Source organism: Otariodibacter oris, assembly GCF_009684715.1.
Classification (GTDB): domain Bacteria; phylum Pseudomonadota; class Gammaproteobacteria; order Enterobacterales; family Pasteurellaceae; genus Otariodibacter; species Otariodibacter oris.
In genome coordinates this window covers 1,499,457-1,557,127 of record NZ_CP016604.1, presented here as the reverse complement: position 1 = coordinate 1,557,127, position 57,671 = coordinate 1,499,457, and the positions used below count along the sequence as shown (strand labels likewise).

The window sequence follows — 57,671 nt, the reverse complement described above, 5'->3', positions numbered from 1 at the left end:
CTAACTTAACTGGGCTAACTGAAGGTGTACATGGTTTCCATATTCACCAAAATGCAAGTTGCGAACCAAAAGAACAAGATGGCAAAATGGTATTGGGTTTAGGTGCTGGTGGACATTGGGATCCAAATGGCACTAATAAACATGGTTTCCCATGGCAAGATGATTCACATCTAGGTGAATTGCCAGTGCTTATTGTCGATCATGATGGCAATGCAAATTATCCTGTATTAGCCCCACGTTTGAAAAAATTAGATGATATTAAAGGACATGCTTTGATGATTCATGCTGGTGGTGACAACCATTCAGATCATCCAGCTCCTTTGGGTGGTGGCGGACCAAGAATGGCTTGCGGTGTGATTAACTAAATCAAAATAGTTAAATTAAACTGAAACAAGCGGTCAGATTGTGGTAATCTTTTACGACTTTCTTACCGCTTGTTTGTTTTCAATATATTATGAGTTTAAATATTTCTTTATTTATTGCCTTTCGCTATTGGCGTTCAAAAAGTGGCGACCGATTTGGTCGTCTTGTGACTAATTTAGCGAGTTTAGGTATTGTACTCGGTGTGATGGCATTAATTATTGTGCTATCTGTAATGAATGGATTGGAAGGAACCCAAAAACGTAATCTTCTATCTACATTACCCCATGCCATTATTTCACCTTTAGAAAAAGAGGATGCTCAGCCAACAATTTTCCCTGACTTTGTAGAAAAAGCAGTTGCGATCAATCGAACTAATATGGTGATTCAAAGCCAACAAGGGATTAATGCAGGGGAATTGATTGGCGTTGAAAATTCACAAGATGATCCTCTGTTAGCAAGACTGAGCGATTTGAATGACGTGTTACCCGAAGGCGAGTTTAATGTGGTGGTGAGTAGCTTATTAGCCGAACAACTCAATTTAAAAATTGGCGATAAGATCCGTTTGATGATCACAGAAAATAGCCAATATACGCCTTTCGGTCGCGTACCTGTTCAACGTTTATTTACGATTTCTGATTTTTATTTTGGTAATAGTGATTCTAGTCACACTTTATTTGCTAATTTGCGAGATGTTGGGCGGTTATTGCGTCTTGATAGCGAGCATGTACAAGGGACTCGTGTATTTTTAACTGATCCATTTTTAGTGACTGAGCTTGTGAATTATTTCCCTGAGAATAAATGGAAAATCAGTGATTGGCGAGAGCAAAAAGGTGAATTTTTTCAAGCGGTAAAAATGGAAAAAAATATGATGGGATTATTAGTCAGCTTAATTATTATTGTAGCGATTTCTAATATTGTGACTTCTCTTAGTTTAATGGTGGTGGATAAACAAGGAGAAATTGCCATTTTGCAAACCCAAGGCTTAACCAAACGGCAAGTGACACAAATTTTTATTTCACAAGGGTTATTAGTGGGAATAATTGGTGCGATAGTCGGTGGGCTATTGGGCGTGTTGATCGCAAATAATTTGAGTGATGTACTACAAATGATGTTACCTGTAGGGGTAATGCTACCAACTGAGATTATTCCACAACAAGTTGCCATTATTATCTTAATTTCGATAGGGTTATCGTTAATTTGTACCCTTTATCCTGCTTATCGAGCAGCAAAAATTGAACCAGCGGAAGCATTACGTTATGAGTAGAAGATCACCCATTCCTACGATGCCATGGGCTGCCGATAATCAATGGCAACCCAAGTGGTCATCGTTATTTGTTATTTGTTTTAGTATGGCGTTAATGGGTATTGGCGAAGGATTACTGGTACTTGCTAATTTAGGCTCTAGCCCTTGGACTGTGTTTTCGCAAGGCATTGCATTACAAACGGGGCTTTCTATTGGTACAGTAATTGGGATTGTCAGTGTCATTGTTTTATTACTTTGGATTCCCCTAAAATTACGCCCTGGCGTTGGCACTATTCTGAATATTATTATTATTGCGATATTTGTGGATGTGGCAGTCGATAATATCCCTGTGCCTGATACATTAACCATGAGAATTATCTTTATGGTGATTGGGCTTATTGTCTTTGGGATCAGCACAACTTTTTACCTTTCATGCCAATTAGGTGCAGGACCAAGAGATGGATTAATGGTGGGATTGTGCTTTAAATATCATTGGAAAGTAGGAACAGTCAGAACGTCAATTGAAGTGATTGTTTGTGTTTTTGGTTTCTTACTTGGTGGAACTGTTGGTATTAGTACAATTATTTTTGCTTTAGGTGTCGGTTGGATTATTGAAGCTACAGTGATTTTATTTAGACGATATATAAAAGAAGATAAAACGATAGAAGTTTAAAGGGAGTTTGAATATGAGTAACATCAAAGAAATTTATTTAGCAGGCGGTTGTTTCTGGGGAACAGAAGCTTTTATGCAACGCATCAATGGTGTGCTGGATGCAGAATCAGGTTATGCTAATGGGAATAGCTTAAATCCAACTTATCAAGATGTATGCAACAATAGTGGTCATGCAGAAGTGGTTAAAGTGACTTATGATGAAGAGCAAATTGGCTTAGCTAAACTGCTTGATTTCTATTTTAAAGTGATTGATCCCATCAGTATTAATCAGCAAGGCAATGATAAAGGTGTGCAGTATCGCACTGGTATTTATTATGTTGATCCCCAAGATCAGCCTGTGATTAAACAAGCGTTAGATGAATTGCAAAAGAGCTATAATCAACCGATTGCGGTCGAAAATGAAATGCTTGAGCATTATTTCCCAGCGGAAGAATATCATCAGGATTATCTTGATAAAAACCCGAATGGGTATTGTCATATAGATATTCAGTTAATGAATGAGATTCTTAAAAATCAATAATGAAAAATGGCATGGGTAAAACCCACGCCATTTTTTTATAACTTGCCTAAGTTAGCTTTTTCTAACAGCGTTATTTAATCCATTTATCCTCATCTGTTTTACGTTCAAACTCCGCATCAAAAGTCGTTTCATTTTGTTGATAGTATCCTTGAGAGCTACGTCTTGCAAAATAACTAAATTTCAATTTATTAGATAAGAGTTTGAGGATAAATCCTTGAAATAAAACGCGTGTAAAAGGCAGTAGCAATAAAACAGCTAAAATATCACTTAAAAATCCGGGAATTAAAAGTAATACTCCAGCAATTGCAAAAAAGACGGATGAAATCACCGCTTGTGTTGGTATTTTGCCTTGAGAGATCTCTTTCCGAATATTTAAAATAGTCACAAGCCCACGCATTCTAATTAGCCATAATCCTGTTGCAGAAATAGCAATCATCAACAAAATGAGTGGTAACACACCAATTGATGAACCCACCGCAACAATTAACGAAATTTCAACATAAACGTATAAAAAAAGACCGAATAAAAAAATAAATAGTGGCATAATCTACAATTCTCCTCTGCTTGTACTATTAGATTGTAGCATTCGAATAAATTTCAACCTTTTGCAACAAATTTTTATCAAATAGTTTAAAAGTAGAGCAAACTATGCTATGAATAGTATCTTTACCAAATAATAATTAGAAAATTAAAAAATAAAGGACATAACATCAATGAATGGTTCATATCTATTAACTGAAAGTTTAAAAGCCCACGGTGTTACGACTGTGTTTGGCTATCCGGGTGGGGCAATCATGCCAGTGTATGATGCAATTTATGATTCAGGGTTGGATCATCTATTGTGTCGAAATGAGCAAGGGGCAGCGATTGCAGCGATTGGTTACGCTCGTTCAACGGGTAAAACAGGTGTTTGTATTGCGACATCAGGACCGGGTGCAACCAATTTAATTACAGGGTTGGCAGATGCCTTGTTAGATTCTATTCCTGTTGTGGCAATCACAGGACAAGTATCGAGTGATTTTATTGGTACAGATGCATTCCAAGAAGTTGATGTTTTAGGCTTATCATTAGGTTGTACAAAACACAGTTTTATTGTGCAAAATATTGATGAATTACCCGAAGTGTTAGCAAAAGCATTTCAAATTGCACAAAGTGGACGTCCTGGTCCGGTATTGATTGATCTTCCAAAAGATATTCAATTTGCACCAACCTCAGCATCTCCTATTGTTTATGAAAAAATTGCAAATCCTAAGCAAGATCCAACCGCTTTAGAGCAAGCAAAAGCACTATTAAAACAAGCTAAACGCCCAGTGCTTTATGTCGGTGGCGGTGTAGGTATGGCTAATGCTGTACAAGCGGCTAGATCCTTCTTAGAAATGACTAAAATGCCATCAGTTTCTACATTAAAAGGCTTAGGCACAATTTCACCAGAAGATCCACTTTATATGGGAATGCTTGGAATGCATGGTACCAAAGCGGCTAACTATGCGGTACAAGAATCTGATTTATTGATTGCTTTTGGGGCAAGATTTGATGATCGTGTAACAGGTAAATTAGATAGCTTTGCACCGAATGCAAAAGTAATCCATGCTGATATTGATATTGCAGAAATTAACAAATTACGCAAAGCCGATGTTGCCTTAAAAGGTGATTTAACCGAGGCATTTACTTATCTCAGTGAGCCACTTGATATTGATGCTTGGCGTAATGATATTAAAAAATTAAAAGCTGATTTTGATTTCCGCTATGTTGAAAATAGTGAAGATAAAGAAATCGATCCTTGGGCATTACTCAATACACTCTCCCAACGTAAACCACAAAATGCCGTAGTCACAACGGATGTGGGGCAGCATCAAATGTGGTCGGCTCAACATATGCAACATTACGCACCTGAAAATTATCTAACCTCGGCTGGATTAGGCACAATGGGCTTTGGTTTGCCCGCGGCTGTTGGGGTAGCAAAAGCTCGCCCACAAGATCCAGTCATTTTAATTACAGGTGATGGTTCTTTAATGATGAATATTCAAGAATTTGGCTCAATTAAACGAGGCAAATTACCGATTAAAATGGTGTTATTAGATAACCAACGCTTAGGCATGGTTCGTCAATGGCAAACCCTATTTTTTAAAGGTCGTCATAGTCAAACAATTCTTGATGATAACCCTGATTTTATTACACTCGCTTCAGCTTTTGGTATCAAAGGTGAACGCATTGAAAAAGCAAATGAAGTTTCCGATGCACTCGATCGATTATTAAATGCAGAAGGGGCTTATTTATTACATGTTTGTATTCCAGATGAAGAAAATGTGTGGCCACTTGTTCCACCAAATGCCTGTAATACAGATATGATCGATGAAGATATTGGAGTGTAATGATGAAAACTTATCAATTAGCTATTCAAGCAAATAAACGACCAGAAACCTTAGAAAGACTACTTCGTGTGATGCGTCATCGAGGTTTTGAAATCAGTGAATTACAAAGTAAAACAACAGAAAATGTCATTGCCCTTGATGTTAAGGTAAAAAGCCAAAGAGACATTGCTTTATTAACTCATCAATTGGTGAAATTACCCGATGTGATGGAAGTACGAGAGGAAACAAATGCGTAAAGGTTATTTAGTTGCTCAATTTGGAATATTATTTGCTTTACTTGGCTGTTCTGTGCAAGACAGCAATCAATCAAACAGTCAATCAAATGTAAAAGTAAATCAAGATGTCGCTGTGACTGATACGGTTGTTCGAGAATTTACTGCATTTGGTGGCGATGAAAATAATGCTTGGCGAGCGGTGATTCAGAATAATACGATGTCGTTAGAAATGAGTAAATATGGATATTACCCAAACATTGAGGTTACTCGTTCAGCGTATTCTAAAGGTGCAGAGTTTGTTGGATATATTGATTCCAAAGAAGTGATGGTTGATATTCGTGGGACTGAATGCAGAGATAGTAATAATAACCTAAATGAATTCTCTGCAACATTGTATTATCAAGGAAAAATAATAAAAGGATGTGCCGTGAGAGGTGCTTATCCTCATGCTGATACCTAACAGCATTTTAAATAATTTATAGAAGTTGGAGAAATTATGCCAAAACTACGTTCAGCGACCAGTACACAAGGTCGGAATATGGCAGGGGCGCGCGCTTTGTGGCGTGCGACAGGAATGAAAGAAAATGATTTTGGTAAACCTATTATTGCGGTGGTCAATTCATTTACCCAATTTGTACCGGGACATGTGCATTTAAAAGATATGGGGCAACTCGTTGCTGCTGAAATTGAAAAAGCAGGTGGAGTGGCGAAAGAGTTTAATACTATTGCAGTCGATGATGGGATTGCGATGGGGCATGGCGGAATGCTTTATTCATTGCCTTCTCGTGATCTGATTGCGGATTCTGTTGAATATATGGTGAATGCTCACTGTGCCGATGCGATGGTGTGTATTTCTAACTGTGACAAAATCACACCCGGAATGTTAATGGCGGCGTTGCGTCTTAATATCCCGACTATTTTTGTGTCTGGCGGACCAATGGAAGCAGGTAAAACCAAGCTATCCGATCAAATCATCAAATTAGATTTAGTTGATGCGATGATTCAAAGTGCGAATCCTGATGTATCCGATGAAGAAAGTGCGCAAATAGAACGTTCAGCTTGCCCAACTTGTGGATCTTGCTCAGGTATGTTTACCGCTAATTCAATGAACTGTTTAACCGAAGCACTTGGATTAAGTTTACCGGGCAATGGTTCTTGCTTAGCAACTCACGCAGATCGTAAACAATTATTCTTACAAGCAGGCAGACAGATCGTAGATATTTGTCGCCGCTACTATGAACAAGACGATGAATCAGTCTTGCCACGTTCAATTGCAACTAAAGAAGCCTTTGATAATGCAATGAGTTTAGATATTGCAATGGGTGGCTCAACCAATACGGTTTTACACTTATTGGCTGCAGCTCAAGAAGCTGAAGTCAATTTCACGATGGAAGATATTGATCGCCTTTCACGCAGAGTGCCTTGTTTGAGTAAAGTCGCGCCAAACACGCAAAAATATCATATGGAAGATGTCCATCGAGCAGGCGGAATTATGGCAATTTTGGGTGAGTTAGATCGAGCTAACTTATTAAACAACCAAACTCGTACAATTCTTGGCATGAGCCTTGCTGAACAAATTGCTAAATACGATATTACCCTCACTCAAGATGAAGAAATCCATAAATTCTTTAGAGCGGGGCCAGCGGGTATTCGCACTACTCAAGCTTTCTCACAAGATTGTCGTTGGGATTCTGTGGATGATGATCGTCAAAATGGCTGTATTCGTAGCAAAGAATTTGCTTATAGCCAAGATGGTGGTTTAGCAATGCTTTCAGGAAACCTTGCTCTTGATGGTTGTATCGTGAAAACTGCAGGCGTGGATGAAAGTATTCTTAAATTTACCGGTAATGCGATTGTATTTGAAAGCCAAGAAGAAGCGGTATCGGGTATCTTAGGGGGCAAAGTCAAAGCAGGGCATGTTGTAGTGATCCGCTATGAAGGACCTAAAGGCGGTCCGGGTATGCAGGAAATGTTATATCCAACCAGTTATTTAAAATCAATGGGCTTAGGCAAAGCTTGTGCATTACTCACTGATGGACGTTTTTCAGGTGGTACTTCAGGACTTTCAATCGGGCATTGCTCACCAGAAGCGGCAGCAGGCGGTTTAATTGGTTTGGTAAAAGATGGCGATACGATTGAAATTGATATCCCAAATCGTTCTATCCAACTTGTTGTTGATGAGCAAGAATTGGCAGAACGAAGAAAAATCCAAGATCAAAAAGGTTGGAAACCAGAAAATCGTCAGCGTGAAGTTTCTTTCGCATTAAAAGTCTATGGCTATTTTGCTACTTCCGCAGACAAAGGTGCAGTACGCGATAAAACTAAAATCTTGTAAAAATCGGCAAGCGGTTAGTTTTGCAAAAAACTTTACGCATCTCACCGCTTGCACCTAAACGCTTGGTTAAGTAGAATGCCAAGCGTTTTTTAAATTTATAATCAATGAGGTAAAACACATGTTTGGAAAGGGTGGCATCGGCGGTTTAATGAAACAAGCTCAGCAAATGCAAGAGCGTATGCAAAAAATGCAAGAAGAGATCGCACAGCTTGAAGTAACAGGCGAATCTGGAGCAGGCTTGGTTAAAATCACTATTAATGGTGCTCATAATTGCCGTCGTATTGAAATCGACCCATCTTTAATGGAAGACGACAAAGAAATGCTAGAAGATTTAATCGCTGCAGCATTTAACGATGCAGTTCGTCGTGCAGAAGAATTACAAAAAGAAAAAATGGCAACGGTAACCGCAGGCATGCAATTACCACCGGGAATGAAAATGCCGTTTTAATGCTTAAGATTAACGAAAGCCAAAGGATAAGTTCTTTGGCTTTTTTTGTATTTGAAATTGAGTAATAAGAATAAAAATAGGAGAAAATATGATTTATTGGTGGGCTAGTGCTGGCATTAAATATGCAGGATATATTGGAAAAACAGATAAATATGAGCGGATGATGTACTGGAATAATTCTGTTTCAGGATATCCATTACCCTCCCTTGATAAGTGGGAGACCCCAGTACTTACTCAATATTTAGGTGAAGAGGGGAAAGAGCGAAAACCGAGATCGCTAACTGATGTAGTTAGTGCATCATCTGTTCATTTAATTAATGAAAAGGCAAAAAACGTCCTTGCGGATATATGGGAAAAACACGCTACGTTATACCCTGTTACGTTAGATGATAGCAATGAACCTTATTATATGGTGGTAGTCCATACTGAGATTGATTGTATCGATCGGGAAAAGTCGGAAGGAAGAATACAAAAGTATGGTAAGAATAAAGGGAAAGGCTATTTCAGTGTGATAAATAACTGGGTATTTAGAGAAGAAGAAATTGGAGATAACTATTTATTTGTATTACCCGATGATGAAACGGTTATTTATGCGACAGAAGCTTTTAAACAGAGAGTAATTGAATCAGGTTTAACAGGTTTTGGACTTAGAAAAGAATTTTGGGACGAAGACCCGTTTATTAGTTAGTTGTTACTAAAAAATAGGAGAAAAAAATGATTTATTGGTGGACTAACCCTAGTATTAAATACGCAGGATATCTCGGAAAAACTGATAAGTATGAAAGAATGATGTGTTGGTATGATGCCATTATTGGAGATCCTTTACCCCCGCTTGATAAATGGGAAACACCAGTACTCACTCAATATTTAGGAGAAGAGTGGAAGAAGCGTAAACCTTGCAAAGTTACGGATGTTGTACGAAGTGGTTCTACGCATTTAATTAGTGAAAAAGCAAAAAATGCCCTTGCAGATATATGGGAAAAACACGCTACGTTATACCCTGTTACGTTAGATGATAGCAATGAACCTTATTATATGGTAGTGGTGCATACGGTAATTGATTGTATTGATCGAGAAAGAACAATAGGAGACATACAAAAATATGGTAAAAATAAAGGGAAAGGATATTTTAGTGCTTTAAAGAAATGGGTAATGAGAGAAGAAGAGGTAGGAGATAATTACTTATTTTTGACACCTGATATGGAAACAAGAATTTTTGCCACAGAAGCATTTAAACAACGAGTGATTGAGTCAGGTTTAACAGGTTTTGGGTTAGTAAAAGAAGCTTATGACGAAGACCCTTTTATTAGTTAGTTGTTATATCGTCTCATTTACAGTGTGTTTAGTTTTATGTAGAAAAGTAAGCGGTCATTTTCTTCCAACATTTTTACAAAAAATAAAAGGAAACTTACCGCTGATCCACTTTTTTCTTATCGATTTAACTTTGCTGTTGAGGTGCTAAATTAGCTCAAAAGTTTACTATACTGAAAAATACAACCCAATCACAAAAATCAACACAATCGCAAATTCGGATAAACCGACTTTTTTAATATTCCAATCTAATTGAGGTACGATAATCGCTCGAAGTAGTGCAAATACGTAGGTGATAGCAATGGGAATATAACCTAATAACAGATAACCGATACCGAATAGAATATGTGATCCAATACTCAATTTCAGATATAACGGATTTTTTCTTTCTCTTGCAATACTTTTTACATAGAACGTGCCAGCAATAAAAAATAATGTTGGATGAATCAATACCTCAACATTATATTGCCCAGTGGATAGATAGAAACTCGCCATTCCGACAATTCCAAAGGTTAATATGCCTGCAATATCATTGATTAAATTGCGTTCGTCTTTCTTTTTGGCATAGTAAATTTCGATCAATACAAGCGGTAAGATTGGGATGGCAAATTGCAAAATGGCAAAATTTGAATAAAGTAACGGAATGGCCAAGATCACACTAATAATGGCATAGATAATCGCCCATTTTTTATATTTTTGCGTGTTCTTACGATTAAATAACGCCATAAATGGATAAGAGAAAAAATAGATAAAGAGCCACGATAGTCCAAGCCAAAGGTGTGAAAGTGTAATATGACTTGCAAAAATTCCGTATAAGAATGGTACAAATGCCATTACTAAGGCACCATGCTGATTTGACATAACGGGTTTATCTTTAAGTATCTTAGACATCATACTTTACCATTTTGATTGTAAGGTTTTCTGATAGGGAAAATAATATACCATACAAAATAGCTTACTAGAAATAGCAAAAGCTTGGTGGTTTAGCTTTATGGTAGAGTAATGTTATCAGGATTTTTGCTACAAACATTAATGATAATATAGTGTTATTTTTTTCTATTTTATAGAAAAATAAGAAGTTCTTATAGTTTTGTATAAATAGATGGGATTTAATTCGTATTATTAGTACTAATAGTGTTAAATGATAGATCGATATCTTTCAAATTAATATTAATAGTTGCCTTGGGAAAAATTTCTTGTTTAAAACGTCAATAATGGTAAATTTACAACTATGTATTTTAAAATCTATCGAGTGCCTACCAGATGAATGAAGAAGAGATAAGAAAAAAAATAGAGCAGATATTGCAAAATGATCCAAAGAACTACAGTAAAATTTTAGAATTGTCAATGGATTTATCAAAATTTGATAGTAATAACGTACGCTTTAGTGTCGATGCGGGAGTTATTGATAGATTAGGAAGTGAACTAGTTGCTCGACAAGAAACAGCTGTTTCTGAATTGGTAAAAAATGCGTACGATGCTGATGCTACGAAAGTAAATATTAGGTTTGAAAATTCAGAAGATATCGGTGGAACTTTAGTGATTGAAGATAATGGCAGTGGAATGACTAGAGAGCAACTAATTAATGGCTTTATGAGAATATCTTCTACAGATAAGTTACATAACCCTACTTCTGATAAATTTAAAAGAACTCGTGCGGGACAAAAAGGAATTGGACGATTTTCTGTGCAAAGATTAGGAGAAAAATTAACTATTATAACTCAGACAGCTGAAAGTGAAGAATCCCTTATCATAGATATTAATTGGAATAAATATTCTAATGATACAGACCTATTATTTATAAATAATGAAATACATACGCAATTTCCTAAAAAACAAGCTCATGGTACCATTTTAAAAATTCAAGGTTTAAAAGATAAGTGGTCAGAAGCATCAATTAGAAGAATATATAAATATGTTAGTGATATATTGCAACCTTTTCCCTTATCAGAAGTAAAGGAACATGTGATTTATAAAAATATAGATCCAGGGTTTAAAGTCTATTTTTCAAAGATAGTTAATGGTAAACAAATTAATATAGCTGATGATAAAAGCATGGTTTATGATCATGCAACAGCAATTATTGAGGGTATTGTAGATAAGGATGGATATGGGATATATTCTGTGGAAAGTAAGAAATTAGATATTAATGAACTGGATAATATTAGTAGTGATCCAGATAATAATGATCTTCCTTTCTCAAAATTGAGAAATGTAAGATTTAGAGCATATTATTTTATATATAATTCTGGTCTTGTTCCTAAAATGCAGGAATCCAGTATTAGAAAATTAGCCAGAACCCAAGGAGGTATTCGTTTATATAGAAATGGATTTAGAGTGTTACCTTACGGTGAACCAAATAATGATTGGTTAGGCTTAGATAATTCAACAGTAAAAAGAACTATCTTGCCAGTACATGCAAATATTAATTTTTTTGGATTTGTGGAATTAACTGATAAAAATCATGAATTTAATGAAACATCTAGTAGAGAAGGGTTAGTAGAAAATGAAGCATTTATTCAATTACAAAATTTTGTATATAGAACAATTATGACCTCTGTTTTAAAAATAGCAGAAGAAAGAAATGTTAAAATAGTATCAGGACAAAAACAAGTGGATGGAATATATGAAGCTATTGAAGTCAGAATAAAAAATATTGCTTTTACAATAGAAGAATTAGATAGGGAACTGGAAAAGGATTCAGGAAGCTTAGAGGTTAAAAGAAAGAGAAAGAAAAAAATTCAGCAAGTAAGGCAGGAAATAGAAGAGTTAAAAAAGGTTAGTCAAGAAGAAAAAGAGAAAAATTTAAAAGAAAAAGCGATGCTTAGAGTGTTGGGTAGTGTTGGTTTAACAATAGCTCTATTTATACATGAGGTAAAAGACTATATATTATCTATGAATTCTGATCTTAAATTTTTATTGCAAAATTTAGAGTCAGATAGTGAGATATTTAACCGATTGAGCATATTACAAAAAAATGTTGCTACATTTCAAACTTATACTTCATATTTTGATACTGTAATTTCTCAAAATGTAAGTCGTAGTTTAAGACCTATTGAATTGCAAAACAAAATAGAGGAGTTTTGGGAAAATATTCAAAATGATACAAAAAAAAGTAATATTAAGTTTGAAAAGCCAATTAGAAGTGCTTATTATTTATTTACTACTCCTATGCATCCTTCTGAATGGTCTTCAATTTTATTTAATTTATATACTAATGCGAAAAAAGCAATTAGAAGATCTAAAAATGATGGAGTATTAGATATTCAGTGTGGAAAAACTGAAAATAAGATTTTTTTAAAGTTTTCAGATACAGGTGATGGAATTAGTGATGATATTAAAGATCATATCTTTGATGAGTTCTTTACAACATCTTCTCCAAATACCCTAGATAATTTAAATTCGAGCAATGAGGTAACCGGCACTGGTTTAGGCTTGAAAATAGTAAAAGATATTTTATCAAGTTATAGAGGAAAGATATATGTGGATAAACCTAAGGAAGGTTTTTCAACTACAATATATATAGAGATACCAAAAGCAACAGATAAGGAGTTGGATGAATATGGAGTATAGATTATATTATATAGAAGATAGTAGTTCAGAGAGTAGAAAAAAAGATTTAGAACAGATAGGATTCCATGTAGTACAATATGATCCTAATAGTGATATGAATAAGGTAATGCGTAATATAAATGAATATAGCCCAGATATTATTGTTATGGATTACAGGTTGACTGAAGGAAAGTATAGCGTGTGTTATGATGCGCCAACTATTGCTGCTACGATAAGGAATAAGCACTCCCAGCAGAAAATGGAAATTCCTATTATATTAATTTCAAATGAAAATAATATAGCTGATTTTTATAGAGATTTTCTTAACCAAGATCTTTTTGATTATGCGGTAAAAAAACAAATATTTGATAACGATAAAGAGAAATTTAAAGAAAAAATAATATCTTATATTAATTCTTATAATAAAATTAGAAGTGAAAATTTTAATATATTTAAAATTTTGGGACTAGAGAGAGAGGAGGATTATGCATTACTTAATTCATTGATCCCTAAAAAGCTAGAAATGAAAGGCCATCAGGTTTATGAATATAGTAGGTTTGTAGATGATAATCTTATTCATGCTATAGGTCCTTTAATTGGAGAGGACATATTATCTGCAAGATTAGGTGTAAATAAAAAAAAATCTAAAAAGGATTGGGAACAACTTTTAGAGCAATTTGAGAAATTTAAATATAAAGGTATTTTTAGTGATGCAAATGACCGTTGGTGGGCAGAAAAATTAGAAGAGTGGTGGAAGTCTAATTTTGAAATTAATCACTTAAGACGGTTAGGAGCAAAAGAAAGGGTCGATTTATTAAATAATAAATTTGATTTGAAGTTGATTTATGAAATTAAATCACCCTTTAATAAGAGTGACAAGTTTTGGACTATATGTAAAGGAAATAATACACCTTTAGATCCTTTTGATGGGATAAATATATTAAAAAAGGATTATAAAGTATGGCAAGAGCAGGAATATTATTCTGTACAATATGCTTTGGAAAAAATAGAGGAAATAAAAAATGATATTAATGAGTTGGATGTGAAATATTTAAGAGGTTTAGCTAATGAAGAATTGGGAAATTAGAAGTTTTCATAAAGATTTACAGACGTTTGCAGAACTACTTGAACAATATCACGTGCCATGTCAAATTGATCCAATATACACTATAATAGGGACGTTATCCAATCCTCATAGTCATAGTATTAAATATACATTAAATAATATTCCTTTTAAAATAAGTAAGAAAATTTCTGGAAGTCTCCCAGTAGATATGGAAGAATACCAGATATTTTTTGATAACTCTATCTCTATAGATAAATCTAATACTTTTAATGAAGATTGTATATCAGAATATCTATTTGAAATAAACATAACGGGATATACTTTTGAAAAAGAAGCACCCCTAAAAAGTTGCTGGCATTTAGATAGACATATTGAATCAGAAAGTGGTGGAGACGGAATTCCAAGATTTACTCACCCATCATATCATTTTCAATTTGGGGGGAGATTTATAGATAAGTGTGATACGGGAGATTTAGGTATTCTTTCAGCTCCAAGAATACCTCATCCCCCTATGGATATTTTTTTAGGAATTCACTTTATAATAAATAATTTTTATAGTAGAAAAGATTATAATTTTGTCAATGAGATTTTAGAAAATTATGATTATCAAGAAATTATAAAAAGGGCACAGGAACGCTTATGGGTTCCCTATTTTAAAGCTTTTTCTCTTGCAAATACTCACAATGATTTTACTATCAATAAGGTTTTCCCTTTATACATTAAGTGAACTATGAATACAAATATACTGAAATATCTTAAAGGCTATTCATATAATGAACAGGATGTAAATAGATTATTAGTTTCATCTTTTATTAAGTTGAATAATATTTTACACATAAAAAACAAATTTATTAGATCTTTTTTAATAAATGAAGAAAATAAATTAGAATATGAACATCTAAAATGTTTCACATCTTTGTTTAATTCAAATTTTGATATTGAATTATTGATTGAGCTTTTTGAATTTATTATTTCTCCTGAAGATAAAGAAATTAATGGTGCTGTTTTTACTCCTGAATATATTAGGAAATATATTGTAGAGCAGGTGCTAAATAGCTTTGAAATTAAGTATGAGAGAAAATATATTGACAGTCTAAAAATTGCAGATATAGCATGTGGTTGTGGTGGTTTTTTTAAAACTATAGCAGAGGAGTATAGAAAAAGAATTGGTAAAACCTTTTTTGATATATACAAAGAAAATATTTTTGGGATAGATATTAAAGAATATAGTATTACTAGAACAAAAATATTATTAATTTTATATGCCATTATAAATGGTGAGGATAGGGAGTATTTTGAATTTAATTTATTCGAAGGAAATACATTGGATTTTAATTGGAGTAAAATTCCATTTATTAGAGATTCTAGTTTTGATGCTATTGTTGGAAATCCACCATATGTTGGCTCATCAAATTTAGATGATTATACAAAAATGCTTATGAGGAATTGGTCAGTTTCTTCAACTGGAAAATTGGATCTATATATTCCATTTTTCCAGATAGGGCTAGATTTATTGAAAAATAACGGAATATTAGGTTATATTACTGTAAATAATTTTTATCGTAGTTTAAATGGACGAGCATTAAGAAAATTTTTCTCAGAAGGAAAATATAATTTTAGGCTTATTGATTTCGGTAGTGAACAAGTATTTAAATCAAGATTAACATATACGTGTATTTGTTTAATTGAAAGAAGGAATGGGGATCTAGCTTATACTAATACTAATCCTCATCAAATAAATAAATTAATGAATAATGATTTTATTATATTTGATTATAAAAATTTAAATGATATTGATGGTTGGCAATTAGAAAGTGCAAAGGTTAAGCTTAATTTACAGAAGTTAGAAACAGCAGGTAAAAAATTAGGAGAGTTATTTGATATTAAAAATGGATTTGCTACATTAAGAAATAATATATACATATTTTCTCCTATATCAGAGGATGATATTTTTTTCTATTTTAAAAAAGGTGATGTAATAGTTCAAATAGAGAAAGATATTTGTCGTGATGTTATAAAGCCAAATATACTGAAAACAGAGTTTGATTTAGATAATTTCATGGAAAAGATTATTTTTCCATATGAAATTATTCAAAATAATAAACTTGATTCATCAAAAAAAACATATACTAAATTAGTAAAAGTAATCGAAGAAGATATATTTAGACATAATTATCCTAAAGCATATGAATATTTGTGTTCACAAAAAGATGAATTAGCCAAAAGAGACAAAGGTCAAAGGAAATATGATACATGGTATGCATATGGAAGGAGTCAAGCTTTAACCATATCCGGATTAAAATTACTTTTTCCTTATATGTCAGATGCCCCTTATTTTGTATATACAGATGATAAAGAACTATTGTTTTATAATGGATACTCATTAATTTCAAACTCTGAATGTGATTTAAAGTTTGTTCAAAAAATTTTAAAAAATAAGGTTTTTTGGTATTATATTAAAAAAACAAGTAAGCCATATTCAAATAATTATTTTGCATTATCAAAAAGTTATATAAAAAATTTTAGCATACCTTATTTTTCAGAAAAAGAAAAATATAGATTTATGAGATTAAAAAAAGAATCTTATATTACTAGATTTTTAATTAAAAAATACAATATCACAGATATTGAGTTTTAAATGTTTTGGTTGTTTTTTATATAAATAGTTAATTATTATAATAACTTTTCTTAAAGTATAAATACTATCAAACTTATTATATTTAATGAAGGTAAAATAAATGAATCAATTAAAGAAATATCTTATGGTAGGAAGTACAGCAATAGTCATGAGTATAGCCAATGCTGATGAATTAGGTAAACCAGTATTATCGTGGACAAGCAGTGGATTTGCTCATCCCGAATCAGCTCGATTTGATGCAACACGAGAAAATGTTTATGTTACCAATAATGATGGTGGTCCAATGGCTCAAAAAGGCGAGGGCTATATTAGTCGTTTAGATAAAAATGGAAAGGTACTTGATGAGCATTGGGTAACAGGCATCAATGCTCCAAAAGGTATCGTTCAATCTGGAGACTTATTATACATTGCCGATATACAGCAAGTGCGTGTTGTGGATATTAATACGGGTAAAGTTAAACAATCTATTACGGCTCAAGACAGTAAAATGTTTAATGGTATAACCGTAGATGCCGAAGGTAATGTGTATATTAGCGACATTATGGGTGGCGCAATTTATCGTTTACAAGGGGAAACCTTGGAGAAATGGATAGAAACGGATGCTTTCTCTAGCCCAAATGGTGTTTTAGTTGATGGCAATCGGTTATTGGTGGTCACTTGGGGAGAAGGAATGCATGAAGATTTTTCTACTGATGAATTAGGTAGCATTTTCGCAATCGATCTCAAAACCAAAGAGGTGAAAGTGTTAGAAGGTGCAGAGCATATTGGCAACCTAGATGGTATTGCTAAAATAAATGGCAATCTTATTGTAAGCGATTCAAATAGTGGAAAAATATTTCAGTACAGTGAGGGTAAAACACAACTATTGCTAGAGAGTGGACGAGGCTCGGCTGATATTTCAAGTTATGGTGATAATCTGTTAGTCCCTGTAATGTTTGATGGAACAGTTTATAGTTATTCGTTGAAGAAATAGGTTTTGCTCTTTTAACTCACTATTTAAAAATATATAAAAAGTCACCTGATATTTAGGTGACTTTTTTTCTTATGAGAGTAATTTTTTAAAGAAAAAATGTTTTATTTTTCATGAAACATATTTTGATTGCTATCATCTGGGATAATGAGCTTGCTATCATTTTCATATAATTCGCTTTCTTCATAAGATTCTCGAATATGTTCCAGTATAACTTTTAGAACAGCAGATAAGGGGAGTGCAATAAGTACACCAATAATACCGAGCAATTCGCCTCCCGCCATTACCGCAAAAATAACAGTAACAGGACCTAATCCAATTCTATCTCCAACAAGTTTAGGTGTTAAAAAGTTCCCTTCAATGATTTGTGCAATAGTGAAAATACCCAGGACAATGACTGGATGTAATACGTCGCTAAACTGAAAAATAGCAGCGAGAACGGCGGTAGAAGCGCCTATCCATAGCCCAATAAATGGAATAAAGTTTAGATAACCTGCGATGAGACCAATCAGTAAGCTGTAATTTAGTCCCATCATTGCTAAACAGGCAATATAAATGGCAGCTAATATGTTCATAACCAGAAATTGTCCACGAAGGAAGGCAGATAGATTTTTATCTGATTCTTTGGCAATTTTGGTCATTGTTGCTCTATTTCTTTTGGGGATTAGTCTAAATATATTATCGATAATCTCGTGGTAGTTTTTTAAAAAATAATAAGTGATAATAGGCACTAAGGCTAAATTAGTTATAAATGAGATGACCCATGAGGCTGAATTGAAAACACTCTGTGTTAAAGTGTTATCCCCCTCTTCTGTCTTATTTGTTACAGTATCTTTGATAGCTTTTTCAACAGTATTGGCATCAATATGTACATCAAATGGAATCCAATTATTCAGATAATGCCAAAAATCATACTGGAAAAAGTGAATTATTTTAGGTTTGATATACTGAAATTCTCTAATTTGTTCACTTACGATAGGAACAATAAAAACAATTGATAGGACTAAGAGTAAAATAATGATCGAGTAAGCGATGACTACTGATTTAGCTCGACTGATATTTCTAGCTTCTAATTTATCAATTAACGGAGAGACAAAATAAGCCAAAACAGCACTTATAATAAAAGGTGTTAAGATCGAGCGTGTCAAATAAAAAAATAGTATCGCCACTAATAGTAGTACATACCAAGGCATATGTTTCAGAAAATCAGTCTTTATCATATAACTATACTTTACTAATTAATTTGGCAAATATTAGCACTAATAAATTTTTTCAACAATTTTTTGTTAAAGAAAAGTAAAAAAATATCCATAAAACATTTACAGAGATATTTTTTTTGTTTACGATATATACAGTTTGTGGGCGGATCTAACTTAATTATATCTGTCTATAAATTTAGAATTGGCTGTTTAGCCAAAGTATAACCTAACCTTTTGGTTAAAAATTTGTAAGGAGAATGCAAATGGCAACTCAAGAAAAAGATAAGATTGAATCTCTAGAAGAAGAAATCAAATCATTAAAAGAAAGTCTTTCTGAAATAACAACGTTAGTAAAAGATATTGGTGAAAGCGAATCTAAACGTTTAAGTCGTAAAGCGAGTAAAGCTTTAAATAAAGCATCTTCAAAGGCTGAAGATTTGCTAGAAGACTTCCAAGATGAAAGTGAAGATCTTTACCAATATCTAAAAGAAAAATTTGCATCTGCATCTAATACAGTAGAAAGTAAGGCAAAAGACAACCCGATTGCTACTGTTGGTATCGTTGCTGGTGTAAGTTTAATTGTTGGTTATTTATTAAATAATAAGCGTTAAATGATATGTTTAGATCGCTAATTTTACCTATACTAATTAGAGTAATGCGATCTCCGGGGGCAACTCCAGAAAAACTCAAACTTAGGTTTGTACCTGTTGTTTTCTTTGCTCTCGGCATATTGTTTGCTTTAATTACGTTACATATCTATTTGAAGCAACAATATGGTTCAATGTACGCAAACTTATATTTCGCGATTGCTTTTATTGTTTTGGGATTGTGTTACAAACTTTACCTATCCTATAAACTTAAGGCTAAAGAGAAAGTTTATAAGAATGCTAATTTAACTGATAAAGCTATTCGTGAAACATCACAATTAACAGGATTTGATGAAAATTCATTGAAGAATACCATTGGTTATCTGGCAAATAATCATGCAAAAAAGGTTTTATTGGGTACAATTGTTGTAGGGTTCCTTTTAGGAAAGGGTAGTTTTAATTCAAAAAAATGATAAGAGTTAAGTAGTTGGTAATGGAGGTAATATGGAGTCTGCTGGTTTAATTGCTTGGTTATTCATTGGTGGTATTGCCGGATGGTTGGCTGGAAAAATTTATAAAGGATTTGGGTTCGGGCTAATTGGGAATATTATAATTGGTATTATAGGTTCAGTTTTTGGTGGCTTTGTTCTAAGTCTTGTTGGTTTCCAATCAACAGGTATGATTGGGTCTATTATAACTGCAGTGATAGGTGCAATTTTATTATTGTATATTGTTGGCTTATTTACGCGTAATAAGTAAAAGATTTAACTTGAACGAACTGTCTATGATTAATTTGATATAGGAGAATTAATAATGAATTGGGATATAGTTGAAGGTAAATGGAAACAAGTTACTGGTTATTTAAAAGAGCAGTGGGGTGATCTTACTAATGATGAAATCAAGGAATTAGATGGGAAAAAAGATCAGCTAATTGGTAAGATTCAGGCTAAATACGGTATTACAAAAGAAGAAGCTGAAAAACAAGTTGATGAGTTTGCTAAAAAGATTAAGTAAATGTTATCAGTTGATTAGACTTAATTAGATTAGTTGTTGTAGATATAATTGAGTCAATTATTCAAAAAATACCCTATCATTTTTATGATAGGGTATTTTTTAGGACTTGATATTAATCAGTAAATCTACATATGGTAATTTTATACTGAGAAAGGATACTTTATACTCGGATGAAATTCATAGCCTTCTACACTGAAATCATCAAGCGTTACCCAAGTTTCTAAATCTTCTAAGGATTTAATTTCAGGGTTAATAATAAGTTTAGGTGGAGAGAATGGCTCTCTTTTGAGTTGCACGTCTCGCATCAATTCTAATTGGTCTTCATAAATGTGAGCATTTACAATTTTATGAAATGCTTGTCCTGCTTTGTGTCCTGTAATTTGTGCCATTAAAGCTAAGAATGTATAGCATTGGATCATATTCCAATTTAAACCTAAAGGGACATCGGCAGAACGTTGAGTACTATTCAAATATAGCACACCATCTAATAATGAAAAGTGGTGGCTATGTAAACAAGGGCGTAAGCATCCCATATGAAATGCACCAGGGTGATAAAAGGTATAAATTTCGCCACGATTATCCACACCACGTTTTAGATCATCAACAATTTGGCGGAGTAAATCAATATTGCCTGAACCGTCCGCTTTAGGAAAATTGCGTCCTACAGCACCATAAACTAATCCCATATCATCTTCGCCCTTACGATAAGGATTATTTAACCAAGCAATATTTTCATTTGCATTAGCGTCCCATGATTTTGTACCAAGTTGACGAAAATCTGCAGCATTATCATAACCACGGATATAGCCAAGTAATTCTGCAATGGCTGATTTCCAAAAACTTTTACGGGTGGTAACTAATGGGAATTGACTGTGTTCAACATCATAAATTAGATCAGCGTTAATAACAGTTAGGCAACGTTTACCTGTTCGTTCATTATTGACCCATTTACCTTTTTCAACAATGCGTTGGCATAAATCTAAATATTGTTTCATGTAGTAATTCCATTAATTATTAGGTAGAATAAATTTGACCCTATAAGTTGAAGTGATACTGAGGAGTATAACAATGAAGCATTGTGGATTAAAGCATTTCTTTAGTTTAGTTGTTGTTTTAGCATTATCTGCTTGTAGTCTTAATGAACCTACCGGTTGGACTCGACTTGCTAATGATCAAATTGACCAAAAATCCTATGCGATAGGTTATGGTGCAACGGCACAAACGTATTTAGATCGTGTTAATCAAAGTTTTGATATAGATTCTTTTACTCGAGGAGTGGATGATTGGTATAGTCAACGTGTAACATTACCTATTGAGCAAATTAGAGCAAGTTTACTTAATCGAATGTTAGATCATGATGTCTATGCTTATTATAGTGGCGTATTGTATGCGGCAGAGTTACAAGGTAATGCAAATCGCTTAAGTCCAAAATGTTGGTCTTTTGTTGAACCGAAGAGTACAACGCAGGGTATTAATGATGCGATGGTTGATTTGCAAAAGAACCAAGTACGTGATGATGATTATATTAAAGAGGGTGCAGAAGAAATTCTACATTTATGTGTTGCACAAGTAGAGAAAGATCAGGCTGTTCCAACTAAGTAATAGTATGTGATTTAAGCGGTAGGATTTTGGGTAAATTTTGCAAAAAATGTCTAAAATATTACCGCTTATTCTTTCTTATTTAACGGGCATCTACTAGAATATAGCATCTTCTTCTTTGTGTGATTGTGATGAAACTTAATATCCCAACCTACTTAACTATTTTTCGTGTAGTGCTAATTCCACTATTCGTTTTAGCATTTTATTTACCTATTCCTCATTCACCAGAAATTACCACTTTTATTTTTGCTATTGCAGGAATGACAGATTGGTTTGATGGCTATTTAGCACGTAAATGGAATCAAACAACACGACTTGGTGCATTTTTAGATCCTGTGGCAGATAAAGTATTGGTGGCAACCGCATTAGCTTGCGTCGTGGAGTATTACCATACTTGGTGGATTACCATTCCTGCTGCCATTATGATTGGACGTGAAATCATTATTTCTGCATTGCGTGAATGGATGGCAGAAATTGGCGAAAGAGCCAATGTTGCGGTATCCATTTGGGGTAAAGTGAAAACAACCGCACAATTGTTGTCGTTAGGTGGTTTGCTTTGGCGACAAAGTGAGCTCATGGAGATCTTAGCTTTCATCCTGCTTTATATTGCGGCGATACTGACAATCTGGTCTATGCTACAATATCTTAAAGCCTCAAAAGGCAGTTTGTTAAAATAATTTATTAAACGCTAAAATCGTAAAATTTCATCTCAAACAGACCGCTTGTAAGCGGTCTGATTTTTATAAAAATTTGCCAATGTCTAACTTTGATTCTAAATCTTTTCTCAGTAACGTTCCTCATCAACCGGGTGTTTATCGTATGTATGACGATAAAGGCACGATTATCTATGTGGGAAAAGCAAAGGATCTTAAAAAACGCTTATCAAGCTATTTTCGGGCCAATTTATCCAGTCGAAAAACCGAAGCATTAGTTAGCAATATTGCGCATATAGAAACCACCATCACCCATTCAGAAACAGAGGCGTTATTACTCGAACATAATTATATTAAGGAAAATCAGCCTCGTTATAATGTATTACTTCGAGATGATAAATCTTATCCCTATATTCTGCTTTCAAAGCATAAACACCCAAGATTGAGTAGTTTTCGGGGCAGTAAAAAGGTTGCGGGTGAATATTTTGGACCTTACCCGAATGTTACAGCAGTTCGGGAAACGTTAAATTTATTACAGAAAATTTTCCCTATTCGCCAATGCGAAGATTCATATTATAAAAATCGCTCTCGCCCTTGCTTGCAATATCAGATCGGACGATGTTTAGCTCCTTGTGTCGAAGGTTATTATTCTCAAGAGGAATATGATCAACAAGTGCAATTTGTACGACTCTTTTTGCAAGGGAAAGATCAGCAAGTTATTGAACATTTAATCAGTAAAATGGAAAAGTCTGCTGAAGCATTAGATTTTGAAAGTGCCGCACGTTTCCGTGATCAAATTCAACAAGTGAGAGCGGTAACAGAGAAACAATTTGTGTCTAATGAACGCTTAGATGATCTTGATATTATTGCCATTGCCTATCAGCACGGTGTTGCGTGTGTACATATTTTATTTGTACGACAAGGCAAAGTATTGGGGAACCGCAGTTATTTTCCCAAAGTGCCAAACCATACGGATTTAGCTGAATTGAGTGATACATTTATCGGGCAATTTTATTTACAGATGAATCATCATCGCACGATTCCCAATCAAATTATTATCGATCATCCAGTCAGTGAGGCGGATTCTTTAGCCAAAGTTTTGAGTGAACAGGCAGGACATAAAGTCGTTATTCAAGATAAAGTGCGAGGCGAAAAGAGTCGCTATCTTGCTTTAGCTCAAACGAATGCAATGGCAGCATTAATGTTGCAATTAAAGCAAGACTCCCGGATTCATGCTCGTTACCAAGCTTTACAAAGTTTATTAGAGTTACCTGAAATCAAGCGTATGGAATGTTTCGATATTAGTCATACAATGGGCGAACAAACGGTCGCCTCTTGTGTGGTCTTTGATGAAAATGGGCCGCTGAAATCGGATTATCGTCGATTTAATATTGAAGGGATTACAGGAGGCGATGATTATGCCGCAATGGAACAAGCTCTAATCAAACGTTACGATAAACCCTTACCACCTGAAAAAATTCCCGATATTATTTTTATTGATGGCGGAAAAGGGCAATTAAACCGAGCATTAGCGACTTTCTCACAGTTAAATGTGGATTGGGATAAAACCAAGCCATTATTAATTGGTGTGTCCAAAGGGGTAGAGCGTAAAGCAGGATTGGAAACCTTGCTCATTAGTAAATGGGATAAAGAGATCCACTTACCACCAGATAGCCTCGCCTTGCATCTGATCCAACATATTCGTGATGAATCCCATAATCACGCCATCAGCGGACACCGCAAAAAACGCCAAAAAGCCTTTACCGAAAGTGGATTAGAATCTATTGCAGGCGTAGGCGCAAAACGCCGCCAAGCTCTATTAAAATATCTAGGCGGAATGCAGGGGGTTAAATCCGCAACATTAGATGAAATCGCCTCCGTCCCTGGTATTTCCAAAGCCCTCGCAGAAGTGATTTTTGATACCTTGCAGAATGGGTAAGGGTACAAATTTATATTTTTTATTATAGAAAAAATTTATTTGAATAAAATATTACTTTTTATAGAATGCGCACCATAACTTTGGTTAATAAAAAAGGACAAATTATGAAAAAATTATTGAGTGTTTTACTTCTTTCTATGGCATCTATGTCAGCAAATGCGACTGTAATGGATAAATCATCAACTGATGAATTAACAAAAATTGCTTATACCTGTGGAAGCAATGATGTTATGGAAGTGGTATTTGTGAATACAAGCAAAGATTCCTATGCGATTGTTGTTGATACTGATGAAATGATTCCGATGAAGATAGAAAAATCAGCATCTGGTGCAATTTATAAGGCAATTAACCCTGATTATACGCTCGCACTTTATACGAAAGGTAGAGACGCAACGTTAATGGCAGGGGATGAGACCTTAAAAAGTTGCACAACAGAATAAAATTTTACATGACACACTTATCAAGTAATACGCATTAGCTTATGCGTTTGAAAATCGTATCAGCGTATCTTTTATTCGGATTGATGTTAGGCGATGTATCTGCCTATAGTACAATATCCGATAATAATGGTACGCTGTTTTCTTCTGTTTCTCCAGCTCAATCAAATAACGCTAGCACTCCCGCACATAAAGAAATCGGATTAATGTTAGATACCGCACGTCATTTTTATTCGGTCAATGTGATTAAAAATTTTATTGATACTTTAGCAGTATCAGGTGGGAGTTTTTTACATTTACATTTTTCCGATCATGAGAACTATGCTTTGGAGAGCGATTTACTTGGGCAGAAAGTAGAAAATGATATTCAGAGAAAAGATGGTGCATATATCAATCCACAAACAGGTAAACCATTTTTAAGTTATGAGCAATTGAAAGAGATTACCCGTTATGCACAGTCTAAAAATATTGAATTGATTCCAGAGATTGACAGCCCTAACCATATGAACGGTATTTTCCAACTTTTGGTTCATAAATATGGACAAGGTTATGTGGATTCATTGAAATCTGCCCATGTAGATGATGAGCTTGATATTACTAAACCTGAAAGTGTTCAGTTTGTAAAAAAACTGATTACCGAAGTTGCTGATGCGTTTGGTAGCCAAAGTAAGCATTTTCATATAGGGGGAGATGAATTTGCATACAGTGAAGAATATAATCAGGAATTTATCGACTATATAAATGAATTGGCAGCATATTTGGACCAAAAAGGATTCACACCACGGTTATGGAATGATGGGTTAATTACAAAAAACGTAGATGGATTAAATCATAATATCCAGATTACTTATTGGAGTTATGATGGAGATACTGAAAATCGGTCTGTTGCAATAAGAAGACGTCAAATGTGTGCTAGTGTGCCAGATCTTATTGATAAAGGATTTACTGTTTTAAACTATAATTCATACTATCTCTATCTTGTGCCAAAAGAAGGTAGTGATTTGCGCAAGGAAGCTGATTTTGCGGGTAAAGATATTGAAAATCACTGGAATCTTGGGGTATGGGATGGTGAGAATACGAATAATGCCATTCGAAATACAGATAATATTTTGGGTGCGGCATTGGCTATTTGGGGAGAAGATGCAGGTAGATTAAGTGATAAATCAATTCAGGAGTACTCTTCTGGAGTATTAAAAGCCGTGATCCATAAAAGTAGAGCTAATGATAGTGAGGCTAGTGAATAAGGGTATTTTTCTTTTTTAACTTGCCTATAATCTTTTTTATTATTCATCTAAAACAATAAGATCAGGGAATGTTGAAAAACTTTGTTCTTTGACGGTCGTATGAAAATCACCAATATAAGCAGTATTGATATCACTTTCTCTCATTGCACCATAAAGATTGCTGTATAAACCATTTTCAGTAATACGCTTGGCAACGATATAGCCTTTTTCTAAATAAGGTTTGACAGCCCAGTAAGGCAATGCAGCAATGCCTCTTTTGCTTGCAACTAATTGGATGATAGCAATAGTAAGCTCGCTTGTTCTGCGAGTTGGATTGATTTTATTGTGGTTAAGTAGTTTTCTGAAAATGTCTAGCATATCATCGGGAACTGGGTAAGTAATTAACGTTTCATTAGTAAAATCTTCAGCTTCCCAAATAGATTTATTTGCTAAAGGATGATCTTTAGAACAAATACCCACCATTTCATAAGAAAATAGTGGCTTGTAGCTCACTCCAGCAGTTTCTTCTATCGCAGACACTACAGCCCAATCAGCTTTATGTGAAAGTAATAATCCAATGGTGTCTATATGAAACCCTGAGACGATATCTAATTCTACCAAAGGCCAATCTTGACGGAATTTATCCATAGAAGGCATCAGCCAATCAAAACAAGTATGGCATTCAACAGCAATACGCAATTCACCCGCTTCCCCTTGTTTCACTCGAGTTAAATCTAATTCTGCTTCAACAACTTTTGGAATAATTTCATGGGCTAATTTAATAAGCCTTTCTCCGGCAGGAGTGAAATGTAAGGGTTGTGTTTTTCGTTCAAATAACGGTAAACCATATTGTTCTTCGAGCATTTTTATCTGGTGAGAAAGAGCAGACTGTGTGAGATAAACTCGCTTGGCAGCAAGTGAAACGCTGCCACTTTCTTTTAAGGCCAAAAGTGTTTTTAAATGACGAAGTTCTAGGAATATTGGTTTCATAGTGATTAATACGTTTAACGCAGTTTTTAATACTCAGGATTTTAGCATTGGTTGACTAGTATAAACGTAATTTATATTTATGAAAATAATTCATGTTGAACGTGAAAATTATTATATTGCATAAATTTAAAATTTTACTCATTATACATCTAAATGTTTAGACGTCTAAATGTCTAGGTATCTATAAATAAAAATAACACAACATTTATACAGAGGATTAATCTATGACAACATTTCATATTCTTGGTTTTCCACGAGTGGGAGCAAAACGTGAACTTAAATTTGCACAAGAGCGTTATTGGCGTAAGGAATTAGCAGAACAAGATTTACTTGATTTGGCTAAGGCATTGCGTGAAAAAAATTGGAAACACCAAGCTGATGCTAATGCAGATTATGTGGCAGTAGGGGATTTTACTTTTTATGATCATATATTAGATCTTCAGGTGGCAACAGGAGGAATTCCTTCACGTTTTGGATTTGATAGTCAAAATTTAACATTAGATCAGTATTTTCAATTAGCTCGTGGGAATAAGGAACAATTTGCGATTGAAATGACGAAATGGTTTGATACAAACTATCACTACTTAGTACCAGAGTTTCATAAAAATACAGAATTTAAACCTAATCCATCTCATTACGTTAATCAGATCCGTGAAGCAAAAGCTTTGGGATTGGATTCTAAACCTGTAATTGTAGGTCCCCTTACTTTCCTTTGGTTAGGTAAAGAAAAAGAGGATAATTTTGATCGTTTAGGTTTATTAAATAAATTAGTACCAGTTTATGTTGATATATTAAATGCATTAGTTGCAGAAGGTGTAGAGTGGATTCAAATTGATGAGCCTGCATTAGCATTGGATCTACCTCAAGAATGGCTTGATGCTTATCAGCAAGTTTATACAGCATTAAGTCAAGTCAACGTAAAATTATTATTGGCTACGTATTTTGGATCCGTTGCTGAGCATGCTGATTTATTAAAATCACTTCCAGTAGATGGGTTACATATTGATTTAGTACGTGCGCCTGAACAGCTCAGTGCATTTGAAGATTATTCAAAGGTCCTTTCAGCAGGTATTATTGATGGGCGTAATATTTGGCGGGCTAATTTAAATCTCGTATTAGATGTACTTGAGCCACTTAAAGCAAAATTAGGTGAACGCTTATGGATTGCACCAAGTTGTTCATTGTTACATACGCCTTTTGATTTAAGTGTTGAGACGCAATTAAAAGAGAAAAATCCTGGGTTGTATAATTGGCTGTCGTTCACGCTGCAAAAAGTTGAAGAATTAAGCATCCTAAAAACTGCATTAGAAAAAGGGCGAGAAGCTGTTAAGAATGAATTAGCCGATAGTCAAAAGGCGGCAGATGAAAGAGCAAATAGTAAGGAAATTCACCGCTCAGAAGTGGCGGAGCGATTAGCTAATTTGCCTGTTAATGCGGATAAACGTAAATCACCATTTGCACAACGAATTAAATTGCAAAATGAATGGTTGAAGTTACCGCTTCTTCCAACTACGACTATTGGTTCATTTCCTCAAACAGTCGAAATTCGCCATGCTAGAGCAAGTTTTAAGAAAGGCGATTTAAGTCTTGCAGAGTATGAAGCAGCGATGAAGAAAGAAATTGAATATGTTATTCGCCGTCAAGAAGAATTAGATTTAGATGTTTTAGTTCATGGTGAACCTGAGCGTAATGACATGGTAGAGTATTTCGGTGAATTGCTAGATGGCTTTGCTTTTACTAAGTTTGGATGGGTTCAGAGTTACGGTTCTCGCTGTGTGAAACCACCAGTAATTTATGGTGATGTAGTTCGCCCAGAACCAATGACGGTTCGTTGGTCTCAATATGCACAAAGTTTAACAAGCAAAGTTGTAAAAGGAATGTTGACTGGTCCAGTAACGATTCTACAGTGGTCTTTTGTGCGTAACGATATTCCTCGTTCAACGGTGTGTAAACAAATTGGCGTTGCGTTATCAGATGAAGTTATTGATTTAGAAAAAGCAGGAATTAAAGTAATTCAAATTGATGAGCCTGCAATTCGTGAAGGATTACCGCTAAAACGTGCAGATTGGGCAGAATACTTAGCTTGGGCGGGAGAGGCATTTAGATTGAGCTACATGGGTGTACAGGATGATACACAAATTCATACACATATGTGTTATTCAGAATTTAATGATATTTTGCCAGAAATTGCTGGATTAGATGCAGATGTCATTACTATTGAAACCTCTCGTTCAGATATGGAGTTATTAGAAGCATTCGGTGATTTTAAATATCCAAATGACATTGGTCCTGGTGTTTATGATATTCATAGTCCTCGTGTACCAGCAACTGGTGAGATTGAACATTTATTACGTAAGGCATTAAATGTTGTTCCTAAAGAGCGTTTATGGGTAAATCCAGATTGTGGATTAAAAACACGTGGTTGGACAGAAACGATTTCACAATTACAAGTGATGATGGATGTTACGAAGAAATTACGTAAAGAATTGGCTTAGGTAGTTGGTCATATATTCCTTTAATATAAATAAAAAAGCCCTTCTTATATGAAGGGCTTTTTTTATTGAAGTTGTTGAAACATCATAAAGCCAATTCTGTGTCTAGCAAGAATACGACGTTTCATACGGTAAATACGTAAAATACGGCGTGATTTTTTATTGTATAGATGTTTTTTTCTTTTTAGTTTTTTATACATATGATTTCCTTTTATTCTTCAGCATTTTTTTCTTCTATTGTTGGCTCAAGGGTAGCATTTGATATATTTTTAGTTTCTGAAACTTTTTCTATCATGTGTTCGGTTGTATTTCCAGTTGTATTCTCAGTTGTATTCTCAGTTGTGTTATCAGTTGTGTTATCAGTTGTATTATCAGTTGTGTTATCAGTTGTGTTATCAGTTGTGTTATCAGTTGTATTCTCAGCTGTGTTCTTGGTCTTTCTTTCTACTTTGCTGTCAGTAGGTTCCTCTTTTGGCTCGGTAATACGTTGGTAATTAATTAAGCTGTAATAATAGCGTCGGATATTCTCAACATAGCTAAATGCCTCAAATCCTCTAGCGTATCCATATTTTAAGTCTTTGTAATAACGCTTTTCTGCTAATAATGGCAAGTATTTTTTTACATCCAACCAGTTGTTTGGATCACCCCCAAGTTGTTTAGTAAGGCGACGTAAATCGATAAGATGACCTAACCCCATGTTGTAAGCGGTAAGTGCAAACCAAATCCGATCTTCTTGTTGAATTGTTTCTGGAAGTTGATTCATTAAATATTGCAAATATTCAGATCCTGCTTTAATGCTTTGTTCTGGGCTAATACGATTGGTAACACCCATTCTTTCAGCTGTATCTCTGGTTAGCATCATCATACCTCTTACACCAGTAGGTGATGTGGCAGAGGGATCCCATCTTGATTCTTGATAGGCAATAGCCGCTAACATTTGCCATTCTAAATCCCCTTTGTATTTTTCAAAGAGCGGCTTATATTTAGGGAGTATGGTTCTAATTGCTTTTAAATAACTATATGTATCAACATAATCAAAGCTAGCTAATGGGCTGAAATATTTTTCTTCAATTTGAGAAATAAGCCCAGTTTCATTTGCGTGGTTCATAAATTCAAGTACTGAGGCTTGCAATTCACTGTAATTGCTATTTTGGAGATACCAAATTGCAGGGGTTTCATCAGTTAAGTCAAAACCTACAGCAATGTCAGGTTTGATCTGCTGAGCCGATGAGATATCGACAGAAACGGCGACGGTGTAAGGAATTTTACCTTCAGCAACTTGTAATAATAGCTCTTCTTGCGTGAATTCATCTGTAACATTCCATTTTAAATTAGGATATATCTTAGCGAGTTTTTGTAAGATGGGAATCACAGCAGAACCATTCGAGATTACTAATTCAGAAGGAAGATCTTCAATTTTGTAAGGTCTTTGGGTTCCTTTTTTATAAACAACTTGCCATGAGGCAGAATAGTATGATGGACCAATTTGAAACTTTTCCATTTGATTAGGTGAATACAGCAGACCTGCAGCCGCAATATCAATTTTATTTTGTGCTAGTGCATTGAATAATGCTTCGCTACTATCAAAAGATTCTTCTTTAAGTTCAACACCTAAAAAATCGGCAAAGGCATTGGCTAAGTCATACTCGACCCCAGCTTTACCTTGTGAACCGACAAAATAGGATAGGGGATGATTGATCATCCCGAATCTAATGGTTTTTGATTGCAGAATTTGAGTATAACGATTATGTTCTGTTTGCATTGCAGTCTGCCATGGGGAAGTCATATCCCATGCCCACAGAATTAATGCTATTCCAATGATTAATCGAATGGCTAAACCTTTCAAAGTATCTCTCTTCTATAAAAATTACCATTTAGAGTTTATAGTAAACTGTCGTTAAGATCAAAATGATCATAAAGATGATTTTAGATATTAATCAGTTAAGAAACCACCGCTTTGATGAGCCCATAATTTAGCATAAACACCATTAAGTTTTAGTAACTCATTGTGCGTACCTTGTTCAACAATTTCTCCATGATCCATTACAATTAAGCGATCCATTGCCATAATGGTTGAAAGTCGATGGGCAATAGCAAGAACAGTTTTACCCTCCATTAATTCCGTTAAATTTTCTTGAATAGCGGCTTCAACCTCTGAATCTAATGCACTTGTTGCTTCATCTAAGAGTAAGATTGGGGCATTTTTGAGCATGACTCGTGCAATAGCGATACGTTGGCGTTGTCCTCCTGAGAGTTTAACCCCTCTTTCGCCCACGTGAGCTGCTAACCCTGTTCTGCCTTTTGAATCAGAAAGTTGCTCAATAAAATCAGCGGCAGAAGCGGTTTGTATTGCTTTCCGAATTTCTTCTTCTGTTGCATCTGGTCTTCCGTAGGTGAGATTATCCCGAATAGAACGATGCAATAATGAAGTATCTTGGGTCACTAAACCAATACTTGCCCGTAAACTTTCTTGGGTAACATCTTTGATATTTTGTCCATCAATTTCAATATTACCTGACTGAATATCATAAAAACGCAGTAAAAGATTGGTGAGTGTGGATTTCCCTGCACCACTTCGTCCAACTAGCCCTACTTTTTCACCTGCTTTAATATGTAGATTAAATTCATTTAATAGCGGTTTTTTTTCATCATAAGCAAAATTAACTTGGTTGAAATGAATGTCACCAGTTGTAACTTTTAACAAGCTCGCATTCGGTTTATCAACAATGGTATATGGTTTAGATAGCATTTCCATGCCATCTTGTACTGTCCCGATATGCTCAAATAGTCTGGCAAACTCCCACATAATACGTTGTGCTAAAGATTTCAAGCGAAGGGATAATGCTAATGAAGTAGCAATCGCCCCCGCACTGACTAAGCTATTCGACCAAAGAAATAAACCAATAACAGAAGACATGGTAAGTAGTAGTAATGCGTTACAATAGATGACAGTATCGATCATTGTCACCAATCGCATTTGCTTATGTACGGTAACCATAAATTCTTGCATGGAATCTTTCACGTAGTCAGTTTCACGATTACCATGTGAAAAGAGTTTGATGGTAGAAATATTGGCATAGGCATCGGTGATACGCCCAGTCATCAAGCTTCGCGCATTGGATTGTGCTTGGGAGGCTTTTGCCAAGCGTGGAATAAAATATCGCATGCTGATCACTAAAATAATGATCCATACGGCAAATGGGATAAGTAATAACGCGTCAAACTGTACAAGAATAACACTTGAAGTAATAAAATACACAGCCATATAGACAACAATTTCGATAAAGGTCATTACGACATCTCGAGTAGAAAGTGCTGTCTGCATGACTTTAGATGAGATTCTTCCTGCAAATTCATCTTGATAGAATTTCATACTTTGCCCTAGCATTAGGCGATGAAAATTCCAACGTAACCGCATTGGGTAAACCCCTTGCATCGTTTGAAAGCGAATACTTGAATATAAATAAGTGATGACTGCCCCAACGATAGCCACGGTAATCATTCCAAGCATGCTTCCCCATTTTTCTGAGAATAATGTTTGAGGTGAGTATTTTGAAACCCAATCGACAATTTCACCAATAAATTGAAATAGGACCGCATCAATGATCCCCACTAGCATACTGAGGATAATGGCAACAAGGATATATTTACGTAAGCCTTGTGTTGTACTCCAGATAAATGAAATTAATTTTGCTTTAGGTGTTTGAGGTAATTCAGTGGGATAGGGATCGATTCGAGTTTCAAACCATTCAAATAATTTTTTAAACATATTTTCCTCCAAAAATACAAGCGGTGAGATCGTGATTAAACTTTGCAAATTTAATCGCTGATCTCACCGCTTTGATGAAGTCTATTTATGGGTTCAGTAATTCTTCATCAAGGGTTAAATCTTCATTGTGATTAATACCAATTGGCTGTTTAAGCATATTGCGTGCAATCTCATGAGCTTCCGCTAAAGAATGTTCTTCATAAGAACCACATTGATATTTATTGAGTTCTGGGATTTGGGACTCATCGGATACTTTATTTAATACATCTTCCATTGAGTTTTTCCACGCCTCTGCAACTTGTTCTGGTGTTGGCGTACCAATGAGTGACATATAGAATCCAGTACGGCATCCCATTGGTGAAATATCAATAATCTCAACGCTATCACTGTTTAAATGATCTCGCATGAAACCAGCAAAAAGGTGTTCCATGGTGTGAATTCCTTTTGGCGGAAGTGCATCAACATTTGGGCGACAAAAACGTAAATCGAACACTGTAATCGCATCACCTTTTGGGGTTGTCATTGTTTTTGCTACACGTACAGCAGGGGCTTTCATCACGGTATGATCCACTTTGAAACTATCTAGTAAAGGCATTTATTTTACTCCTTAGTATTTTATAAAAATCATTCAGCAATGCCTTGGCTCCATTTTAACGCATTATCTGGAGAGGTGCGTTGTAAACGGAAATGGCGGTTTGCTTCGGCTTGTGGTTGAACAATCTTACCTGACGGAGTAGAGAATGCAATGCCTCCATTTAATAATTGTGACATAGTACCTGAAGTAATAGTTGCTCCATTGAGTCCTACATTCATGCTATAACCTGATGCTGTCCAGAATTGAGAGTTCTTGCGTACTAAATGACGATAAGATGGATTAATTTGTAAATGGATGAATACACGATCCGCTAATTCACTTAAGGTAAGTTTTTCAACAACCCCAACTTGCATTCCTCGATAAAGTACGGGAGCATCTGGTGTGATGCCATCCGCATCACTTGCTTCAACAATTATTGGGAATCCATTGTAGATAGTTGTTGGTAATGTATTCCTATCTGTTAATGAAAACTGTGCTTTATATTTTCCATTACCAGGTTCCACTTCAATATAGTTCTGTAGTAATGCATCTAAGTTCTTGATACCTGTAGTATTAATTTCAGGTGATATTGCCTTAAATTTACTACCTGATTTAGCTACAATATTATAGTATTGGCTATTAATGAATACGTTTAATTTTATCTGTTTCTTCTTATTATCTAGTTTGAGGGATTCAACCGTTCCAATCGTTAAGCCCATATATTTGATTGGCATACCTTCGCTTAATTTTGTGGCATCTTTGGCAATAATCGTAATATAGGTATTGCCAGAATGTGCCTTTTCAAAATCAGAATAGAGGGTAAGGTTATTTTTAGCACCACCATTATCAAAGCTGATTGCACCTTTTAATGTTCTCATGATTGGAGACGTTTGCAAACTCAAGCCATTTGTTGAGATATCAACCTTGACTGCAGGCTCAATCCAAAAGCGACTTGTATCACTTAATAGATGTTTATATTGCGGTTGTATGAAGAGATCAATATTAAATTGGTCTTTTTTAGGATGAATTGCTAACACTTCACCAACTTGGAATTGTTTGTATAGTAAAACAGATCCTTTATCAATACCTGATAAATTTTTAGCTGAGAGGGTTAATGCTGCTTGTTTTTTATCGTCAGTTAAACCACTTTCTGCACTTTCTATATCTTTATATAGAGGATATTCTGGCTTAATTTGCCCTGTAGGATTAGCATCAAGTAAGCGAATTCCACCTTGTAACCAATTAGATGGTGAACCAGCATTAATATTCATACCATCTAAACCTATTGATACATCAAGGTTAGAGATTGCCACAAATTTACTATTTTCACCAATTAAGTGTCGATATTCAGGAAAAATAATTGCACTAAAATTAACATTTTCAATAGTTAACTCTCTTTTGAGAATTTCACCAACTTGAACATCGTTATAATAAATTCCTTGACCCTGATCCACTCCATAAGATTGTGGTGAGATTAGTCTAAATGATTGAGTGTTTGGTCGATTGAGTAAATAATCTGATTCTTTCTGGATATTAAAAGTGAAACTATTTTCTTCTGCTTTACCAGGAATTATTTCAAAGTAGTTTCCTCGGAATAGTTCACTAAACTTAGTTAGTTGAGATGTATTCAGAGAAAATTTAGGTTCTTTTAATAAAATGATTGTATCTGTTCGCAATAAATCTTGGTAACTTGGATCAATTAGTAAAATACCATTTAGTGTTGAAGAGGATTCATTTTCTAGCCCTATGATAGAATCCACTTCAGAGAGAATTCCGATTTGAGTTCCTTGGTAAAATAGTCCAGTTTCATTTGCTTCAACATTAGACTGGATTGGCAAAGTGATTTGGATACTTGTACCACGTTTAGCTGTTTTCAAGTTCTTATAAAGTGAGTAAAACTGTCCTTGTAAAGCTGGTTCGGAATTCTCAGGTGAGTCGAATGCCACAGAACCTTGTACAACAGACATTAAACTGTCAACTTCAATGGTGATACCTGAAGGAAAATTTAAGTCAGCTCGAATACCACTTGTGTTCCAAAAACGACTGTCTTTTTTTACAAGATGAGCATATTTTTTGTCAATCACGACATCAATTTCAACTTTATTTTGATTGTGTGTAAATCGATAATCAGCCACTGTTCCTACGGGTACTTTTCTAAAATAAACATTCGCTCCAATAGCAATAGAACCTAGATCATCAGCAACTAGTTTTACCATCAAATCACCATCAGTAACAGGTACCAAAGGTGGTTCATCTTCAGCCTGAAAGCTGTATTGACTATCTCCATTACCCGGTAATAATGTAATATAATTTCCTGAAACAAGAGCATCAATCCCAGAAATACCAGCTAAAGAAGCACTTGGTTGGACTAACCAGAATTTTGTTCCTTCTCGTAATACCGATGTTGCTTCAGGATTTATTTCAGCAGTGACCTCAATTTCTTTTAGGTCATCCACAAATGCAACTTTTCTTACTACACCTATTTGTAATCCTTGATATCGAATTGCCGTTCTTCCTGCTTCAATCCCAGCACCATTTTGAAAGCGAATTGTAATATTTTCTCCAGTTTCTTTTAATATTTGAAAAAAGAGTACAATACCAATGATAAAGGCAATGAGCGGTAGTATCCAAAAAGGCGATATTCTGCGAGGTTGTCTTACTTTTGCAGGAATGGGTGAATTCTGTTCAGTCATAGGGTATCACTTGTTATGTTAATGCATAAACGCAAGCGGCGTGATTTTACAAAAATTTGTTAAAATCTCACCGCTTGCTTTGTTATTTGAATAATGGAAGAAATGAAAACTTAACTTTTTTCTTTCTCATCACATGATTGTAGATTACTACATTTTCCGTAAAGGTAAAGACTATGATTAGACAACTCTATACCATGTTGTTGACTAATTTCACGTTGTCTTTTTTCCATTTCTGTATCTTTAAATTCAAACACTTTACCACAATCCATACAGATAATATGATCGTGTTCATGGTTAAAGTTTAACTCATATACGGCTTTATTTGAATCAAAATTATGACGGGTAAGAATACCAACTTCTTCAAATTGATTTAGTACACGATAAACTGTAGCTAATCCAATTTCAGAGTGTTTTTCTAGAAGTAATTTATAAATGTCCTCAGCAGAAAAATGTTGGATTTCTTTGCGTGTTGTTTGCATTAATTCAAGAATAGTTAAACGTGGTTCAGTAACTTTTAAACCGACTTTCTTGAGTAGTGTTACATTTTCTTCGGACATTTTTATCTCTCCTGTACTTACTATTTGTACTTATTGTGTGAATTAAGCTAATTCAGCTAAATACATTTCATCAAAAATTTGTTTACACCAACGGTTAACACGATCTTCTGTTAACTCTGGTTGTCTATCTTCATCAATACATAACCCGACAAACGTATTTTCATCAACAAGAGCTTGAGAAGATTCAAAAGAATAACCCTCAGTTGGCCAATGGCCTACAATAACAGCACCGTTTGGTTCAATTACATCACGTACCGTACCCATTGCATCGCAGAAATATTCTGCATAATCTTCTTGATCGCCACAGCCAAAAATTCCAACAACTTTGCCAGAAAAATCAATTTCTTTGAGTGTTGGCATAAAATCATCCCAATCTGCTTGGGATTCTCCGTAGTACCAAGTTGGAATACCGATGAGTAAAAAATCATAGGCTTCAATATCTTCTTTTGTACTTTTAGCGATATCTCGAATATCGACAAGCGATTCACCAATTTGTTTTTGAATCATTTTAGAAACATTTTCTGTGTTTCCAGTATCAGAACCATAAAATAAACCAACAACTGCCATTTGACTTACCTATTTTTTGTTTAAATATAATGAATTAATGATTATTTATATATTCATTTAAGATGTGTTCAATTAACTGTCCGCGAGATAAACCTTTAGTACCAGCTTGTTCTTCTAATTTTTGTACGAGTTCCAAATGTAGCTTTAACTCTACTCGTCTCAACCCAGACGAGCGATCTCGTTTCAGTTGATTACGTTTATTAATTCGGATTTGTTGTTCTCGACTAAGAGGATTAGTACGAGGACGCCCAACTCTTGGCATATTCGCGAACAGATCAATCGTAATACAATCTAAATCTTGTTTTGCCATATAAATCAATTTCTTGGGCTAAGTATCTATTTTTTCATTTATTTCTAAATGAGAATGAGATACCACTTCATAAAACCTAACTATACCACACTCTTAAGCTATTGAAAATGGGGAGAATAGCACCTTTGTGAAAGGTAAAAACTATTTATTTAATTATCATTTTCAATAATTCTATTCGGAGATTTCAGCAAAATGAGCATTCAGCAATTGTGCAAGAGCATTGGCTGATAGCTCAATATCTAATCCTCGTTTTCCCCCGGAAACAAAAATAGTCTCAAACTGTGTTGCAGAAATATCAATAATAGTAGGTAGTGCTTTTTTTTGTCCGAGAGGGCTAATTCCGCCTAGTAGATATCCTGTGGATTTTTGTGCAACGTCTTTATCTGCCATTTCCACTTTTTTTATTTCAAGGGCGTGTGCTGCGCGTTTTAAATTTAACATTTTAGACACAGGCAAAACCATGACAGCCAGTTTTTTCTGATCGCCATTTTGAGCAACAAGTAATGTTTTAAATACTTGATTGGGGTCTAATCCCAATTTATCAACGACTTCTTGTCCGAAATTGGTATTTTGTGGATCGTGTTCATAAGGATGTAATGTAAATGGAATTTTCTGTTTTTTAAGAAGATTAATTGCAGGAGTCATGGTTTTTCCTTTTTCAAAAAGCTTAAATAAGAGTAGAATTCAGCCTTTATTTTTACAAGAGAAGAGTAGAATGGCAAATATTCATTTAGCGATTGCTTCAGATTTTTTATTAGCAGAAAAAATATTAGAAATTTTGGAGACAAGTGAGCTAGAGATTGAGGTAGTCAGTGCCGTAGAATTAGACAGTTTTGGGGAAGAACATTCATTACGCTTTGGGACAAAAGCTGTAGCACAAATCGCATTAGATGAGGTGGATTGGAGTCAGTTTAGCCATGTGTTATTTGCAGGGAAAATGGCTCAAGCAGAGCATTTGGCGAAAGCGGTTCAAGCGGGATGTATTATTTTAGATTTATATGGCATTTCCGCATTGATTGGTGATGTGCCAGTGGTTGTGCCGAGTGTGAATGATGAAGCGATTGTGAATTTACGTGAGCGTAATATTGTCGCATTAGCGAATCCACAAATTAGCCAATTAGCGTTAGCGATCAAACCACTTTTAACTCAGCCAATTGACAATATCTTTGTGACTTCATTATTGCCATCAGCTTACTTCGGTGATGAAAAAGTGCGTGAATTAGCAGGACAAACCGCTCAATTGTTAAATGGTATTCCGCTAGATGATGATAAACCGAGAGTCGCATTTGATACTGTACCTGCGAATGTGCAAGGCGATGAGGCTCAATTACCTTTCTCCCGAGCATTTGAATTACAACTTGCAAAAGTGTTACCAAATCTGACCGCTAATGTGACTTTTCATTCTGTCCAAGTTCCTGTCTTTTATGGTAGTGCCCAAATGGTGTCGATTCAATCATCTTACCAATTAGATGCTGTTGCATTGAGTGACTCTTGGCAACAAGCAGACTGGCTTGAATTTAATGAGTCAGAAGTCGTCACACCTGTTAAAAATGGCGAACACAGTGAAGAAAATGAGAGTAATGTGTTACAAATTAGCCAATTACTGAATAAAGATGAAAATAGCTTGCAGTTTTGGTCTGTGGCAGATGAACAACGTTTTAGCATGGCATTCCTTTCAGTTGCTTTGCTTGAACGTGTTTTAGATTATTAAGTTTTATAAGATTTCCTTTTAATTAACCTTAGAGAATATTGTTATGTTAGAAAAACTTTTCCAGATTAAACAAAAAGGCAGTTCGGTGAAAACGGAGATTGTCGCTGGAATTACCACCTTCTTTACGATGGTGTATATAGTGTTCGTTAACCCTTCTATTCTTGGTGTAGCAGGAATGGATACTCAAGTGGTCTTTGTGACAACGTGTTTGATAGCCGCATTTGGTACTATTGCAATGGGCTTATTCAGTAATTTACCGATTGCACTTGCACCCGCAATGGGTTTGAATGCTTTCTTTGCTTTCGTAGTAGTTCAAAAATTGGGTTACTCTTGGCAGACAGGGATGGGGGCGATTTTCCTCGGTTCAGTTGGCTTATTTATCCTTACTGTATTACAAATCCGTTATTGGTTTATGTCAGCTATTCCACTTGGTTTACGTGTCGGTATTGGCGCAGGGATCGGCTTATTTATTGCGCTGATTGGCTTTAAAAATATGGGGCTTGTGGTAGCGAATCCAGAAACATTAGTTGCATTAGGTGATTTACATGATCCTAAAGTATTGATGGGAATCTTAGGCTTTTTCATTATCGTGGTTTTAGCTGCAAGAGGCGTGTTCTCTGGTGTGTTAGTTTCTATCGTCGTAATTACTGCTCTTGCATTAGCTTTTGATCCGGCGGTTACCTTTAATGGCGTGGTATCTTTCCCACCAAGTTTAGAGGCAGTAGTCGGGCAAGTAGATGTCGCAGGCGCATTTGATACAGCGTTACTCGGCATTATTTTTTCTTTTATGTTAGTCAATTTATTTGACTCATCAGGTACGTTAATTGCCGTTACCAATAAAGCAGGTTTCACTGATGAAAAAGGTCGTTTCCCAAGAATGAAACAAGCACTTTATGTGGACAGTGTGAGTGCAATGGTCGGTTCTTATATGGGAACTTCTGCAATCAGTACTTATATTGAAAGTGGTTCAGGTGTTTCCGTTGGCGGACGTACGGGCTTTACTGCTGTGGTCGTGGGTATCTTATTCTTATTAACCATTTTCTTCTCGCCTTTAGCAGGTTTAGTCCCTGCGTATGCGACAGCGGGTGCATTAGTTTTCGTTGGTATTTTAATGGCTTCAAGCCTAATTGAAGTAAAATGGGATGATTTAACGGAAGCAACGCCTGCATTCATCACAACAGCAATGATGCCATTCACTTATTCAATCACAGAAGGTATTGCATTTGGATTTATTAGCTATTGCGTAATGAAAATTGGTACTGGTAGGTTTAAAGAAATTAATGCGCCTGTTGCGGTCGTTTCTTTACTCTTTATCGCTAAATTTATTTGGGTAGGATAATCTAAATTCTTGTAAATAGAGAAGCGGTAACTTTCTTCGATTATTTTGCAAAATATGGAATGGAAGTTACCGCTTGTATTTATCATTTAACTAGGAGGAAAACGTGCAGAAATTACTTTTTATCATTAATTCAGCACCTTATGGAAATGAAACGTTTTTTAGTGGATTACGTTTAGCAATGCAAATTCAAGAACAGCACAATGCCTCCATTCGATTATTTTTAATGTCTGATGCCGTTGTTGCAGGATTAGCCAATCAACATCCGACAGAAAGTTACCATGCTCAACAAATGCTCGAAATTTTGGCAACGCAAGGGGCAACCATCAAATTATGTAAAACTTGTACCACCGCACGAGGCATTACGCATTTACCTTTAGCTGATGGAGTGGAGATTGGTTCATTGATTGAGTTAGCTGATTGGACGATGGAAGCGGATAAAGTCTTAACATTTTAGTGAGAAAACTATGACAACAAAATTAACACCCGATGAAGCAATTGATATTGCTTACGATATTTTCTTAGAAATGGCGGGCGAAAACCTCGACCCTGCTGATATTCTACTTTTCAATTTACAATTTGAAGAGCGTGGTGCGGTAGAAATGGTGGAAACCAGTGATACTTGGGATCAAGAAATTGGTACTTTAATCGATCCTGATGCTTTTGCAGAAGTATGGGTTGGATTGGTCAATGAGAATGATGAAATGGATGATGTTTTTGCCCGTTTCCTCATTTCTCACGAAGAAGATAATCGAGAGTACCACGTCATTTGGAAAGAGTAGTGTTTGCTTTTGACATATATCAATTGATCAATAAAGACCGACTATTTTAGTCGGTTTTTTTATTGCGAGTTTTTTACAAAAGAATAAGATATTTATCAGGCAATATGAATGTATTTTAGTTTAAGGAGAGATAATGAAAGATTTAGTCTGTTATAAACAAATGCCTGTATGGAATGTTTCTACTTTACCGCAAATGTTTCAAGAGAAACACAACACCAAAGAAGGAACATGGGCGAAATTATCGATTTTAAAAGGCAAATTGAAGTTCTATCATTTGACTGAAGAAGGCGAAGTTGTTGGAGAACATATCTTCGATGTCGATAATCAGCCCGATTTTGTGGAACCTCAAGTATGGCATAAAGTAGAGGCATTGAGTGATGATCTAGAATGTCAGCTTGCTTTCTATTGCTTACCAGAAGATTATGTCGCAAAAAAATATAGCCTAACTAAAACACACTCAGAAGTGTTAAATGCGGTCAATTATATTAAGCAAGGTAAGGCATTAGATTTAGGCTGTGGGCGAGGCAGAAACTCATTATTTCTGAATCTATTAGGTTTTGATGTGACTGCGGTAGATTTCAATTCAGAAAGCATTGCATTTTTAGACCGTATTATTGAAAAAGAGGATATTAAAAATCTAAGTATAGGTATTTATGATATCAATGAAGCAACAATTGAAGGTGAGTTTGATTTCATTGTTTCGACTGTTGTGTTGATGTTCTTAAATCGTGATCGTATTCCTGCCATTATTGAGAATATGCAAAAAAATACCAAGGTCGGTGGGTATAACTTGATTGTCTGTGCAATGAGTACCGATAAATATCCGTGCAAAATGCCATTCTCATTTACCTTTGCAGAGGGAGAATTAAAACAATATTATCAAGGTTGGGAATTAGTAAAATATAATGAAGATCTTGGTAAGTTACATAAAGTGGATGAAAACGGAAATCGCATTGAACTGCAATTTGCGACAATGTTGGCTAAGAAAATCGCTTAGTGAAAAAATTGCATAACGAGTAGATTAAGTGTGATATATAAATAAGAGGGACGAGGTAAATATATTACCTCGTCCCTTTGTTATGGGGATAGCATTTTAACCGTGACGTTTTTGTCTGATAGTATCTAGCAATTGCTGAACTTTTTCATCATCAAAAATTTCATTCACTGTACGGCTTAATTTTCTTCGCCAGTTCGGGTATTCGCTACTTGTACCCGGAATATTGACAGGATCTAGCATATTGAGCCAATCTTCCGGTTGCGTACCAAATAAGGCACTATTGGTATCAGCTACATAACCTTGCAGTTGGTGGGTAAAGTTTTGAGTAATCCCCATATAATCAGGCTCTAATTCTTGTACTGCCTCAACAGCTCGGCGAATGGCAACTTTATTATCATGACGAGCATCACGTAATGAATGTAAAATATCCTTATTTGGATAAACGCCAAACTGTTGCCCTAGATCGAAATCGTGTAATTTCCAATAACCTTGCACTGTTGGTAAATCGTGAGTACTTAGGGTTGTCATTGCTTGGTATGGATAATCGGCTAATGGTTTACTACCTTGATTATCAAATTCAAAATAGAAAATGTTATAGGCAAGAATACCTTTGCTTTCTAATGCCTCTAACATACCTTCTGGAACTGTACCTAATGCTTCTGCCACGATTAGACATTGATGACGTTGGCTTTCTAAAGCAAGAATTGCTAATAGATCTTCAAGTGGATATTTAATATAAACTCCATTTTTTGCAGAATCACCTTTAGCTACCCACCATAAGCGAGCAAAGCCGAGAATATGGTCGATACGTAATGCACCACAATCTTTCATATTAGCACGGAGTAAATCAATGAAAGGTTGGTATCCTCTGTGTTGTACTACTTCAGGATGCATTGGCGATAAGCCCCAGTTTTGACCTTGTGGTGCTAAGATATCAGGAGGCGCACCGACAGAGGCATCCAGTACATAAAGTTCTTTATCTGCCCAAGTTTCAGCCCCATTATCTGCAACGCCTACTGCAAGATCGCGGTAAAAACCAATCGGCATCCCGAGTTTTTTAGCTAATTCATTACAACTTTTCAGTTGTTGTTGTGCTAAAAATTGTAACCACATATAGAATCTAACTAAATCAGACTGTTCTTGTTGGAATGCTTTAACTGCTGAATTTCGATAGCTTTGATATTGTCTATCCCAGCTTGTCCATCCCCATTGGTCGCTAAATTGTGAAGATAACCACTGATGCAAGGCGTCAAAAGTGCCTTGCACTTTCAATGCTTCACCATTTTGTGCAATAAATTGCTCAAATTCAGTTTGATCTTGTTGTTTAAAAGCATTGTAAGCAAGATGCAACCCTTCGAGTTTTAATCTAATCACTTGCGAATAATCAACATAATCTTTGCAACGCGCCTCGTTAATTTGTTGTTGAATTTCACGTGAATAGAACCAAGTTTGTGCGTCTTTACTCTGTTTGAATGCCTCAACAGCTGTAACGTCAATATACAGAATATTTTGCCATAGACGAGAAGATGGACTATATGGGCTTGCCCCTTCTGGATTAGCAGGGAAAAGCGCATGAATTGGGTTTAATCCTACAAAATCGCCACCTTTTATGGCTAAGCGAGTAAGGAATTGTTTGAGATCGCCGAAGTCACCAATCCCCCAGTTATTCTCAGAACGTAGCGTATAAAGTTGTAAAATCGAACCCCATAATTTTTTGCCTTGTTTTAATGCTTGGGGTTGATATGCTGTTTCTGGTGTAACAATGATACGACATTCCGCTGAATGGTCCGCTAATGTGAGTTGATGATAACCAAGGGGCAATGTATCGGGTAATTCGATTTGATTCGATTTGCATTTTCCTTTGATGATCTCACCGCTTTCCAATGATAATGTCCAATCAAGTGATGATTTTTTTTGCTCTTCAATATTTAACGGAAGAACTAGTGATTCACCTTGTTTAATGACTTTAACTGGCGGTAGGATTTTTGCTGGTTTAGGCTCACCGAGTAATGTTGCCATACGATCATACACCGATTGTTCAGCGTATTTTTTATTTCCATGCTCATCTAAAAAGTAAGGATAAAGATAAGGATGCTCTTTTGTCATATTATGTCCTAAAAATATCTCAAAAAATTAAAACCAATTGAATGTAAAACGCTCTCTATTATTTTTATTAGTAGAGAGCGTTGAATATTTAGCCTTTTACACCACCTGCGGTGAGTCCACCCACAAGCCAACGTTGTGCAACGATAAAGACGAGTGTGATTGGAATTGCTGACAGTATTGCCGCCGCAGCAAAGTCACCCCAAAGGTAGTTTTGTGGGTATAAGTACTGCTGCATACCTACTGCAAGGGTGTAATTGCTGACGTCACGTAGTAAGAGTGAGGCAACAGGAACCTCTGTAATTGCCGCAATAAATGAAAGAATAAATACAACGGCAAGAATCGGTACAGAAAGAGGTAATAAGATTAAACGGAATGTTTGCCACGGTGTAGCACCATCTAAACTTGCTGCTTCTTCAAGGGATTTATCAATGGTTTCAAAGTAACCTTTGATAGTCCAAATATGCATTGCAATTCCCCCTAAATACGCAAAGATTACCCCTCCATGCGTATTCAAACCAAGTAATGGAATGTAATTCCCTAAGCGGTCGAATAACGCATATAAAGCGACGAGAGAAAGTACCGCTGGGAACATTTGGAAAATTAACATACTTTGTAACAGCGTCTTTTTCCCAGAAAAACGGAAACGCGCAAAGGCATAAGCCGAAGTTGTCGATAATGCCAATGTAATTAACGCAGTAATGGTTGCCACTTTCACTGAATTCCATAACCATAATAAAACAGGGAATGGTGGAGGCGTGACTGAACCATCAGCATTCGTGACACTAAAACCTAATGCCAATTTCCAGTGTTCCAGTGAAAATTGACTTGGAATGATTTCCCCTAAAGCAAGGTTTCCCGGTCTAAGTGAAATACCGAGTATCATAAGTAAAGGGAACATGATTAACGCACAGAAACAAATGAGGAAAAGGTGCGTTGCGAATAAACGCAATTTCATTGATTTTGGTTGAATAGCCATAGTATTTTCCTTTTTCTTTATGCCCTTTCACTCTTTGCGAGTTGAGTGAGAGTTGAGTGAGAAGGGCAGAATCCTATTCTTGTTGCATTTTGGTCAAACGAATTTGGAAGAGTGCAAGTACACTTACCAATAAGAAAATGATCACCGCAATTGCTGCTGCTAAGCCGAAGTCTTGTGTGCCACTTCCTTCGAAAGCAATACGGTAGGTATAGCTCACTAATAAGTCAGTATTTCCTGCTGGTGTACTTGTTCCAATCATACTTGGACCACCACCTGTTAATAATTGAATTAATACGAAGTTATTAAAGTTAAACGCAAAACTTGCAATCATTAATGGCATAAGTGGTTTAAGGAGTAATGGCACTGTAATTTTTCTGAAGTTTTGCCATACGCTCGCACCATCAATAGATGAGGCTTCATATAAATCAGATGGAATCGCTTTTAATAACCCCATACATAGAATCATCATGTAAGGGTAACCTAACCAAGTATTGACGATTAAAATCATCACTTTCGCTAGGAACGGATCATTAAACCATTCTGGGCGAATACCAAATAAGCTATTTAAGATAAGGTTAATTTCCCCGAAACTTTGGTTAAATAACCCTTTAAAAATCAGCATGGAAATAAATGCAGGGACGGCATAAGGTAAAATTAACAATAAGCGATAAACTGCTTTTCCTTTTAATGCTTCCCATTGCACCAATGATGCGAAAATCATACCCAATGTAGTGGTAAATACCACGGTTAGTAAGGCAAAAATCACGGTCCAAATGAAAATCTTAATGAAAGGTTGTTGAACACCTTCATCCGTTAAAATTTTCACAAAATTTTTCCAACCAATTGGTACGGTATAACCTGGCTCTAAACGTTTTCCAGTAAATTGATCTTGATTATCAATTTGTTCAAAGAAACCAATCTCATCATTAGGTTTGTAGCGATCGCCAGTTTCTAAATTAGTGAGAATAGTCGTTGTGTCATCAAATTGGTAACGAGCGCTTTGTTGTGCAAATTGACGTAATGAACTCATGGTTAAGCTATCATTACTCGGTAGAATCACATTGATACTTTGTAATTGTTGACGGTTCTGTGTTGTAACACGTAATGATGCGACTGGTTGTTCAGGTAGTACTTCTACTTCAGATACAGTGATATCACCCTCTAGATCCGCAACAACAAGCGGTTCGGAAAGGTAATATTTTTGTAATTCAGCATTATCTAAGGCAATTTGGTGCATTCCTTCTTCTGATTCAAGTAATTTGAATCCATATCGCTCACCTGAAAAATACTTCTGATTTTGTAGCTGAGTAACGACTTGATTGAAGTTTAGCTGATTTGAGCCACTATAATTGGTAAAAGCGATAACAACTGTGGCGACTAAAGGGAAAATAACAAAAATTCCCATTGCTGCTACACCTGGGTAAACATAACGCCAGCGGTAAGTTATACGGTTACTGAAAATATAAATACCCGAAGTAATAATGATTAATGCTAAAAGGGCAAAAAGAATTTCACCTTGAAGATAAATAGTGAACACTAAATAAAATGCAACGAGGTACAGTAGCCCGACAAACGTCCTTTTTACCCAAGTGTGGGATGATGAATTTGTTGCTTGAGTTGAGGATAACATGAGATATTCCTTTTATAACTACCTAGAGGCAAAATAGAGACAAATTGCAAAAATAATTGAAAATATGACCGCTTGTGATTGAATATCAAAATTTAGTTTGTTTTTTATTTAATTAAAGGTTTGGCAAAATATTTTCACCAAACCTTTTGATTGTGAGTTTTTATAGACTAAATATTATTCTTTTTCAATCTTCGCTTTGGCTTCATCTAATGCATCTTTCACAGATTGACGACCTGTCACTGCTGAATTAATCGCAGCTTTTTCTGAATACCAGAAACGGCTCATTTGTGGAATATTTGGCATGATTTCACCATTTTCTGCATTTTGCATTGTTGCAGCGATACGAGGATCTGACGCTAATTTAGCTTGATAGCTCTTTAATGCAACAGCACCAAGTGCAACATCATTATTCACTGTTTCTAAACCTTCATCAGTTAATAAATAGTTTTCTAAGAACTCTTTTGCTAAATCTTGATTTGGACTAGCAGAGTTAATACCCGCACTGAGTACACCAACGAAAGGTTTTGATGCCTTACCATTTAATGTTGGTAATACTGCTACACCATAATTAATGCCACTTTTTTCAATATTTGACCATGCCCAAGGACCATTGATTGTAAGCGCTGTGTCACCCTTGTTGAAGGACGCTTCAGCAACAGAATAATCCATATCAGCATTTACAATTTTTTTGTTCACTAAATCAACAACAAATTGTAAACCTGTTTGAGCTGCTTCATTTGCAACACCGATATCTTTAACATCATATCCGCTATCAGTCACTTTAAATGCATAAGCACCTTGTGAAGAAATTACTGGCCATGTAAAGTAAGGTTCTGTAAGGTTCCACATGATCGCATTTTTGCCTTTAGCTTTTAAATCAGCATCTAATTTTTCAACTTCTTCCCAAGTGCTTGGTGGAGTTGGTACTAAATCTTTATTGTAGATAAGTGATAAAGATTCTACAGCGATTGGATAAGCAATTTGTTTTCCATTGTATTTAGTTGCATTCCAACCAATGTCAGATAATTTGCTTCTAAAATTATCACTGGTTTGTACTTCAGCAAGTAAGCCAGCTTGTGCATAACCACCGAAACGGTCATGAGCGAAGATAATGATATCTGGACCATCACCAGTTGATGCAACTTGAGGATAGACTTCTTCTAATCCACTTGGATGCTCAACAACAACTTTGATTCCAGTTTCTTCTTCAAATTTTTTCCCAACTTGGTCAAGACCGTTATAACCTTTATCGGCATTTATCCAAATATTTAATTGACCTTCAACGATTTTGGCATTAACACCTTGTGCTAAAAATACTCCAGCGAGTACTGTTAATGCAGTTTTAGTTAATTTTGTCATCGTTTTTCCCCTCATTATTTTATGAATAAAATTTTTCTGGCACATATTTCAAGATTCCATATAAATAAACATCATCCCCCTGATTCATCCCTAAATATTTAATTAGTGATCTAGATCTCATTTTTCGCTTATTTTCCTAAAATTGAGAAATAGATCACATAAATTTACATAAATTTTGTGATAAATGTCACAAAAAAAGCTATTTTTTTGTTAAAAAATTTTTTCAAAAAAAGTAAATAAATTTGCTGGGGTATGATGGCAAAAGCCAAGAAAACCAGTAATCTACGCCACAAATCATTTTTGGAGGAATAGAAAATGGCAGAGGTTAAACTCGTTAACGTAGGAAAATCTTACGGTAATGTGCATATTTCTAAAGACATTAATTTACATATTGAAGATGGCGAATTTGTCGTATTTGTTGGACCATCTGGTTGTGGTAAATCAACCTTATTGCGAATGATCGCTGGGTTAGAAGATATTACAACAGGTGATTTGTATATTGGTGATCAAAGGATAAATGATGTACCGCCTGCAAAACGTAATATTGGGATGGTGTTTCAATCTTACGCACTCTATCCTCATTTAAATGTTGCTGAGAATATGTCATTTGGGTTAAAGCTTGCAGGACATTCAAAAGCAGATATTGATCAACGTGTGAATCAAGTGGCTGAAATTTTACAATTAGCTCATTTGTTACAACGTAAACCAAAAGAGTTATCTGGCGGACAACGTCAGCGTGTTGCTATTGGACGCACTTTGGTGTCTCAACCTGAGGTCTTTTTATTGGATGAGCCTCTTTCTAATTTGGATGCGGCATTACGTGTTCAAATGCGTGTTGAAATCTCAAAATTACATAAAAAGCTTGGTAGAACCATGATTTATGTAACACATGATCAGGTTGAAGCGATGACACTTGCTAATAAAATTGTAGTACTCAATGCGGGAGGTATTGCTCAAGTGGGTAAACCTTTAGAGTTATATCATTATCCTGCAAATCGCTTTGTGGCAGGCTTTATTGGTTCACCAAAAATGAACTTCCTACCTGTTAAAGTGATTGAAACTAAAGAAAATGGTGTGAAAATTGAGTTACCTGATGCTACACACTTAAATTTTTGGATTCCAGTAGATAGTACAGGCGTTAATGTGGGGGATAATCTATCTCTTGGTATTCGCCCAGAACATTTATTACCTTGTGATCAAAGTGATGTATGTATCAAAGGTACAGTAAAAGTGGTAGAGCAATTAGGTAATGAAACTCAGGTTCATGTTGAAATGCCACCTATTAAACAGAGTTTAGTTTATCGTCAATCTGATATTGTATTGGTTGAAGAGGGCGATGAAATGTCAATCGGAATTAATCCAGAACGTTGCCATTTATTTAAAGAAGATGGTACGGCTTGTAAGCGATTATTCAAAGAACTTGGTGTATAACAAATTTTTTCATAGTGTAAATTTTAATAAAAACTTATCAACATAGGAGCAATCTATGAATATCAACAAAACGTTACTTGCAGCATTTGTTTCTAGTGCTGTTCTTTCCACTTCAGCTCTTGCAGTTGACTTCCATGGGTACGCTCGTTCAGGTATTGGTTGGACTTCTGGTGGTGGTGAACAAGCTGCATTTACTGTAAATGGTGGGGGTTCTAAATACCGTTTAGGTAACGAAGCAGAAACTTATGCTGAATTAAAATTAGGTCAAGAGTTATTTAAAAGTGGTGAAAAATCCATCTATTTAGATACTAACGTTGCTTATGCAATTCAACAACAAAATGACTGGGAATCAACAAATCCTGCATTACGTGAAATGAATGTTCAATTTAAAAACTTTATGGATGCTTTACCGGGTGCAACACTTTGGGCGGGTAAACGTTTCTACCAACGTCATGATGTTCATATGAATGACTTCTATTACTGGGATATTTCAGGTCCTGGTGCAGGGGTTGAACATATTAATTTAGGCGAGAAGATAGGTAAATTATCTTTAGCAGTTACGCGTGATACTGAACAAGGTGGTGCATATACTTCTTATTATGATTATGCTCAAAAAAAATATATAAATAGTCGTGATAAGAACAAAGATGTTTATAACGATATTTTTGATATCCGCTTAGCTGAAATTCCATTATGGACAGATGGTTCTTTGGAATTAGGTTTTGATTATGGTCGTGCTCATACTAAAGATAATGCAAGATTAGATGATAAAGCAACCAAAGATGGTTATATGTTCACTGCTGAATATACTCAAGGTAATTTCTTCGGCGGTTTCAATAAATTAGCAGTACAATACGCAAAAGATTCTATGACTTCGTGGAATAATGGTCATGCTCAAGGATCACTTGAAAGCAACCGTGGTGATATGATTCGTGTTATTAATCAAGGTGTAGTTGCGCCAATGGATAGAATTGAAGTGATGTATGCGTTAATTTATGAAAAAACAGATCTTAAAAATAAACAAGGTAAAACTTGGTATTCAGCGGGTATTCGTCCAATGTATAAATGGACTGAGACAATGAGTACCTTACTTGAAGTAGGTTATGACCATATTAAAGATCAAGCATCTGGTAAGAAAAATGATCTGATGAAATACACTATTGCACAACAATGGCAAGCAGGTAACAGTATTTGGGCTCGTCCTGCAATCCGTGTATTTGGTACCTATGCACGCTGGAATGATAAATTCAACACTCAAATCCGTACTGATAACGGTTATAAAGCCAAAGATGGTGAGTTTATTGGTGGTATCCAAATGGAAGCATGGTGGTAAGAATACCTTCCAACTTACATAAATACTAATAACAAGCGGTCAGATTACGGTAATGTTTTGTAATACTGATCGCTTTTACATTTAACTAAGGAATATAGATGAAACTTAAAGTCGCACTTTTATCAAGTCTATTGTTGATGTCATCAGCATTTGCGAATACCTTAAATTTATCTAGAGCTGATATTCAAGGGATTTCATGGGTTGATATGAATTTATCAGACCAAAGATCAATGGTTTTATCAGATAGTCATAAATTTCAATCCGCGAATGTGGTTGCCGCCTATAAATTGCCGGCTAACCAAGGAGCTTTGAAAATTAGAATTAGTAGCCCTGTAATTCAAAACAAAACGGTTTTTGTGCCGAATGTTTTAGTGTTGGATGCTAATTTTAATCCTTCTGTAGAATATCCTGCTTCACAATTCCAATTTCAACAAGAAAGAGGATTAGCTGCAGCACAATATCAAACTGAATTAAATTTAACTCCAACTCCTAATCAAGATTTTGTTTATTTAGTCGTTTATACAACGGATCAAGATTTACAAGGGACATCAACTGTTACTCATCCTGCTAAGTTATTAGCTAAAGCACAAGGTAATCAACCACCATCAATTCCAGATTTAACCGTTCAGCATACACTTCAAGGAAAATTGGATATTGAAGTTGATGGCGCACAATCTACTCAATTTATCGGACTGGGCGGACCATTATTCGAAATGAAAAAATCAGAGCCAGCGCCTCAGGTTGTTGGTACTGCATCGCAAGCTAATGTGAGTACATCAGCAGTACAGTCTGTTGCACAGCCTACTGTACAACCACAACCAGTCGCTAAACCAAAACCAGTAGAGCAAAGTACAGAGGCTTATTTCAATCAAGCGGTGTTGGATGCATTAAAAAATAATGATGTAAACAAGGCAATGAACTTGGTTAATGAAGCTGAAAGATTAGGTTTGGAAGAGCCTCGTAAGATCTTCATTAAAAATATTTCTATACAGAAATAGACGTTCAAGATATTTCATCTATTAAGCGGACTGAGTTCCGCTTATTTCTAACTTTGTGAACTGAATATGAATAGGTGCTATTCGGGGGACAAAATGAAACCTACTTTTCTTTTCCTTTCTTTATTTTCGATTATCTCTCTTAAGGCTAGTGCATGGAAGAGTGATTATTTTTCTGAATTTCAACCCGTCGATAAAAGTGTGATTAGAGCCAGTACATTTTTGAAGAAGGGGACTTACCCTTTTCAATTTTTTGATGGCGATAATTGTTTCCAGCCAGAATCAGCCATGAAATTAAATCAAGCAATGGCTTTGGTGGCTTGTACTGATCCTTCACCCTCAACGCGTTTATTTAGAGATGGACAATATGTTGCACAAATAATCACAAGTGATGGTGTTCCTTCGCTGACTTTATCCGTTGAAGCAATGAAAAGTAATGATGATTTCGGTGCAGTTTGTCCCGTATGGGATCATAAAAGTGTAGAGATAGATGTTTCTAAAGTGTTCAAAGATGGGGAAACTGTTCGAGATGCTTATTCAGGGCAGAGTGCAGTGGTAAAAGATGGAAAAATCAATTTGCTCCCTTCCTCAGAGGCAAATGGATTATTGCTGTTGGAGTCGGATACTCAAACTGATAAATCAGCGGTATTCGATTGGAAAAATGCGACAGTTTATTTTGCTTTAACTGACCGATTCTATAATGGTGATCCAAGCAATGATAACAGTTATGGCCGTCATAAAGATGGCATGGAAGAAATTGGCACTTTCCATGGTGGTGACCTAAAAGGATTAACGGAAAAATTAGATTACTTACAACAATTAGGTGTGGATGCTATTTGGATAAGCTCACCTTTAGAGCAAATTCACGGTTGGGTTGGTGGCGGTGATCGGGGTGATTTTCCGCACTATGCTTATCACGGCTATTATCATTTAGATTGGACAAAAGTTGATGCCAATATGGGTACAGAGGACGATCTTAAAACCTTTATCGAACAAGCTCACCAAAGGGGAATTAGAGTTTTATTTGATATCGTAATGAATCATACAGGGTATGCCACTTTAGCTGATATGCAGGAATTTGGATTTGGTCGCCTTCGTTTAAAACCAGATGAGATGGATTCCATATTAGGTGAACATTGGACAGATTGGACACCGAAGAAAGGGCAAAACTGGCACTCTTTTAATGATTTTATTAATTTTTCCGATCAAGATGGTTGGAGCAAGTGGTGGGGTAAAGCTTGGGCTAGATCGGATATTGGCGATTACGATAGTCCAAAATTTGATGATCTAAAAATGTCATTATCGGCATTGCCTGATATCAAAACAGAATCTGATCAAGCGGTCACTTTACCCGAATTTTTTGCAAATAAACCCGACACTAAGGCAGTTTCAAAAGAAGATACTAAAGTAAGAGAATATTTGATCAGTTGGTTGTCCGATTGGGTAAAAAAATATGGTCTTGATGGTTTCCGTGTTGATACGGCAAAACATGTAGAACAAAGTACTTGGTTAGAATTAAAACAATCTGCACAAGCTGCATTGAATGAATGGAAAGCTACACACCCAGATCATTTTAATGATGATTTTTGGATGACGGGTGAAGCTTGGGGACATGGCGTGTATCAAAGTGATTATTTTAAAAATGGCTTTGACTCAATGATTAACTTTAGCTTTCAAGATCCAGCTAAAGAGGCTTTATCTTGCTTTGGTAAAATTGTGCCAACCTATCAAACGATGAGCGAAAAAATAGCTGATTTGAATGTATTGAGTTATATCTCTTCCCACGATACCCGTTTATTTTTCAATAGTGACAGTGAAAACGATATTGAAAAACAGAAAGTGGCAGGAAGTTTATTATTGTTAGCTCCCGGTGCGGTACAAATTTATTACGGGGATGAAAGTGGGCGTAAATTTGGCGCAACAGGATCAGATCCACTTCAAGGCACACGCTCTGATATGAATTGGTCTGAGATTGAAAATAATCCAGAAACCCAATCCTTGATTACACATTGGACGAAATTGGCAAAATTCCGTCAAAATCATATTGCGGTAGGTAAAGGGAAACAGACTATATTAGAAACGAAGAAGTATTTGGCATTTTCTCGAGAAGAGGGAAATGACAAAGTGATGGTGGTGTGGGCTGGAAAATAATGAATTCTTGTTTTATTTTCAATGACTTTCAGCTAGAATCGTACGCCCAATTCACGAATGTTCCACACAATAAAGAGGAATGACTTATGAAAAAAGTTAAATTGTTATTAGTTCTTAGTGCATTATCAACGGCTGCTTTAGCGGCTGGTCCAAAAGTGCCTTACACCCATCAAGGCTTTAAAAGTACAGATGAAACACAAGTGGCAGTCCATTTTGTTTCTGTAGAAGATATTGAAAAAAGTTTAGAAGGGCAAGGACCAATTAATGTCAGTTTTGATGTTGATGATACATTATTACACTCTAGTGGTTATTTTAGATATGGGATGGATTATTTCCAAATTCCAAATGATCCAAGAGGCCCAATCAGTTATTTATTTAATCAGGATTATTGGGATTATGTTGCAGAAATGGGAGATGAACATTCAATCCCTAAAAAATCAGCTCAAGACTTAATTAATATGCACTTAAAAAGAGGCGATCATATCTTCTTTATTACAGGTAGAACAAAGCATTCTAAACAGGAAAATTATACCTCAAATAAATTATCAAAAACCTTGCAGCGTTTCTTTGGCTTACCGAATGAAGTATTCGTCGAATATACAGCAGATACTCCAGTAGAACCATATAAATATGATAAAGCATTCTATATGAAAAAACATGATGTCGCTTTACATTATGGTGATTCAGATGATGATATCTTAGCGGCGAGAGAATTAGGTATTCGTGGTATTCGTGTACAACGTGCTTATAACTCGACTAACCCACAAAAAGTAAATGGTGGTTATGGCGAAGAAGTTTTAATTAATTCAGCTTGGTAATAAGTTTGTTTTATTAGCTAAAATGAAAAATGGTTGCAACGATTTGCAACCATTTTTTATAGACATTAATCAGCTTATTGCCAATATTTTTTCTTAGAAGTATGTCCAATCCCCACGTTAAAGCTATTGGTTGGGTCAAGCTGTTTATAAAAGGATTTTAATTCAGGAGCTGCTTCATACAAATGACCTACATTATGTTCCGCAGGATATTTTGCTCCACGTTGATCCAGTATTTTTAGCATCTCATGTTCAACTTCTTCCCAATTATAGCCTTTCTTGATGAGGTAATCTTGGTGGAATACATGGCATAGGAAGTGCGCACAATAAATTTTATGGACTAATTTATCGGTAATATTATCTGGTAATTTTTGGAACCAATCCAATTCATTACGTGGTAATGCAACATCAAGTGCCACAATTTCTTCCACTTCTTTTGTATGGACTGCACGGTATCTTACTTCCGCAGCCCCGATAGCAAAACGGTGTAGCATTGCTGCTTCTGCTTCTTTGGGTGAACATTCGAAATATTTACCATTATTGGTATCTTTGAAAAACTCTCTTAAGAATTGTCTTGCTTCTTCTATACCACGACGACCCCCCATTTTTAAAATGAGATGGTGTTCAAATTCATCACGATATTCTTTAAATTTTGCAGGTAAGTGCTGTGGAATTAAGTGAGAAAGCACTTGCATTGTTTTATCACTAAAATATTCAGGTAGGAATGGTACCTTCTTTGCAATGCGATCAACTTTTGCTTTAAGTGAAAATAATTTTGGTAAATATTGTGTACCAAGATTTTTGATGACCCAGTAGGTATCTTTTCCATAAACTTCTGCAATATCAAAAGCTTCTCTATGAATATATTCACCTAATATTGGTAAGTTTTGGAAATTAGCCAAAATATGACGGCGTATTTCAGTAAATGCATGGGTGTTATTGGTACCAATGTAAAAGGTTGCAGTTTCACTTTCTGCTGGGAAAGTATCTAAACGCACTGCAAAAACCCCTAATTTACCCGCTGAACCTGATACATCAAAATGGCGATGAGGATCAGCGTTGAATCGAGCTGGAGTATCTGCATCTATTTCTCTGACGTGGTTACAGTAATCATGATCATGACCGTGTCCACAATTGAGTTGAACATCCATTGGTTGATAATTTTGTTGTTGTAAATTAGTTAGGATCTCTTCTGGTGTATTACCTAATTCAATACCGAGTTTATTGACAAGTTTTAATTCACCATTTTCATCTAACTGAGCATACAATGCCATTTCTGTATAGGCTGGACCACGTTGAATTAAAGATCCTCCAGAGTTATTACAAACCCCACCGATTATTGATGCTCCAATACAAGAAGAGCCTAATACAGAGTGAGGTTCACGATTGTATTGTTTTAATAAATCTTCTAATTCATTCAATCTTGAGCCAGCTAAGCAAACAACTTGTTCTGCATTACGAATAGTCTGAATCCCTTTAATTCGCATTGTGTTGATGATGACAATATCTCTATCATAATCATCACCGAATGGTGTAGAGCCTCCAGTAATTCCCGTATTAGCTGCTTGAGAAATAATAATGACATCCGCTGCCACACATAATTTTAGCGTTTGCCAATATTCTAATAATGTATTTGGTCTAACCACAGCAAGAGCTTTTCCTGTACCAAAACGGAAACCCGTTCGATACATTTCATTTTTAGTTGGATCGGTGATGACGTATTTATCACCTACAACTTTT

General features: G+C 35.4%; 54 protein-coding genes and 1 pseudogene (2 of these 55 cut by a window edge). 36 read left to right on the top strand and 19 right to left on the bottom strand.

The genetic code is table 11. The features are described 5' to 3' along the window. The 4 genes from sodC to msrA all read left to right on the top strand — a co-directional run. Positions 1-365, top strand: partial view of a superoxide dismutase family protein gene (gene sodC, locus A6A10_RS07180; protein WP_121122519.1) — the 3' portion only. The gene continues 175 nt to the left of window position 1, outside the view; only the last 365 of its 540 coding nucleotides appear in the window; its start codon lies beyond the left edge, outside the window; its stop codon occupies positions 363-365. 89 nt (positions 366-454) lie between these two features. Then, complete coding sequence (locus tag A6A10_RS07175; protein ID WP_121122517.1) at positions 455-1,627, top strand: lipoprotein-releasing ABC transporter permease subunit; 1,173 nt, start codon at positions 455-457, stop codon at positions 1,625-1,627. Next, on the top strand, positions 1,620-2,279 hold the full coding sequence (yczE, locus tag A6A10_RS07170) for a membrane protein YczE (RefSeq protein WP_121122515.1): 660 nt from the start codon (positions 1,620-1,622) through the stop codon (positions 2,277-2,279). The genes A6A10_RS07175 and yczE overlap by 8 nt, the downstream gene beginning before the upstream one ends. Positions 2,280-2,292: 13 nt before the next feature. Continuing rightward, complete coding sequence (gene msrA, locus A6A10_RS07165) at positions 2,293-2,799, top strand: peptide-methionine (S)-S-oxide reductase MsrA (RefSeq protein ID WP_121122513.1); 507 nt, start codon at positions 2,293-2,295, stop codon at positions 2,797-2,799. Between the two features lie 70 nt (positions 2,800-2,869). On the opposite strand, the gene A6A10_RS07160 is transcribed toward msrA, so the two are convergent. Next, a complete protein-coding gene (locus tag A6A10_RS07160) occupies positions 2,870-3,343 on the bottom strand; it encodes an FxsA family protein (protein WP_121122511.1) in 474 nt (157 codons plus the stop codon). Between the two features lie 169 nt (positions 3,344-3,512). Here A6A10_RS07160 and ilvG point away from each other — a divergent pair, with 169 nt between their 5' ends. The 7 genes from ilvG (at position 3,513) to A6A10_RS07125 (ending at position 9,483) form a co-directional block, all read left to right on the top strand. Then, complete coding sequence (gene ilvG, locus A6A10_RS07155; protein WP_121122509.1) at positions 3,513-5,171, top strand: acetolactate synthase 2 catalytic subunit; 1,659 nt, start codon at positions 3,513-3,515, stop codon at positions 5,169-5,171. Between the two features lie 2 nt (positions 5,172-5,173). Further along, on the top strand, positions 5,174-5,407 hold the full coding sequence (ilvM, locus tag A6A10_RS07150; protein ID WP_121122507.1) for an acetolactate synthase 2 small subunit: 234 nt from the start codon (positions 5,174-5,176) through the stop codon (positions 5,405-5,407). Beyond that, on the top strand, positions 5,400-5,846 hold the full coding sequence (locus tag A6A10_RS07145) for a hypothetical protein (RefSeq protein ID WP_121122505.1): 447 nt from the start codon (positions 5,400-5,402) through the stop codon (positions 5,844-5,846). The genes ilvM and A6A10_RS07145 overlap by 8 nt, the downstream gene beginning before the upstream one ends. Positions 5,847-5,882: 36 nt before the next feature. Further along, the gene (gene ilvD, locus A6A10_RS07140; protein ID WP_121122503.1) at positions 5,883-7,721 is read left to right on the top strand and encodes a dihydroxy-acid dehydratase; all 1,839 of its coding nucleotides are present in this window, start codon (positions 5,883-5,885) and stop codon (positions 7,719-7,721) included. Positions 7,722-7,839: 118 nt separating this feature from the next. Then, the gene (locus A6A10_RS07135; RefSeq protein ID WP_121122500.1) at positions 7,840-8,169 is read left to right on the top strand and encodes a YbaB/EbfC family nucleoid-associated protein; all 330 of its coding nucleotides are present in this window, start codon (positions 7,840-7,842) and stop codon (positions 8,167-8,169) included. A gap of 88 nt (positions 8,170-8,257) precedes the next feature. After that, entirely contained in the window at positions 8,258-8,857 is a 600-nt protein-coding gene (locus A6A10_RS07130) for an imm11 family protein (RefSeq protein ID WP_121122498.1), read from the top strand. 26 nt (positions 8,858-8,883) lie between these two features. Then, positions 8,884-9,483 (top strand): imm11 family protein, encoded by a 600-nt coding sequence (locus A6A10_RS07125; RefSeq protein ID WP_121122496.1) that lies wholly within the window; start codon positions 8,884-8,886, stop codon positions 9,481-9,483. Positions 9,484-9,648: 165 nt separating this feature from the next. Here A6A10_RS07125 and A6A10_RS07120 read toward each other — a convergent pair whose 3' ends face one another. After that, positions 9,649-10,362, bottom strand: a complete 714-nt coding sequence (locus A6A10_RS07120) for a YwiC-like family protein (RefSeq protein WP_121122821.1) — start codon at positions 10,360-10,362, stop codon at positions 9,649-9,651. A gap of 381 nt (positions 10,363-10,743) precedes the next feature. Here A6A10_RS07120 and A6A10_RS07115 point away from each other — a divergent pair, with 381 nt between their 5' ends. From A6A10_RS07115 to A6A10_RS07095, 5 genes are all read left to right on the top strand, one after another. Continuing rightward, positions 10,744-13,053, top strand: a complete 2,310-nt coding sequence (locus A6A10_RS07115; RefSeq protein ID WP_121122494.1) for a sensor histidine kinase — start codon at positions 10,744-10,746, stop codon at positions 13,051-13,053. After that, complete coding sequence (locus tag A6A10_RS07110; protein ID WP_147404745.1) at positions 13,043-14,119, top strand: response regulator; 1,077 nt, start codon at positions 13,043-13,045, stop codon at positions 14,117-14,119. Before A6A10_RS07115 ends, A6A10_RS07110 begins: the two co-directional genes overlap by 11 nt. Continuing rightward, entirely contained in the window at positions 14,100-14,825 is a 726-nt protein-coding gene (locus A6A10_RS07105; protein WP_121122490.1) for a hypothetical protein, read from the top strand. Before A6A10_RS07110 ends, A6A10_RS07105 begins: the two co-directional genes overlap by 20 nt. 3 nt (positions 14,826-14,828) lie before the next feature. After that, the gene (locus A6A10_RS07100; protein ID WP_121122488.1) at positions 14,829-16,736 is read left to right on the top strand and encodes an Eco57I restriction-modification methylase domain-containing protein; all 1,908 of its coding nucleotides are present in this window, start codon (positions 14,829-14,831) and stop codon (positions 16,734-16,736) included. Between the two features lie 100 nt (positions 16,737-16,836). Further along, on the top strand, positions 16,837-17,709 hold the full coding sequence (locus A6A10_RS07095) for an outer membrane protein assembly factor BamB family protein (RefSeq protein WP_121122486.1): 873 nt from the start codon (positions 16,837-16,839) through the stop codon (positions 17,707-17,709). A 101-nt stretch (positions 17,710-17,810) separates the two neighbouring features. On the opposite strand, the gene A6A10_RS07090 is transcribed toward A6A10_RS07095, so the two are convergent. After that, entirely contained in the window at positions 17,811-18,926 is a 1,116-nt protein-coding gene (locus tag A6A10_RS07090; protein WP_121122484.1) for an AI-2E family transporter, read from the bottom strand. Between the two features lie 242 nt (positions 18,927-19,168). On the opposite strand from A6A10_RS07090, the gene A6A10_RS07085 reads away from it, so the two are divergent. The 4 genes from A6A10_RS07085 to A6A10_RS07070 are packed head-to-tail and all read left to right on the top strand — an operon-like array spanning position 19,169 to position 20,506. After that, entirely contained in the window at positions 19,169-19,516 is a 348-nt protein-coding gene (locus A6A10_RS07085) for an ElaB/YgaM/YqjD family protein (RefSeq protein ID WP_170143758.1), read from the top strand. Positions 19,517-19,560: 44 nt separating this feature from the next. Next, entirely contained in the window at positions 19,561-19,965 is a 405-nt protein-coding gene (locus A6A10_RS07080) for a hypothetical protein (RefSeq protein WP_147404744.1), read from the top strand. 31 nt (positions 19,966-19,996) lie between these two features. Further along, complete coding sequence (locus tag A6A10_RS07075; RefSeq protein WP_121122478.1) at positions 19,997-20,251, top strand: GlsB/YeaQ/YmgE family stress response membrane protein; 255 nt, start codon at positions 19,997-19,999, stop codon at positions 20,249-20,251. 54 nt (positions 20,252-20,305) lie between these two features. Then, positions 20,306-20,506, top strand: coding sequence for a CsbD family protein (locus A6A10_RS07070; protein WP_121122476.1), 201 nt, complete (start codon positions 20,306-20,308; stop codon positions 20,504-20,506). A gap of 140 nt (positions 20,507-20,646) precedes the next feature. On the opposite strand, the gene A6A10_RS07065 is transcribed toward A6A10_RS07070, so the two are convergent. Beyond that, entirely contained in the window at positions 20,647-21,501 is an 855-nt protein-coding gene (locus tag A6A10_RS07065; RefSeq protein WP_121122474.1) for a thymidylate synthase, read from the bottom strand. A gap of 73 nt (positions 21,502-21,574) precedes the next feature. Here A6A10_RS07065 and A6A10_RS07060 point away from each other — a divergent pair, with 73 nt between their 5' ends. The 5 genes from A6A10_RS07060 (at position 21,575) to A6A10_RS07040 (ending at position 26,378) form a co-directional block, all read left to right on the top strand. Next, positions 21,575-22,108: a hypothetical protein gene (locus A6A10_RS07060; protein ID WP_121122472.1), complete on the top strand. Its 534-nt coding sequence runs from the start codon at positions 21,575-21,577 to the stop codon at positions 22,106-22,108. A 128-nt stretch (positions 22,109-22,236) separates the two neighbouring features. Continuing rightward, positions 22,237-22,782: a CDP-diacylglycerol--glycerol-3-phosphate 3-phosphatidyltransferase gene (pgsA, locus tag A6A10_RS07055; protein WP_121122470.1), complete on the top strand. Its 546-nt coding sequence runs from the start codon at positions 22,237-22,239 to the stop codon at positions 22,780-22,782. Positions 22,783-22,861: 79 nt separating this feature from the next. Continuing rightward, on the top strand, positions 22,862-24,697 hold the full coding sequence (gene uvrC, locus A6A10_RS07050; RefSeq protein ID WP_121122468.1) for an excinuclease ABC subunit UvrC: 1,836 nt from the start codon (positions 22,862-22,864) through the stop codon (positions 24,695-24,697). 104 nt (positions 24,698-24,801) lie between these two features. After that, complete coding sequence (locus A6A10_RS07045; RefSeq protein ID WP_121122466.1) at positions 24,802-25,137, top strand: MliC family protein; 336 nt, start codon at positions 24,802-24,804, stop codon at positions 25,135-25,137. 203 nt (positions 25,138-25,340) lie between these two features. After that, positions 25,341-26,378: a family 20 glycosylhydrolase gene (locus A6A10_RS07040; RefSeq protein ID WP_418789105.1), complete on the top strand. Its 1,038-nt coding sequence runs from the start codon at positions 25,341-25,343 to the stop codon at positions 26,376-26,378. Between the two features lie 39 nt (positions 26,379-26,417). Here A6A10_RS07040 and A6A10_RS07035 read toward each other — a convergent pair whose 3' ends face one another. Continuing rightward, positions 26,418-27,347: a LysR family transcriptional regulator gene (locus A6A10_RS07035; protein WP_121122463.1), complete on the bottom strand. Its 930-nt coding sequence runs from the start codon at positions 27,345-27,347 to the stop codon at positions 26,418-26,420. A 224-nt stretch (positions 27,348-27,571) separates the two neighbouring features. Between A6A10_RS07035 and metE the strand changes: the two genes are divergently transcribed. Next, positions 27,572-29,842, top strand: coding sequence for a 5-methyltetrahydropteroyltriglutamate--homocysteine S-methyltransferase (gene metE, locus A6A10_RS07030; protein WP_121122461.1), 2,271 nt, complete (start codon positions 27,572-27,574; stop codon positions 29,840-29,842). 62 nt (positions 29,843-29,904) lie between these two features. Here the strand turns inward: metE and A6A10_RS09675 are convergent, their stop codons facing one another. From A6A10_RS09675 to ybaK, 9 genes and pseudogenes are all read right to left on the bottom strand, one after another. Then, positions 29,905-30,039, bottom strand: coding sequence for a hypothetical protein (locus A6A10_RS09675; protein ID WP_257792058.1), 135 nt, complete (start codon positions 30,037-30,039; stop codon positions 29,905-29,907). 275 nt (positions 30,040-30,314) lie between these two features. Further along, positions 30,315-31,685: pseudogene (mltF, locus tag A6A10_RS07025) on the bottom strand (membrane-bound lytic murein transglycosylase MltF); the annotation flags it as partial. An 87-nt stretch (positions 31,686-31,772) separates the two neighbouring features. After that, positions 31,773-33,608: an ABC transporter ATP-binding protein gene (locus tag A6A10_RS07020; RefSeq protein ID WP_121122457.1), complete on the bottom strand. Its 1,836-nt coding sequence runs from the start codon at positions 33,606-33,608 to the stop codon at positions 31,773-31,775. 85 nt (positions 33,609-33,693) lie between these two features. Then, positions 33,694-34,203: an S-ribosylhomocysteine lyase gene (luxS, locus tag A6A10_RS07015; protein WP_121122455.1), complete on the bottom strand. Its 510-nt coding sequence runs from the start codon at positions 34,201-34,203 to the stop codon at positions 33,694-33,696. A 29-nt stretch (positions 34,204-34,232) separates the two neighbouring features. Continuing rightward, positions 34,233-36,875 (bottom strand): MlaD family protein, encoded by a 2,643-nt coding sequence (locus A6A10_RS07010; protein WP_121122453.1) that lies wholly within the window; start codon positions 36,873-36,875, stop codon positions 34,233-34,235. Positions 36,876-36,985: 110 nt separating this feature from the next. Next, positions 36,986-37,432, bottom strand: a complete 447-nt coding sequence (gene fur / locus A6A10_RS07005) for a ferric iron uptake transcriptional regulator (RefSeq protein WP_121122451.1) — start codon at positions 37,430-37,432, stop codon at positions 36,986-36,988. Between the two features lie 42 nt (positions 37,433-37,474). Continuing rightward, the gene (fldA, locus tag A6A10_RS07000; protein WP_121122449.1) at positions 37,475-37,999 is read right to left on the bottom strand and encodes a flavodoxin FldA; all 525 of its coding nucleotides are present in this window, start codon (positions 37,997-37,999) and stop codon (positions 37,475-37,477) included. 34 nt (positions 38,000-38,033) lie between these two features. Continuing rightward, positions 38,034-38,309, bottom strand: coding sequence for a LexA regulated protein (gene ybfE, locus A6A10_RS06995; protein WP_121122447.1), 276 nt, complete (start codon positions 38,307-38,309; stop codon positions 38,034-38,036). A gap of 171 nt (positions 38,310-38,480) precedes the next feature. After that, complete coding sequence (gene ybaK, locus A6A10_RS06990; protein ID WP_121122445.1) at positions 38,481-38,954, bottom strand: Cys-tRNA(Pro)/Cys-tRNA(Cys) deacylase YbaK; 474 nt, start codon at positions 38,952-38,954, stop codon at positions 38,481-38,483. A 70-nt stretch (positions 38,955-39,024) separates the two neighbouring features. Here ybaK and A6A10_RS06985 point away from each other — a divergent pair, with 70 nt between their 5' ends. The 5 genes from A6A10_RS06985 to tehB all read left to right on the top strand — a co-directional run bounded on the left by A6A10_RS06985 (position 39,025) and on the right by tehB (position 43,135). After that, the gene (locus A6A10_RS06985) at positions 39,025-40,020 is read left to right on the top strand and encodes an oxidoreductase (protein ID WP_121122819.1); all 996 of its coding nucleotides are present in this window, start codon (positions 39,025-39,027) and stop codon (positions 40,018-40,020) included. A 43-nt stretch (positions 40,021-40,063) separates the two neighbouring features. After that, a complete protein-coding gene (locus tag A6A10_RS06980) occupies positions 40,064-41,359 on the top strand; it encodes an NCS2 family permease (protein WP_121122443.1) in 1,296 nt (431 codons plus the stop codon). A gap of 103 nt (positions 41,360-41,462) precedes the next feature. After that, positions 41,463-41,813, top strand: a complete 351-nt coding sequence (locus tag A6A10_RS06975; RefSeq protein WP_121122441.1) for a DsrE/DsrF/TusD sulfur relay family protein — start codon at positions 41,463-41,465, stop codon at positions 41,811-41,813. A gap of 10 nt (positions 41,814-41,823) precedes the next feature. Continuing rightward, positions 41,824-42,138, top strand: a complete 315-nt coding sequence (locus A6A10_RS06970) for an HI1450 family dsDNA-mimic protein (RefSeq protein WP_121122439.1) — start codon at positions 41,824-41,826, stop codon at positions 42,136-42,138. A gap of 133 nt (positions 42,139-42,271) precedes the next feature. Beyond that, the gene (gene tehB / locus A6A10_RS06965) at positions 42,272-43,135 is read left to right on the top strand and encodes an SAM-dependent methyltransferase TehB (RefSeq protein ID WP_121122437.1); all 864 of its coding nucleotides are present in this window, start codon (positions 42,272-42,274) and stop codon (positions 43,133-43,135) included. Positions 43,136-43,231: 96 nt separating this feature from the next. Here tehB and malQ read toward each other — a convergent pair whose 3' ends face one another. The 4 genes from malQ to malE all read right to left on the bottom strand — a co-directional run bounded on the left by malQ (position 43,232) and on the right by malE (position 49,206). Further along, positions 43,232-45,241, bottom strand: coding sequence for a 4-alpha-glucanotransferase (gene malQ / locus A6A10_RS06960; protein WP_121122435.1), 2,010 nt, complete (start codon positions 45,239-45,241; stop codon positions 43,232-43,234). A gap of 88 nt (positions 45,242-45,329) precedes the next feature. Next, the gene (gene malG / locus A6A10_RS06955; RefSeq protein WP_121122434.1) at positions 45,330-46,217 is read right to left on the bottom strand and encodes a maltose ABC transporter permease MalG; all 888 of its coding nucleotides are present in this window, start codon (positions 46,215-46,217) and stop codon (positions 45,330-45,332) included. Positions 46,218-46,290: 73 nt separating this feature from the next. After that, positions 46,291-47,847, bottom strand: a complete 1,557-nt coding sequence (gene malF, locus A6A10_RS06950) for a maltose ABC transporter permease MalF (RefSeq protein WP_121122432.1) — start codon at positions 47,845-47,847, stop codon at positions 46,291-46,293. A gap of 174 nt (positions 47,848-48,021) precedes the next feature. Next, entirely contained in the window at positions 48,022-49,206 is a 1,185-nt protein-coding gene (gene malE / locus A6A10_RS06945; protein WP_121122430.1) for a maltose/maltodextrin ABC transporter substrate-binding protein MalE, read from the bottom strand. Positions 49,207-49,521: 315 nt separating this feature from the next. Here malE and malK point away from each other — a divergent pair, with 315 nt between their 5' ends. The 5 genes from malK (at position 49,522) to aphA (ending at position 55,934) form a co-directional block, all read left to right on the top strand. Beyond that, positions 49,522-50,637 carry a maltose/maltodextrin ABC transporter ATP-binding protein MalK gene (malK, locus tag A6A10_RS06940; RefSeq protein ID WP_121122428.1) on the top strand — a complete coding sequence of 372 codons (1,116 nt, stop codon included), beginning with the start codon at positions 49,522-49,524 and terminating at the stop codon, positions 50,635-50,637. 55 nt (positions 50,638-50,692) lie between these two features. Further along, entirely contained in the window at positions 50,693-51,970 is a 1,278-nt protein-coding gene (locus A6A10_RS06935; protein WP_121122426.1) for a maltoporin, read from the top strand. A 98-nt stretch (positions 51,971-52,068) separates the two neighbouring features. Beyond that, on the top strand, positions 52,069-52,968 hold the full coding sequence (locus A6A10_RS06930; protein ID WP_121122424.1) for a MalM family protein: 900 nt from the start codon (positions 52,069-52,071) through the stop codon (positions 52,966-52,968). A gap of 93 nt (positions 52,969-53,061) precedes the next feature. Beyond that, complete coding sequence (locus A6A10_RS06925) at positions 53,062-55,116, top strand: alpha-amylase (protein ID WP_121122422.1); 2,055 nt, start codon at positions 53,062-53,064, stop codon at positions 55,114-55,116. A gap of 86 nt (positions 55,117-55,202) precedes the next feature. Further along, entirely contained in the window at positions 55,203-55,934 is a 732-nt protein-coding gene (gene aphA / locus A6A10_RS06920) for an acid phosphatase AphA (protein ID WP_121122420.1), read from the top strand. A 74-nt stretch (positions 55,935-56,008) separates the two neighbouring features. Here aphA and dld read toward each other — a convergent pair whose 3' ends face one another. Next, positions 56,009-57,671: the 3' portion of a D-lactate dehydrogenase gene (gene dld / locus A6A10_RS06915; protein WP_121122418.1), read on the bottom strand. Its footprint extends 32 nt past the window's final position; only the last 1,663 of its 1,695 coding nucleotides appear in the window; its start codon lies beyond the right edge, outside the window — the gene reads right to left on this strand; its stop codon occupies positions 56,009-56,011.

Excerpts from the sequence above, each read along its gene's own strand:
- A6A10_RS07175 (WP_121122517.1), top strand. The coding sequence starts at position 455 with ATGAGTTTAAATATTTCTTTATTTATTGCCTTTCGCTATTGGCGTTCA.
- yczE (WP_121122515.1), top strand. The coding sequence starts at position 1,620 with ATGAGTAGAAGATCACCCATTCCTACGATGCCATGGGCTGCCGATAAT.
- msrA (WP_121122513.1), top strand. The coding sequence starts at position 2,293 with ATGAGTAACATCAAAGAAATTTATTTAGCAGGCGGTTGTTTCTGGGGA.
- A6A10_RS07160 (WP_121122511.1), bottom strand. The coding sequence starts at position 3,343 with ATGCCACTATTTATTTTTTTATTCGGTCTTTTTTTATACGTTTATGTT.
- ilvG (WP_121122509.1), top strand. The coding sequence starts at position 3,513 with ATGAATGGTTCATATCTATTAACTGAAAGTTTAAAAGCCCACGGTGTT.
- ilvM (WP_121122507.1), top strand. The coding sequence starts at position 5,174 with ATGAAAACTTATCAATTAGCTATTCAAGCAAATAAACGACCAGAAACC.
- A6A10_RS07145 (WP_121122505.1), top strand. The coding sequence starts at position 5,400 with ATGCGTAAAGGTTATTTAGTTGCTCAATTTGGAATATTATTTGCTTTA.
- ilvD (WP_121122503.1), top strand. The coding sequence starts at position 5,883 with ATGCCAAAACTACGTTCAGCGACCAGTACACAAGGTCGGAATATGGCA.
- A6A10_RS07135 (WP_121122500.1), top strand. The coding sequence starts at position 7,840 with ATGTTTGGAAAGGGTGGCATCGGCGGTTTAATGAAACAAGCTCAGCAA.
- A6A10_RS07130 (WP_121122498.1), top strand. The coding sequence starts at position 8,258 with ATGATTTATTGGTGGGCTAGTGCTGGCATTAAATATGCAGGATATATT.
- A6A10_RS07125 (WP_121122496.1), top strand. The coding sequence starts at position 8,884 with ATGATTTATTGGTGGACTAACCCTAGTATTAAATACGCAGGATATCTC.
- A6A10_RS07115 (WP_121122494.1), top strand. The coding sequence starts at position 10,744 with ATGAATGAAGAAGAGATAAGAAAAAAAATAGAGCAGATATTGCAAAAT.
- A6A10_RS07110 (WP_147404745.1), top strand. The coding sequence starts at position 13,043 with ATGGAGTATAGATTATATTATATAGAAGATAGTAGTTCAGAGAGTAGA.
- A6A10_RS07105 (WP_121122490.1), top strand. The coding sequence starts at position 14,100 with ATGAAGAATTGGGAAATTAGAAGTTTTCATAAAGATTTACAGACGTTT.
- A6A10_RS07100 (WP_121122488.1), top strand. The coding sequence starts at position 14,829 with ATGAATACAAATATACTGAAATATCTTAAAGGCTATTCATATAATGAA.
- A6A10_RS07095 (WP_121122486.1), top strand. The coding sequence starts at position 16,837 with ATGAATCAATTAAAGAAATATCTTATGGTAGGAAGTACAGCAATAGTC.
- A6A10_RS07090 (WP_121122484.1), bottom strand. The coding sequence starts at position 18,926 with ATGATAAAGACTGATTTTCTGAAACATATGCCTTGGTATGTACTACTA.
- A6A10_RS07085 (WP_170143758.1), top strand. The coding sequence starts at position 19,169 with ATGGCAACTCAAGAAAAAGATAAGATTGAATCTCTAGAAGAAGAAATC.
- A6A10_RS07080 (WP_147404744.1), top strand. The coding sequence starts at position 19,561 with ATGCGATCTCCGGGGGCAACTCCAGAAAAACTCAAACTTAGGTTTGTA.
- A6A10_RS07075 (WP_121122478.1), top strand. The coding sequence starts at position 19,997 with ATGGAGTCTGCTGGTTTAATTGCTTGGTTATTCATTGGTGGTATTGCC.
- A6A10_RS07070 (WP_121122476.1), top strand. The coding sequence starts at position 20,306 with ATGAATTGGGATATAGTTGAAGGTAAATGGAAACAAGTTACTGGTTAT.
- A6A10_RS07065 (WP_121122474.1), bottom strand. The coding sequence starts at position 21,501 with ATGAAACAATATTTAGATTTATGCCAACGCATTGTTGAAAAAGGTAAA.
- A6A10_RS07060 (WP_121122472.1), top strand. The coding sequence starts at position 21,575 with ATGAAGCATTGTGGATTAAAGCATTTCTTTAGTTTAGTTGTTGTTTTA.
- pgsA (WP_121122470.1), top strand. The coding sequence starts at position 22,237 with ATGAAACTTAATATCCCAACCTACTTAACTATTTTTCGTGTAGTGCTA.
- uvrC (WP_121122468.1), top strand. The coding sequence starts at position 22,862 with ATGTCTAACTTTGATTCTAAATCTTTTCTCAGTAACGTTCCTCATCAA.
- A6A10_RS07045 (WP_121122466.1), top strand. The coding sequence starts at position 24,802 with ATGAAAAAATTATTGAGTGTTTTACTTCTTTCTATGGCATCTATGTCA.
- A6A10_RS07040 (WP_418789105.1), top strand. The coding sequence starts at position 25,341 with ATGTTAGATACCGCACGTCATTTTTATTCGGTCAATGTGATTAAAAAT.
- A6A10_RS07035 (WP_121122463.1), bottom strand. The coding sequence starts at position 27,347 with ATGAAACCAATATTCCTAGAACTTCGTCATTTAAAAACACTTTTGGCC.
- metE (WP_121122461.1), top strand. The coding sequence starts at position 27,572 with ATGACAACATTTCATATTCTTGGTTTTCCACGAGTGGGAGCAAAACGT.
- A6A10_RS09675 (WP_257792058.1), bottom strand. The coding sequence starts at position 30,039 with ATGTATAAAAAACTAAAAAGAAAAAAACATCTATACAATAAAAAATCA.
- A6A10_RS07020 (WP_121122457.1), bottom strand. The coding sequence starts at position 33,608 with ATGTTTAAAAAATTATTTGAATGGTTTGAAACTCGAATCGATCCCTAT.
- luxS (WP_121122455.1), bottom strand. The coding sequence starts at position 34,203 with ATGCCTTTACTAGATAGTTTCAAAGTGGATCATACCGTGATGAAAGCC.
- A6A10_RS07010 (WP_121122453.1), bottom strand. The coding sequence starts at position 36,875 with ATGACTGAACAGAATTCACCCATTCCTGCAAAAGTAAGACAACCTCGC.
- fur (WP_121122451.1), bottom strand. The coding sequence starts at position 37,432 with ATGTCCGAAGAAAATGTAACACTACTCAAGAAAGTCGGTTTAAAAGTT.
- fldA (WP_121122449.1), bottom strand. The coding sequence starts at position 37,999 with ATGGCAGTTGTTGGTTTATTTTATGGTTCTGATACTGGAAACACAGAA.
- ybfE (WP_121122447.1), bottom strand. The coding sequence starts at position 38,309 with ATGGCAAAACAAGATTTAGATTGTATTACGATTGATCTGTTCGCGAAT.
- ybaK (WP_121122445.1), bottom strand. The coding sequence starts at position 38,954 with ATGACTCCTGCAATTAATCTTCTTAAAAAACAGAAAATTCCATTTACA.
- A6A10_RS06985 (WP_121122819.1), top strand. The coding sequence starts at position 39,025 with ATGGCAAATATTCATTTAGCGATTGCTTCAGATTTTTTATTAGCAGAA.
- A6A10_RS06980 (WP_121122443.1), top strand. The coding sequence starts at position 40,064 with ATGTTAGAAAAACTTTTCCAGATTAAACAAAAAGGCAGTTCGGTGAAA.
- A6A10_RS06970 (WP_121122439.1), top strand. The coding sequence starts at position 41,824 with ATGACAACAAAATTAACACCCGATGAAGCAATTGATATTGCTTACGAT.
- tehB (WP_121122437.1), top strand. The coding sequence starts at position 42,272 with ATGAAAGATTTAGTCTGTTATAAACAAATGCCTGTATGGAATGTTTCT.
- malQ (WP_121122435.1), bottom strand. The coding sequence starts at position 45,241 with ATGACAAAAGAGCATCCTTATCTTTATCCTTACTTTTTAGATGAGCAT.
- malG (WP_121122434.1), bottom strand. The coding sequence starts at position 46,217 with ATGGCTATTCAACCAAAATCAATGAAATTGCGTTTATTCGCAACGCAC.
- malF (WP_121122432.1), bottom strand. The coding sequence starts at position 47,847 with ATGTTATCCTCAACTCAAGCAACAAATTCATCATCCCACACTTGGGTA.
- malE (WP_121122430.1), bottom strand. The coding sequence starts at position 49,206 with ATGACAAAATTAACTAAAACTGCATTAACAGTACTCGCTGGAGTATTT.
- malK (WP_121122428.1), top strand. The coding sequence starts at position 49,522 with ATGGCAGAGGTTAAACTCGTTAACGTAGGAAAATCTTACGGTAATGTG.
- A6A10_RS06935 (WP_121122426.1), top strand. The coding sequence starts at position 50,693 with ATGAATATCAACAAAACGTTACTTGCAGCATTTGTTTCTAGTGCTGTT.
- A6A10_RS06930 (WP_121122424.1), top strand. The coding sequence starts at position 52,069 with ATGAAACTTAAAGTCGCACTTTTATCAAGTCTATTGTTGATGTCATCA.
- A6A10_RS06925 (WP_121122422.1), top strand. The coding sequence starts at position 53,062 with ATGAAACCTACTTTTCTTTTCCTTTCTTTATTTTCGATTATCTCTCTT.
- aphA (WP_121122420.1), top strand. The coding sequence starts at position 55,203 with ATGAAAAAAGTTAAATTGTTATTAGTTCTTAGTGCATTATCAACGGCT.